The following is a 48,702-nucleotide window of genomic DNA, read 5'->3' on the forward strand; positions in this document are numbered from 1 at the left end:
ACGCCGGGCACGGCCTCGACGATGTCGCCGGGGCGCAGCTTGGGGCGGGCCTGGAACGAGGCTTTCTCCACCGCGCCTTCGCTCGCGCTGTCGGCCGTGCCGATGGCCGCATCGCGCGGACCACTCACTTCAATGGGCGGCAGGTGGACGGGCTGGGCCCAGGCCGGAACGCCGGCAAGCATAGCCGTGGCGAACAGGCACGGGGAGCGCCGCGGGAGGATGCGCATGGGTCTCTCTTCTTGTGTATGAACAACTTTGGATTATTCATACGACAGGACGCGAAACCATACGCCAATCGGCGCACGCGGCCGGCGCGGCGCTCAGTTCAGCGGCTTCAGGTGGCGGTGCGGCCTGGCGTTGCCATGGGCATGGGACTCGCCCGCGTCGAGCGGCACGAGGTGCACGTTGCCATGGCGCACCCCGCGCAGTGCCACCAGCTGCTCGGCGCAGGCCCGCACCGCGGCGGTGGGGCCGCGCAGCACCACGGTCTCGAGGCAGTGGTCGTGGTCGAGGTGGGTGTGCAGGCTGGTGATCACCAGGTCGTGGTGGTCGTGCTGCAGGTCGAGCACCCGCGTGGTCACGGTCTGCTCGTGGTGGTCGTAGACATAGCTGACGTTGGCCACGCACCAGTTCGAGCGCTTCGCCGCGGGCTTGTCGAGCGAGGCACTGCCCAGGCGCGAGCGGATCAGGTCGCGCACGGCCTCCGAGCGGTTGACGTAGCCCTTGGCGGCAATGAAGGCATCGAACTGGGCCGCGAGTTCGTCGTCGAGGGATATGGTGAAGCGTTGCATGGCGCGGGCGGGAAGGGGAGGGCGCCCGCATCATAGGAGCAGCGCGTGCCGATGCGGTCGATCTGCCCCGTGGCCGCCCATGCCGAGAAGCCCTCGATCCTGCCAAGGACCGAGGGCTTTTTCATGGGCGAAACCCCGCGTGCCGGAGGCGCCGCGAGCGCGACCCATCGGGTTTGCACTACATCAAACATGATATATCATGTGTCAAACTTCGAAAAAGCAGCCAAGGATCCCGCATGCCGTCCGTGTCTTCCGCCGCCTCTTCCCCTTTGTCGAACCGTCACGATCTCCAGCTCCGGCAGCGCGCCGCCAAGGTCGTGCCCGGCGGCATGACGGGGCACCTGAATGCGGCCTCGCTGCCCGCGGGCTATCCGCAGTTCTTCGAGCGCGGCCAGGGTTGCCGCGTCTGGGACGTCGACGGCAACGAATACATCGACTTCATGTGCAGCTGGGGGCCGAACCTGCTGGGCCATCACCATCCGGTGGTCAATGAGGCGGCCCGCAAGCAGCAGGCCCTGGGCGACTGCCTCGACGGCCCCACGGCGCGCTTCGTCGAGCTGGCCGAACGTTTCGTCGCGCGCAGCGCCCATGCCGACTGGGTGCTGTTCCAGAAGAACGGCACCGATGCCACCACCGTGTGCCTGATGGTGGCGCGCGCGGCCACCGGCAAGCGCAAGGTGCTGGTCGCGACCAAGGCCTATCACGGTGCCGATCCCTGGTGCACGCCGATCCCCCAGGGCATCACGCCCGAGGACCGCGCGCACCTGATCCACTACACCTACAACGACATCGCGAGCCTCGAGGCGGCTGCGGCCCAGGCGGGTTCGGACTTGGCCGCCATCGTCTGCGCGGCCTTCAAGCACGACCTGGGCATCGACCAGGAGCTGCCCACGCCCGCGTTCGCGCGCCGTGCCCGCGAGCTGTGCGACCAGGCCGGTGCCGCGCTGATCCTCGACGAGGTGCGCGCGGGCTTTCGCGTGCATGCAGGCGGCAGCTGGGAGACCGTGGGCGTGCGGCCCGACCTCAGCGCCTGGAGCAAGTCGATCGCCAATGGCTACGCGCTCGCGGCCGTGACCGGCGTCGATGCGCTGCGCGAGGCGGCCACGCGCATCTACACCACGGGTTCGTTCTGGTCGGGTGGTGTGGCGATGGCCGCGGGCCTGGCGACCATCGAAGTGGCCGATGCGCAGGACGTGGTGGGCCATGTGCAGGCCATGGGCCAGCGTTTCCGAGACGGCATCGCTGCGCAGTCCGCGAGCCATGGGGTGCCGGTGCGCCAGACGGGCCCGGCCGCGCTGCCGCTGATCCTGTTCGACGAGGACCCGGGCTTCGACAAGGGGGCGGTGTTCACGGTCGAGGCGCTGCGCCGCGGCGTCTACCTGCACCCGAAGCACAACATGTTCCTGTCGCTGGCACACACCGTGCAAGACATCGACCTGGCCCTGCAGGCCACCGACGCGGCCTTCGCCGCCGTCGCCCAACGCTTCGGCCACCGCTGAGCCACTCCCGTGCGAGTCCCTGAAACGCCGACGCCACAATAGCCGCGCGATTCACGCACCCGCACTCAAGGAGAGAGAAGCCATGGCAACCCCCGTCATCAACGTGGTCGAACGCACCAACCTCGCGAGCCAGATCTACGAGCATCTGCGCGAGCAGTTGATGTCGGCCACTTTCCAGCCGGGCCAGCGCCTGAAGATCCGCGACCTGGCCAAGACCATGGGCACCAGCGAGACGCCGGTGCGCGAAGCCCTGATCCAGCTCGTGCGCGACCGCGCGCTCGAGATGAAGGAGGGCTACTTCATCCGCGTGCGCCAGCTCACGCTGGCCGAGTACCTCGAGCTGCGCGACATCCGCTTCGCGCTCGAGCCGCTGGCGGCCGAGCGTGCCGTGCCCTTGCTCGACAACGCCACGATCAAGCAGCTGACGGAAAGCCATCGCCTGCTGGTGCGTGCGGAGAAGACCAAGGACTACCGCGCGGCCCTGCAGCACAACTTCGATTTCCACTTCGGCATCTACCGCCATTCGGGCATGCCGCAGCTCACCGAGCTGCTGGACCGCATCTGGGTGCAGGTCGGACCGATGCTGAACTTCCTCTACCCGCACGGCCATCCGACCTACGACGCCGAGCACCAGCACGTGAACGTGCTGCGCGGGCTGCAGCAGCGCGACACGGCGATGGTGCGCAAGGCCATCGAGGACGACCTGATCGAGGGCGGGCGCGACTTCGTGCGCGTGCTGAAGGAAATCGACGCCAATCCCGCGCGCGCCGAGGAACTGCTCGCGCTGCGCAACCAGCCACCCCCATCCAGCAGAAAGAAAAGCCCGACATGACGGACCCCGGCAGCGCCCTGCACCCCACGGCATTCCCTCCCGACTGGCAACGCCGCGACCGCCTCGCGCTGCCCGTGCCGCAACTCCGGCGCGTGGCGCACACCTTGCGCCGCCAGGTCATCGAGCTCGTGCGCCGCCATGGCCAGGGCTACGTACAGCAGGGCCTGGGCGCCGCCGAGATCTTCGCGAGCCTCTACTTCCACGAAGCGCGCATCGACCCCGCCGACGCACGCTGGGAGGAGCGCGACCGCTGCATCCTCTCGACCGCGCACAACTCGGCGCTGTTCCATGCGGCGCTCGCGCTGCGCGGCATGATCCCCTCGGCCTCGCTCGACGACTACGTGAAGGACGGTTCGGCGCTCGAGATCAACGTCTCCGAGCGGCTCGGCCCCGTGGTCGAAGGCACCTTCGGCTCGCTGGGCCAGGGCATGTCGGTGGCCGCCGGCATGGCGCTGGCCTCGCGCATCCGCGGCATCGACTACCGCGTGAACGTGGTGCTCGGCGACGGCGAGCTCGAGGAGGGCCAGGTCTGGGAGGCCGCGATGCTCGCGGGTTCCGAGGGCCTGCACAACCTCTGCGTGGTGCTCGACCTCAACTGGATGCAGGTCGAGGGGCACACCGACAGCGTGCTGCGCCTCTCGCCCATCGCCGACAAGTTCCGCGCCTTCAACTGGCAGGTGATCGAGCTCGACGGCCACGACCTCGAGGCGCTGCTCGCGGCCTTCGCGGCCGCGCGCGGGCAGACCGCGCGGCCGACCATGATCGTCGCCACCACGGTGCCCGGCAAGGGCGTGAGCCTGCTCGAGGGCGTGATCAGCCACAACGCGAAGCTGCCGGCCGAGGTGGCCGACGCGGCGCTGCGCGAACTGGGAGAGATGGCATGAACGCGAACATCAAGGCGCCGGCGCGAACGCTCGAGGTCGAGGACTTCACGCAGGGCGGTGCCCACACCGCGATGTCGGCCGCGCAGTCGGCGGGTGCATCTTCGGTGCCGCGCTACTACGGCGAGGCGCTGCTGGCACTCGCGCGCGAACGCCGGAACATCGTCGCGCTGTCGGCCGACCTCACCTCGTCGACCGAGACCGACATCTTCCGCGACACCTTCCCCGAGCGCTTCCTCAACCCTGGCATCGCCGAGGCCAACATGGTGGGCGTGGCCGGCGGCCTCGCGCGCAGCGGGCTGCAGGCCTGGGTCCACACCTTCTGCGTGTTCGCCACGCGCCGGCCCTTCGACCAGATCGCGATGCAGGTCGCCTATCCGCGCACCGACGTCAAGATCGTCGGCTTCCTGCCGGGCCTGTCGACCATCCTCGGCGTGAGCCACCAGGCGATCGACGACATCGCGCTGATGCGCGCGCTGCCGAACATGACGGTGATCGAGCCCTCGGGCCCGGCGCAGGTGCCGGCCGCGGTGCGTGCCGCGGCCGACCACAAGGGGCCGGTGTACCTGCGGTTGTTGCGCGCGTCCGCGGCGCTGCCCGAGGGCACGCCCTGGGAGCCGCTGGAGCTCGGCCGCATCCAGCCCCTGGACGACGGCGATGGCGAGGCGCTGATCGTCGCGAGCGGCCTGATGGTCGAGCCCGCGAAGGCGGCGGCGCGCGCGCTGCGCGCGCAGGGCATCGCGGTCGGCGTGGCCAACGCGCACACGCTCAAGCCTTTCGACGAGGCCTTCATCCAGCGGCAGCTCGCGCGCAGGCGCCTGATCGTGACGGTGGAGAACCACTCGATCGTCGGCGGCCTGGGCTCGGCCGTGGCCGAGGTGCTGGCCGAGGCCGGTGCCGGCACGCGGCTGGTGCGCCTGGGCGTGCGCGACCGTTTCGCGCAGGGTGCGTCGATGCCCTGGCTGTTCGAGCGCCACGGCCTCACGGCGCAGGGCATCGCCGACGCGGTGCGCGAGGCATTGGCTTCGGGCGAGAAGACGCGATGAGCGACGCCGTGCTGGTGCCCGAGCTCTGCCGGCTGCCCGCGCGCGAGCTGGCCGCGCTGATCCGGCGCCGCGCGCTGTCGTCGCGCGAGGTGGTGAGCGCCTTCCTGCAGCAGGTCGATGCGCTCAACCCGCGCTTCAACGCGATCGTCTCGCGCGTCGAGCGCGAGCAGGTGCTGGCCGAGGCCGACGCGGCCGATGCCGCAGTGGCGCGCGGCGACGCGCTGGGCGCGCTGCATGGCCTGCCGCAGGCGATCAAGGACACGGCGCCGGTGCGCGGGATGCGCTCCACCTTCGGTTCGCCGCTGTTCGCCGACCACCTGCCGGCGGCCGACGCGATCATGGTCGAGCGCATGCGCGCGGCCGGCGCCATCTTCATCGGCAAGACCAACGTGCCCGAGTTCGGCCTGGGCTCGCACACCTACAACCCGGTGTTCGGCGCCACCGGCAATGCCTGGGACCCGCGCTTCAGCGCCGGCGGCTCCAGCGGCGGCACCGCGGTGGCGCTCGCGCTGCGCATGCTGCCGGTGGCCGACGGCGCCGACATGGGCGGCTCGCTGCGCAACCCGGCGGCCTTCAACAACGTGCTGGGACTGCGGCCCTCGCAGGGGCGGGTGCCGTTCTGGCCGCGCGGCGATGCCTTCGCCGGGCAACTGACCACCGAGGGCCCGATGGGCCGCAGCGCCGACGACCTCGCGCTGCTGCTGTCGGTGCAATCGGGCTACGACGCGCGCGCGCCGCTGTCGCTCGACGGCGCGGTGCCCGACTGGCACGACCGCCTCGAACGAGATTTCGCCGGTGCGCGCATCGGCTGGCTCGGCGACCTCGGCGGCCATCTGCCCTTCGAGCCCGGCATCCTCGCGCTGTGCGAAGCGGCGCTCGCGCGCTTCGGCGATGCGGGCCTGCAGGTCGAGCCGGTGCGTACCGACTTCGACTGGGAACGCGTCTGGCACGCCTTCACCGTGCTGCGCCAGTTCATCATCGGCGGCAAGCATGGCGCGCACTACGACGTGCCGGCCTCGCGCGCGCTGCAGAAGCCCGAGCTGCAATGGGAGATCGAGCAGTACCGCAAGCTCTCGGCCGACGACCTCTACCGCGCCGCGCTCGACCGCACTGCCTGGTACGACTGCCTGCTGGGCCTGTTCGAACGGCACGACTTCCTCGCGCTGCCGACCGCGCAGGTCTTCCCCTTCGCGATCGAGGAGCACTGGCCGCGCGAGATCGCGGGCCGTGCCATGAGCAGCTACCACCGCTGGATGGAAGTGGTCACGCCCGGCACGCTGTCGGGCTGCCCGGTCATCAGCCTGCCCGTGGGCTTCGATGCGCGCGGCCTGCCGATGGGCATGCAGATCATCGGCCGTCCGCGCGACGACCTGTCGGTGCTGCAGCTCACCCACCTCTACGAAAGCCTCAGTCCCTTCCTGCGGATGGCGCCGCCCGCGCTGCGCATGGATTGAGGGGCGGGCTCCCGCACACACACAGAACGAACGAGACAAGGAGCACCACCCGATGAACACGACCCGCCCGCTCAAGGGACTGCACGCCCCGGTGGACCTGTGGCGCGATGCCTGGGGCATTCCGCATCTGCGCGCCGCCAATGCCGACGACGCCTTCTTCGCGCTCGGCCATGTGCATGCGAGCGATCGCCTGTGGCAGATGGACGCGCTGCGCCGCCGCGCGATCGGCCGCTATGCCGAATGGATCGGCCCGGCCGCGCTGCCGATGGACATGCTGGTGCGCCGGCTCGGCCTGGCCGAGTGCAGCCGCCGCGACCTGGCCGCGCTCGGCGCCCCCGCGCGCGCCATGCTCACGGCCTACACCGCGGGTGTGAATGCCTTCATCGCCGAGGGCGAGCTGTCGCCCGAGTACGCGCTGCTCGGCGAGACGCCCGAGCCCTGGGAGGAATGGCACAGCATCGCGGTGCTGCGCCAGACCGGGCTGCTGCTGAACTCGGTCTATCCGAAGCTGTGGCGCGCCATCGCGCTGCCGGTGATCGGCGCCGAGGCCATCGACCGCCTGCGCATGGACGACGGCGGCGAAGAGCTGGTCTGCCTGCCGCCCGGTTCGCTGGCCGGGCGCCTGTCGCCCGACATGGCCGAGCTGGCCGATGCCATCTCGGCCTTCATCGGCGAGGCCGACACCGAGGCGGCCGGCGGCGGCAGCAACAACTGGGCGGTGCACGGCAGCCGCACGCGCAGCGGCCGGCCGCTGGTGGCCGGCGATCCGCACCGCGTGCTCGACATGCCCAACATGTACCTGCAGTGCCACCTGGCCTGCGATGCCTTCGACGTGATCGGCCTGACCTCGCCGGGCGTGCCGGGCTTTCCGCACTTCGCGCACAACCCCGACGTGGCGTGGTGCGTGACGGTGGCCTTCGTCGACACGGCCGACGTCTACCTCGAGCGCTTCGCGGACGAGGGCCGGCGCTACCTGCGCAGCGACGCGCCCGGCGGCGGCGATGCGCAATGGGCCGAGGTCGAGCGCCGCGTGGAGCGCATCCGCGTGCGCGGCCAGGCCGACGTGGACTGCGAGATCCTCGTGACCGCGCGCGGCCCGGTGGTGGCCGGCGATGCGAACAGCGGCAGCGCGCTGGTGCTGCGCCACTCGGCCGACGTGGAGGCCGACCGCTCGCTCGACTGCATGCGCCCGATGATGGAGGCGCGCAGCGTCGATGCGCTGTTCGAGTCCGTGCGCGGCTGGGGCCTGGTCGACCACAACCTGGTGGCCGGCGACACCCAGGGCCACATCGGCCACCATGTGCGCGCCAAGGTGCCGCGGCGCGCGGCCGCCAACGGCTGGCTGCCGGTGCCGGGCTGGCTCGACCGCCATGCCTGGAAGGGCTGGATCGATTGGGAGCGCATGCCGCGCCAGATCGATCCCGCGGCGGGCCTCATCGTCACCGCCAACAACCGCGTGGTCGAGCGCCACGACGACTATCTCTGCACCGACTGCCATCCGCCGCACCGCGCGCAGCGCATCTGGCAACTGCTGGCGGCGATGGAATCGGCCGACGTCGCGGGCATGGAAGCCGTGCACCGCGACACGCTGAGCCTGCCGGCGCGCGAAATCTGTGCGCGGCTCGCACCGTTGACGCTGGCCGATGCCCCGTCGCGTGCACTGCGCGACCGCCTCGTGGCCTGGGACGCGCGCCTCGAGGCCGATTCACAGGAAGCCGATGCCTATGTTTCGCTGCGCATGGCGCTGGCGCGCGCGGTGGCGCGGCGCAGCGGACTTGCCGCGCTCGATGTGAGCCGGCAGCGCACCGTGCCGCCCGGCCTCGCGATCGACTACCAGCTCGGCTGGTGCGTGCCGCAGTTGCTGCGTGCCGACGATCGCGCGCTGCTCGGCGGCGCGAGCTGGGACGAGGTGCTGACCGAGGCCCTGGCCGAGGTCGCGCGCCTGCCGGTGGCGGGCTGGGGCGAGCGGCACCGGCTCGAACTGCGCCATCCGCTGGCGCCGGTGTTCCCCGCCGCGCCCTTGGTGGCGCAGCGCGACATGGGCGCGATCGGCGGCGACAACGAAACCGTCTTCACCACCGGCTACCTGCCGCACCTGGGCCCGCACGCGCACTACGCCTCGCTGGCGCGCTACGTGTTCGACGTGGGGCAGTGGGAGGCCTGCCGCTGGATCGTGTTCCACGGCGCGGCCGGCGATCCGCGCGATGCGCACTACGCCGACCAGAGCGACACCTGGCGGCGCGCGGAAACGGTGCCGATGCACTACGACTGGCGCACCGTGGCGGCCGAAGCCGCCTCGCACACGCGGCTCGCGCCGGCCTGAGGCCGCGGCGCGCGAGCGCCGCCGGCATCGCGAGCACGGCGCCTGCCGCGAGGTCGGCGCAAAAAAGAGAAAGCGCGCACAGCTCTTGCATGGGAGATGCCCGGATTGTCTTCGTTTGACACATGATATATCGTGTATCAAATTTCATATCGAGAGATTTCCAGCGTTTTTCCACGAACCCTCGAAGCCCCTGAAAGGAACCCGGCTCATGAAGAATTCCCCTCCCCTGTACGCACGGCTCGCCGGCTGGGCGGTGGCATGCGCGATGGGCGCGGCCGCGACTGGCGTGTGCGCGCAGAACGCACCCGCGCCGGCCAAGACCCTGCGCATGGCGATCAACAACGACCTCAAGGTGGTCGACCCGCTGTTCAGCAACACCTACGTGACGCGCGACTACGGCTACATGGCCTTCGACACGCTGTTCTCGCGCGACAGCAAGGGCGAGCCCAAGCCGCAGATGCTCGAGCGCTTCACCCAGTCGCCCGACAACAAGGCCTGGACCTTCACCCTGCGCCCTAGCCTGAAGTTCTCCGATGGCAGCGCCGTGACATCGGCCGACGTGGTGGCCACGCTGCAGCGCTGGGCCAAGCGCGCGACCATGGGCCTGCTGCTGGCCGACTCGGGCGCGGAGTGGAAGGTGGTCGACGACAAGACCTTCTCGCTGCAGCTCAAGGAAGGCATGGGCCAGGTGCCGCTGATCCTCGCGGCCAAGACGCTGTTCATCGTGCCCGAGAAGCAGGCCAAGGCCTTCCCCGACGCGCCGATCCCCGAACCCATCGGCTCGGGCCCGTTCATCTTCAAGCGCGACGAATGGATCCCGGGCAACCGCATGGTGTTCGTGCGCAATCCCAACTACGTGCCGCGCAGCGAGCCGGCCGACGGCCTGGCCGGCGGCAAGCGCGTGAAGCTCGACCGCGTCGAGTGGCGCTACATGCCCGATGCCAACACCTCCACCTCGGCGCTGAAGAACGGCGAGGTCGACATCGTCAACGTGGTGCCGCCCGACTACCAGGCCGCGCTGCGCACCGACGCCAACGTGCGGCTGGCGCAGACCGGCATCTGGCAGCCGTTCATGGTGGCCAACACGCTGGCGCCGCCGTTCAACAACCCGAAGGCGCGCGCGGCGCTGATGCACCTGGTGAACCAGGAGGAAATCCTCGCGGGCATGGGCTTCACGCCCGAGCCCGGCAAGTCCTTCTACTGCCCGGCCGTGTTCATGTGCGGCGCGCCCAACGAGACCGCCGCGGGCGCCGAGACGTTCAGGAAGCAGGACTTCGAGAAGGCCAAGGCGCTGCTCAAGGAGGCCGGCTACAAGGGCGAGAAGATCGTGTTCCTGCAGCCCACCGACGGCACGCAGTCGATGGCCGCGCTGATCTGGATCCAGTACCTGAAGAAGGCCGGCCTGAACCTCGACGTGCAGGTGATGGACCAGTCCTCGGTGCTGGCGCGCGTCTACAAGAAGGAAGGCCCGGCGCAAGGCGGCTGGAGCCTCTACCTCACGGCCTCGAAGAATGCCGACGTCGACACGCCGCTGACCAACGGCTGGGTGCTCTCGTCGTGCAAGGGCAGCGTGGTGCCGGGCTGGCCCTGCGACGCCAAGATCGACGAACTGCGCGACGCCTGGATCCGCGAGGGCGATGCCGCCAAGCGCAAGCAGCTGGTGGACAACCTGCAGCGCCGCTTCTATGAAGCGCCGCCCTACATCCCCTACGGCCAGTACCCGGCCACCTTCGCGGCACGCAAGGACGTGAAGGGCACCGAGCTGTTCGGCATGGGCATCCCGATCATGTGGAACGTCGAGAAGTAAGGGGACCGCGGCATGGAATATGTGATCCGGCGCGTGCTCGCCACGGTGCCGGTGATGCTGGTGGTGTCGGTGATCGTGTTCCTGCTGATCCACCTCGCCCCCGGCGACCCGGTGCTCCTGATCGTCGGCGACTTCGCCACGCCCGAGCAGATCGCGCAGACGCGCGCCGCCCTGGGGCTGGACCAGCCGCTGTGGCACCAGTTCATGGTCTGGGTCGGCAACGTGGTGCGCGGCGACTTCGGCGTCTCGCTGTTCAACCAGATGCCGGTGTCGCAACTGCTGGGCCAGCGCATCGGCGCCACGCTGTCGATCGCCTTCTTCACCATCCTGGTGGCGGTGCTGCTGTCGATCCCGCTGGGCGTGCTCGCGGCCTACCGCGCCGGCAGCTGGATCGACCGGCTGGTGATGGTGTTCGCGGTGTGCGCGTTCTCGATGCCGGTGTTCCTCACCGGCTACCTGCTGGTCTACACCTTCGCGCTCAAGCTGCAGTGGCTGCCGGTGCAGGGCTACCGCGGCATCGCCGAGGGCGTGCTGCCCTGGCTCAGGCACCTGGTGCTGCCGTGCCTGAACCTCGGGCTGCTCTACACCGCGCTGCTCACGCGCATGACGCGTGCGTCGATGCTCGAGGTGCTGCACGAGGACTACATCCGCACCGCGCGCGCCAAGGGCCTGGGCGTGCTGCCGGTGCTGGGCCATGCGCTGCGCAACGCGGCGATCCCGATCGTCACCACCATCGGCGTGGGCATCGCGCTGCTGCTGGGCGGCGTGGTGGTCACCGAAACCGTGTTCTCGATCCCCGGACTCGGCAGCCTGGTGGTCGACGCGGTGCAGCACCACGACTACCCGGTGATCCAGAGCCTGCTGCTGCTGTCGGCGGCGGCCTATGTGCTGATCAACCTGCTGGTCGACCTGAGCTACAGCCTGTTCGACCCGCGCATCCGCTATTGAGGCCCCGCGAATGACCGAAGCCATCCTGAACCCCGGCGCCGCGCGGCGCCCTCCCTCGCCGGCGCTGCGGCTGCTGCGCAAGCACTACACGCTGATCCTCGGCGTGCTGATCCTGCTGGTGGTGGTCACGGCCGCGCTGGGCGCGCCGTGGATCGCGACCCACGATCCGCAGGCCATCAACCCGATCGCGCGCATGAAGGCGCCCTCGGCCGAGCACTACTTCGGCACCGACGCGCTCGGGCGCGACACCTTCAGCCGCGCCGTCTGGGGCGCGCGCGTCTCGCTCGTGACCGGCGCCTCGGTGGCGCTGCTGGCCACGCTGCTGGGCGTGCTGCTCGGCCTGCTGGCGGGCTTCGTGCGCTGGACCGACGGACCGATCATGCGCGTGATGGACGGCCTGATGGCGATCCCCGGCATCCTGCTGGCGATCGCGCTGATGGCGCTCACCAAGGCCAGCCTGACGACGGTGATCGTCGCCATCACCGTGCCCGAGGTGCCGCGCATGGTGCGGTTGGTGCGCGCGCTCTCGCTGTCGCTGCGCGAGCGGCTCTACGTGGAGGCCGCGCATGCGCTGGGCACGCGGCTGCGCACCATCCTGTGGCGGCACGTGCTGCCCAACATCCTGGCGCCGCTGCTGGTGCAGGCCACCTTCATCGCCGCATCGGCCGTGCTGGCCGAGGCCGCGCTGTCCTTCCTCGGCGTCGGCGTGCCGCCGCAGGTGCCGAGCTGGGGCAACATGATCTCGGAAGGCCGCAACCTGATCGCGATCGTGTTCTATCCCATCGTGTTCCCGGGCCTGCTGCTCGGACTCACGGTGCTGGCGATCAACCTGCTGGGCGACGGCCTGCGCGATGCGCTCGACCCGCACGTGGCGCGCCAGCTCTGAGGACATGTCCATGAACGACACCCCCCTGGCCGCCAAGGGCGCGGCGCACCGCGCGGGCGATGCGCCGCTGCTCGAGATCGACGGCCTGCACACCTACTTCGACACCCTGGCCGGCGAGGTGCGCTCGGTCCACGGCGTCTCCTACCGCGTCGAGGCCGGCCAGACGGTCGGCGTGGTCGGCGAGTCGGGCTGCGGCAAGAGCGTGACGGCGCTGTCCGTGATGCGGCTGATCCAGACCCCGCCCGGGCGCTTTGCCGGCGGTGCCATCCGCTACCGCGGCACCGACCTGCTGAAGCTCAGCGAGGCCGAGATGCGCCGCATCCGCGGCAACCGCATCTCGATGATCTTCCAGGAGCCGATGACCTCGCTGAACCCGGTGCTGACCGTGGGCCGGCAGATCGCCGAGACCGTGATGCTGCACCAACAGGTGGGTCGCCGCGAGGCGCTGGCGCGCGCCACCGAGATGCTGCGGCTGGTGCAGATCCCCGAGCCGCAGCGCCGTGTCAACGAGTACCCGCACCAGCTCTCGGGCGGCATGCGCCAGCGCGTGATGATCGCGCTGGCCCTGGCCTGTCATCCCGAGCTGCTGATCGCCGACGAACCGACCACCGCGCTCGACGTGACGATCCAGGCCCAGATCCTCGAGCTGTTGCGCGGCCTGCAGCGCGAGCTCGGCATGGGCATCGTGATGATCACGCACGACCTCGGCGTGGTGGCCGAGTGCTGCGACCGCGTGGTCGTGATGTATGCGGGGCGCAAGGTGGAGGAGGCCGACGTGCTCGACCTGTTCGAGCGGCCGCTGCATCCCTACACGCGCGCGCTGATGGCTTCCATGCCATCGATGAACACCCACAGCGCGCGGCTGACCGAGATCCCCGGCATCGTGCCCTCGCCGCACGAGGCGGTGCGCGGCTGCGCCTTCGCGCCGCGCTGCGGCTTCGCCAGCGAGCGCTGCCGCAACGAGGTGCCGCCGCTCGAGGAACACGGCACGGGCGCCTCGCACCTGTCGGCCTGCTTCCATGTCGAGGAGCTGGTGCGCACGACCGAAGTACCGACGGCCCAGGCTGTCTTGCTGCAGGAGGCCGGCGCATGAGCACGAACGCGACAACCGAGGCGGGCACGCCCCTGCTCGAGGTGCGCGACCTGCGCAAGCACTACCAGTCGCCGGGCTCGTGGATCTCGCGGCGCAAGGCCTCGAAGGTCTACGCGGTCGACGGCGTGTCGTTCTCGGTGGCCGCGGGCGAGACGCTGGCGCTGGTCGGCGAGTCGGGCTGCGGCAAGACCACCACCGGCAAGTCGATCCTGCGGCTGATCGAGCCGACCTCGGGCATGGTGCGGCTCAACGGCCGCGACCTGCTCTCGCTCGACGCGGGCGCGATGCGCGAGCAGCGGCGCGAGATGCAGATCATCTTCCAGGACCCCTACGCCTCGCTCAATCCGCGCATGACCGCCGGCGAGCTGGTGGCGGAGCCGCTGCGCAACTTCGGCGTGTCGAACGGCGCGCAGCGCAACGAGCGCGTCGCGTGGCTGTTCTCGAAGGTCGGCCTGCGGCCCGAGGCCATGAAGAAGCTGCCGCACGAGTTCTCGGGCGGCCAGCGCCAGCGCCTGGGCATCGCGCGTGCCCTGGCGCTGAACCCGAAGCTGATCGTCTGCGACGAGCCGGTGTCGGCGCTCGACGTGTCGGTGCAGGCACAGGTGATCAACCTGCTGACCGACCTGCAGGCCGAGTTCGGCATCGCCTACCTGTTCGTCGCGCACGACCTCGCGGTGGTGCGCCACATCAGCCACCGCGTGGCCGTGATGTACCTCGGCAAGATCGTCGAGATCGCCGGGCGCGACACGCTGTTCAGCGCGCCGCTGCACCCCTACACCGAGATCCTGCTGTCGGCGGTGCCCGTGCCCGACCCGCGCGTGCGCACGCAGCGCCGGCTGCTCAAGGGCGATCCGCCCAACCCGGCCGCGCCGCCCTCGGGCTGCCGCTTCCACACGCGCTGCCCGATGGCGCAGGCGCGCTGCGCCGAGGAGGAGCCGGTGCTCGAACAAAAGACGGCGGGCCAATGGGTGGCCTGCCATTTCCGCTGACTGCAAATCCACTCACACAAGGAAAGCGATACCGATGATTGCCGAATACGACAAGCTCGATGCCGTGGCCATGGCCGACCTGGTCCGCCGCCGCGAGCTCAAGGCCGAGGAACTGCTCGACGAGGCCATTGCCCGCACCGAGGCGCGCGACACCGTGCTCAACGCCGTCACCACGCGCTTCTTCGACCTCGCGCGCGACCGCATCGCGCAGGGCCTGCCCGACGGCCCGCTGCGCGGCGTGCCCTTCCTGCTCAAGGACCTGGGCGTGTTCTACGCCGGCACCAAGACCACCAGCGCCTCGCGCCTGTTCGCCGACTTCAGCTCGCCGATCGACAGCACCCTGGCCGAGCGCTACGTGCGCGCCGGCCTGGTGATCTTCGGCAAGTCCAGCCTGTCGGAGTTCGGCATCAGCGCCACCAACGAGCCCGAGATGTTCGGCCCCTGCCGCAACCCGTGGAGCCTGGAGCACACCACGGGCGGGTCGAGCGGCGGCGCCGCCGCGGCCGTGGCCGGCGGCATCATCCCGAGCGCGCACGCGGCCGACGGCGGTGGGTCGATCCGCATCCCCGCTTCGCACTGCGGCCTGTTCGGCCTCAAGCCCACGCGTGCGCGCGTGCCGCTCGGCCCGCACATCAGCGAGAGCTGGGCCGGCATGACCATCCACCACGTGGTGACGCGCTCGGTGCGCGACAGCGCGGTGCTGCTCGACGTCTCGCAGGGCGCCGCGCCCGGCGATCCCTACTGGGCGCCGCCACCCGCGGCCTCGTACCTCGAGCTGACGAAGCGCGATCCGCAGCGCCTGCGCATCGCCGTCTCGCTCAAGTCCTTCGAGGCCGTGGCGCTCGATCCGCAGGTGCGCGCCGGCGTCGAGAACGCGGCCAAGCTGTGCGAATCGCTGGGCCACCAGGTCGAGTGGGTCGATCCCGCGCTGGACGACGTCATCCCCGACGAGGAGTACCTGCAGTGCCGCGCCGACATCATCCACGCCAGCATGTACACCTCGCTGCTGCGCCGCAACCGGCAACTGGGCCGCGACTTCAGCGGCCGCGACCTGCAGCGTGTGACCGCGCTGTTCGCCGAGGCCGGCCGCGAGGTCAGCGCGCAGACCTACCTCAACGCCATCCAGACCCTGCAGCGCGCGAGCCGCGCGCTGGGCCAGCAGTTCGAGAAGTGGGACGTGCTGCTCGGACCCGTCTGCGCCACGCCGCCGCACAAGCTCGGCGAGGTCGACATGGAGAGCACCGACCTCGCGACCTACAAGGCCATCGCGCGCAGCCACACGGGCTACACCTCGATCTGGAACGTGGCGGGCAACCCCGCGATGTCGGTGCCGCTGCACTGGTCGACCGAAGGCCTGCCGATCGGCGTGCAGTTCACGGGACGCTTCGGCGCGGAAGACACGCTGTACCAGCTCGCGGGGCAGATCGAACGCGCGGCGCCGTGGGCGGACCGCAGGCCGGAAGCGTTTCCGGCCACGTCCTGAAGTTGTCCCGCGCCCCTAGCGCCGCGCGGTGAGCCACTGCGGCGGCGTCAAGGCCGCCGCGACCACGCGCACCTCGCCGATGTTGCCGAAGAAGCCGTCGGCGCGGTCGCCGTCCCACGAGCCGCCGCCCACCACCCAGGGCGAGCTCGCCGACAGCGTGGCCAGGCCGGGGATCGCGGCGGCGTTGCGCAGCACCGGTGCGCCCTCGACGTACATGGTGGTGTCGTGCGAGGCCGGGTCGTTCACGATGGCGATGTGCACCCAGCGGTCGGCGATCACCTCGCCAGACCAGTTCGCCTTGGGCTCGCGCCGGCCCGCGGGGCTCGGCACCACCTCCCACTGCACCTCGCGCAGGCTCGAGATCGCGAACAGCATCGGCGGCGATTCGCCGTCGCCACCCGCATAGCCCGCGAGGTCGCCGCGGCGGCCGTCGCGCGTCATGATGTTCATCCACGCCTGGTTGCCGCTGGTCCAGCTCTTGTCGATCTTGACGAAGGCCTCGACCGTGTAGCCGTTCTCCAGCGTCTGCGCATTGATCGGCGCGCTGGCGTCGGTGAGGAAGTAGCTCAGGCGCGGCGTGTTCTTGTTGGTGTTGAGGAAGCGCACCGAGCCCGGCGCCGCCGACAGGTGATGGCGGTCGTCGGTCCAGACCACGTCGCCATGGGCCGCGCCCTTCACGCCGCCCTGGTCGAGCGCATCGCGGTGCAGCGGGTTGTTGCCCGTGACGTCGGCCACCACCGTGCCCGGCAGCACCGGCTGGTTGAGCGCGCCGCCGAAGAAGCGCCAGTGCGCTAGCGTGTTCGCGACCTTGGGATAGTCCTCCGCGTCGGCGGCGGGGCGCTGCGCGACGGTCTCGGGGTCCTTGTAGTTGGCGAGGATCATCGCGCGTGCCTTGTCGACCAGCGAACCCTCGATGACCGCGCTGCCGCTGCCGAAAGCCTTGTTGAAGCCGGCGAAGCGCTGCGCGAAATCCATCTCGATCTCGAAGGCCTCGTTGGGCGTGGTCAGCACCGCCTGGTCGAAGGCGTTGAGCGTGGCGGCCGGCTTCTGCGGCACCCACGGCGAGAACGACAGCACCTTGATCTTCTTGTTCGTCAGGTCGAACTCGTAGAGGCGCATCAGGCCGTTGCCGCCCTGGTAGGCCATCTGGTAGTCCACCACCATCTCCTCGACCTTGTGGCCGAAGTCGTTGGTCTTCGTGAGGTGCGCGGCGCCGTGGTGGTGGCCGTTGAGCGTCATGAAGATCTGGTCGTTGTCGCGGATCAGCTTCTCCCACAGCATCTTGCCGTAGTCGGTCTCGAGCGGACTGGTGCCGTCGGCATCGATGTTGAGCAGCTGGTGATTCGACAGAATCACCGGCAGGGTCGGGTTCTTCGCGATCACCTGGCGCGCCCAGGCAATGCCCGCGGCGGAGATGCGCCACGACAGCGACAGCACCATGAACTTCTGGCCCTGCGCCTCGAACACGTGGTACTCGTGGAAACCGCTCGGGTCGCGCCCGCCGAAGGTGGCCTGCTTCTTCGCGCGCTCGGTGCCGAACCACTGGAGGTAGGGCTCCTTGCTCGGATCGCGGTCGGCGTCGGTGCCGCCGACCGGGTCGACGCCGTAGTCGATGTCGCGCAGCACGTCGTGGTTGCCGGCCAGCACGCTGTAGGGCAGCTTCGCGTCCTCGAGCAGCTTCATCGCCGCATCGGGCACCTTCCACTGGTCGGGCTTGCCGACCTGGTCGACCACGTCGCCGAGGTGGATGGTGAAGGGGATGTTGAGCGCCTTGGCGTTGTCGGCGATCCACTTCGTCTGCGCGGCGAAGGGCGCGCTGCCGAAGCGCTTGTCGTACTGGTCGCTCTCGGCCGCAGTGGCGTAACGCGCGTAGAACTGGGTGTCGGGCATCACCGCCAGCGCGAAGCTCGAGATCTTCGCGGCGACCGCTGGCGCGGGTGCCGGCGCGGGCGCTGCCGGCGCGGGTGCGGGCAGGGCGCCCAGCACCGGCGAGCCGCCACCGCCGCCACCGCAGGCGGCGAGCAGCGCACCGCTGCCGCCGAGGGTCAGCAGCGAGGCGCCGAGCTTGAGCAGGTCGCGGCGCGGCGGCGCGATGGATTCGGGAGCGGGGGCCGGATGCGGCGTGGAAGGCGAGGCGTCGCGCGGCGAGGTCGTGCCGCGCGGATCGTCGGAGAAATTCATTGCAAGCTGAACGAAAGGATGGAGGCGCGCAGCGTAGGAAGACGGGGTGACGTGGGCGTGTCAGCGGCGTGACGCTTGCGGCTGTCGTGAAGATCGCGCCAGGCCGGCGACGCGGGTCCTACTGGGCCTTGATGTAGCGCGCCGGCGGCACGCCGAAGTGCCTGCGGAACATCGCGATGAAGCTGCTGGGCGTGGCATAGCCGAGCGCATCTGCGACGCTGCCCACGCTCGCGCCCTGGGTCAGTTGCTCCATCGCGGCCATCAGCACCGCCTGCTCGCGCCAGTGGGCGAAGCTGATCCGCACCTCCTCCTGGAACAGCCGGCTCAGCGTTCGCGCGGACAGGCCCGCCCATGCGGCCCACTGCTCGCGCGTGCGCGGATCGGCCGGGTCGTCGAGGATCGCCGCCGCAATCCGCTGCAGCCGGCGGTCGCGCGGCATCGGCAGCTGCATGCGGTCGTGCGGCGCCGCGGCCAGTTCATCGATCAGCACGGCCATCAGCCGGCCCTGCGCGGTGGACAGGGCCGGTTGCGAGGTCCATTCGACGGCGCGCGCCACGATGCTTTCGACGAGGTCGTTGACCTCGATGACGCAGGGCCTGTCGGGCAGGACCTTGCTCGCCGCGGGCGACAGGTAGAGGTTCCAGGTGTGGGTCACGCCGTTGCTGTTGACGGCATGCCGCTCGCCGGGCGGCACCCAGGCCGCGCGCCGCGGTGGCACGGCCCAGGCACCGCGTTCGGTGCGCACCTGGAGCAGGCCGTCTGCAATGCACATCAGCTGGCCGCGATGGTGCTGGTGCCAGCGCCCCTCGTGCTTCGCGTTGCGGCCCGAGAACGAAGGCATGTTGGCGGCCGAGATGGCGAGCACGCGATGGCCGCCGCGGCGGTCGCCGAGTTCGTTGAGCGCCTGCCTGTAGGCGAGCAGGGTCGAAAACGACAGAGGCGCACCATTCATGGCCCGATCTCGCTATTTGTTTGCAGGCCCACGCTACCGCGGGATGCGCTGCCGGTGAGAGAGTCCATCTGTCCTGCGGGAACGCAGGCAGATGTTCCACCCGTTATAGCGAATTCGAGCCATGAAACCCATCCCCCTCGCGCCAGCACCGAACACCACGGCCGTCTTCATCGTCGGGGGCGGGCCGAGCGGCCTGGCCATGGCGCTGCTGATGGACCGCTTCGAGATCCCCTTCGTGCTCGTGGAGCGCAATGCCGGGCTGACCGATCATCCGCGCGCCCGCGGCGCCTGGGTACGCACGATGGAGCTGTTTCGCCAATGGGGCATCGAGCGCGCGGTCAAGTCCCGGGGCCTGCCCGACGACGCGAACGGCTTCGCCTTCGTGACGTCGATCGCCGGCCATGAGTACGGGCGCGTTCCGCGCGAGATCGACCTCGGCCAGACGCCGGCCTGGAAATGCACAGTGTCCCAGGACGTGGTGGAGGACGAGCTGTTCCAGGTGGTGCGTCGCTCGCGCTGGGGGCGCGTCTGCCACGGCACCGAGTTCCTGCGGCACGAGGAGGTCGCGGACGGCATCCATGCCTTCACGCGCGACACGGCCACCGGCGAGGAGACGCGCTGGTCCGCGCGCTATCTGGTCGCGGCCGATGGCGCAGGCAGTGGCCTGCGCCGCCAGATGGACATCGCCATGACCGGGCCCGCGAGCCTGGCGATCATGAACAACGACTACTGGCAGGGCGATCTGTCGCACCTGCCCAGCGTGCGGCAGGTCGGCGTGTTCCGGATCATGCCGGACGCGCCCGACGTCGTGCCCGCCAGCGTGCTCAACACCAACGGCGCGGACCGCTGGCTGACGGTGACGAGGGTGGGCGAGGGGCACGACCAGACCCCGCCGCAGCGCAGCGACGACGAGGTCGTGCGGCTCGCGCGTGCCCACTCCGGCATCCCCAACCTGGACGTCAAGGTCATCAACCGTTCGGTCTGGCGCGTGAGCAAGCAGGTCGCCGCCAGTTATGCGCGCGGGCGCGCGTTCTTGATCGGCGACGCGGCGCACCGCTTTCCTCCCACCGGTGGCTATGGCATGAACACCGGCATCCAGGATGCGCACAACCTCGCCTGGAAGCTCGCGCTGGTGCTGCGCGAGCAGGCGGGCGAACGCCTGCTCGACAGCTACGACGCCGAGCGGCGTCCGATCGGCCAGGCCAACGCCAACTTCAGCCATGGCAACACCGTGCGCTTCATGAAGATGGAGGAGGCCTTCCAGGCGCGCAATCTCCAGGCCATCAATTTCTGGATCAAGGACGTGGTGCACCACAGCCACAGCATCGGACTGGGCCTGGGCTTCACCTACGAAGAGGGCGCGCTGGTGCCTGATGGCACGGCCTCGCGCGGTCTCACGCTGGGCCGCTACGACCCGTCGGACCGGCCCGGTGGCCGCTTCCCGCACCTGTGGCTGGACCTCGCGCGGCAGCGCTCGACCCTGGACCTGTTCGATCGCGACTTCGTGATCGTGCACGGCCCCCGGTCCGCCGACTGGGCTGCGGCTGCCCTGGACGTGGGCCGGCGCCTGGGTGTCACGGTGCGCACCTTCCAGCTCGATGCCGTGGACCCGCGCGATGGACTGGACATGAGCCTCCATGGCGCGGTGCTGGTGCGCCCCGACGGCCATGTCGCCTGGCGCATGCCGTGGGTGCCGCAAGACCCCGCGGCCAGCCTGGCGCAGGCGCTGGCGCGCGTCCTCGCCCTCGGCGATGCCACCGCGCTGCGGAGGGTGGCATGAACGCGCTCGTGCATGGGCTGCACCACTTCACCTTGCGCTGCGATGCCGAGGATCTGGACGAGCTGCGCGACTTCTACGTGCGCGCGCTGGGCCTCGTGCCGGGCGCGCGTCCGGACCTGAAGTTCGCGGGCTGCTGGCTGTACGCCGCGGGCCAGCCCGTCGTGCATCTCTACGCCTCGGGCCGGGCCGCGAGTCCGGAGGCGGTTGCACTGGACCACATCGCGTTTCGCGCCAGCGGGCTCGCCACGACCCGGCGCCGGCTGGATGTCGAAGGCATCGGCTACACGGAGGCCCCGGTGCCGGGGTGGACTCTGCATCAGCTGTTCATCCGCGATCCGCTCGGCCTCAAGCTCGAGCTGACCTTCGATCTCGCCGAAGAGGCGGGGGATGCGTCATGACGCGGTTCGCGGATCTGCATGCCTCGCGCACCGCCTACGAGATCCAGGGCAGCGGCAGCGCGATCCTGCTCGTTCACGGTGCCGAGGCCAATCGCGAAAGCTTCTCGGCGTTGTCGCTGGCGCTGTCGTCGCAAACAGCGGTGCCGCTGTGCGTGGTCAGCTACGACCAGCGCGAGTGCGGCGACACCGTGAGCGATGGCGGCCCGCACGGCATTCCGGACCTCGCAAGCGACGGCGTGGAACTGATGGCCCGCCTGGGTTTCGAGCGCTTCGCCGTGATGGGCACCTCGCTCGGCGGCCGGATCGCACAGGCATTGGCCATCGCCTTCCCGGAGCGTGTCGAGGCACTGTGCCTGGTCAATACCTGGCCGCTCGACCGAATGCTGGCGCAACTGAACCCCGCGGGGGTGGACCGCCTGCGCAGGCTTCGCGAGGGGCTGCCCGCCACCGCACTGGAGCTCGCCGCGATGTTCTACACGCCGGCGCATGCGGCCCGGCATCCCGCCCTGGCCCGGCGCTTCGCGCAGCCGAAGAGCGGATCGCGCCGCGGCGCGCTCGCGCTCGAGGTTCACGCGCTCGCGCCCGCGAGGATCCGGGCTCCGACACTGTGCATCGCCGGGGAAGAAGACCAGGTGGTGCCGATCGCCGTGATGCGGGCACTGGCCGATCGCATCGGTCACGCGGCGTTCGAGGCCGTACCGGGCGTCGGGCATTCGATGGCGGTGCAGGCGCCGGATGCGCTCGCCGCGCTGATCGCGCACTTCCTCTCGCGGCAGCATGCGGGAGCCCGTTCGCCCGATGCAACCGATTCGTCCCGCAACTCCTGAAAGGTCCAGCCCATGTCCACGTTCGCATCGAGTCGCCGCAGTCTCGTCAACGCACTCGCCTGCCTGGCGCTCGCGGCACCGTTCGCCGAGGCGACGGCCCAGCAGACGGTGCGCGTCGTCGTGCCCTTCGCGGCGGGCAGTTCGACCGACCAGCTGGCGCGGCAACTGACCGAGGCCTTGCGCGAGGTCAACGGCAACCGCTACCTCGTCGAGAACAAGCCGGGCGCGAGCGGCATCATCGGCTCGTCCGACGTCCACAAGGCGGTGCCGGACGGCACCACACTGCTCATGACCACCGGCGGCCACGCCACCAATGCCGTGCTGTACGAGAAGCTGCCCTACGACTCGCTCAAGGGCTTCACGCCGATCTCGCAGCTCACCGTGACCGCCGGCTTCCTGCTGATGGTGCCGGCCGGTTCGCCGTACCGAACGCTCGAGGAACTGGTGGCCGCCGCCAAGGCCGGTCCGGGCACGATCAGCTATGGCTCCGCCGGGAACGGCAACACGACCCATCTGGTGGGCGCCCTGTTCGAGAAGGCGGCCGGCATCAAGCTGATCCACGTCCCCTACAAGAGCACGCCGATGAACGACCTCATCGCGGGGCACATCGACCTGCTGTTCTGGGGCTCGGGCTTCGCGACGCCGATCATCCAGCAGGGCAAGGCGCGCGCGCTCGCGCTGGCCGGGGACAGGCGCGTGGACGAACTGCCCGAGGTGCCGACGCTCGGCGAGAAGGGCTTGCGCGGTGTCGACGTTCCGGCCTGGGCCGGGTTGTTCGGTCCTCCGGGCATGTCCGCGGAAACGGCCGACAGGATCCAGCGCGAGGTGGTGAAGGCGATGCAGAGCCCGACCTTCGTGAAAGCCTTCAACACGCCCGGCACGTTCAAGCTGGCATCGACGCCGGCCCAGTTCGGCGACTCGCTGGGCAAGGAGATCGTGCGGTTGCGCCGCGACATCGCGCCGCTGGGCATCCGGATGGACTAGCCGTGCACGACGTGGACGCCGAACTGGTACGGCTTCGCGGCGAGATCGATGCCATCGATGAACAGGTGGGCGCCTTGCTCGCGCATCGGTTCGCCAGGACGGATGCGCTGGGTGCCTTCAAGGCGCTGGCTGGTGAGGCGGCAGTCGATCCGCGGCGCCAGTTGCAGCGCAAGCAGCTGCTCCACGAGATGGCCGGTCGGCATCGGTTGCCGCTGGATCTCGTGGTCGGCCTCTTCGACAGGATCAAGGAAGAAGTGGTGCGCCGCCATCGGGCGGCCGGGTGCGGCGATCACGCGCCGGACGCCTGAAGCGGCGCCCGGCGCGAGGCGAAGCGACGCTCAATGCGCGCTGGCGGTTGGCCGGATGACGATCTCGCTCGTATCCACGTCCTCCGGCTGCGAGATCGCGAAGTCGATGGCGCGCGCGATCGCCGATGCGCTGATCGCCACCTTCCTGAACTCCTTCATCTCTTCGCGGCCCTTCTGGTCCGAGATGGTGTCGGCCAGCTCCGACTCGGTCACGCCCGGGCTGATCGTCGTGACGCGGATGTCCTGGTGCTCCTGCCGCAGGCCCTCGGAGAGGGCCCAGACCGCGTACTTGGTCGCGCAATAGACGGCAGCCGTGGGCGAGACGGCGTGCGCCCCGATCGACGCGACGTTGACCACGTGGCCCGCGCCCTGCTTCTGCATGGTGGGCAGCACGGCGGCAATGCCGTGCAGCACGCCGCGGATGTTGACGTCGATCATTCGGTCCCACTCGTCGAGCTTGAGCGAGGCGAGCGGCGACAGGGGCATGACGCCGGCGTTGTTGACGATGACGTCGATGCGGCCGAAGCGCGCGATGGCGTGGGCCGCGAAGGCCTGCACGTCCTCGCGCCGCGTCACGTCGAGTGCGCGCGCCTCGGCGATGCCGCCGGCGGCGACGATGTCCGCGACGATCCGGTCCAGCCGCTCGGTGCGCCGGGCGCCGAGCAGCACGGTGGCGCCGTTCTTCGCGAGCAGGCGGGCGGTGGCTTCGCCGATGCCGCTGCTGGCGCCGGTGATGAGGACGATCTTGGAAGTCTTGGCGTTCATGGTGGGTTCTTTCTGGGGTTGGAAACGAGGGTTCGGGTCATCGCGTGCTGGCAGGCGCGACGCGCCGCAGCACCATCCCGCCGTGATGCAGCACGCCGTCGATGAAGTCGCCATCGGCCGTGAAGCCCGTGTCGTCGACGTACTCGATGTGGTTGCCTTCGATGACGTAGCGGCCGCGGTACGCGCTCTCGCGGTTGCCGCGCGCCTCGTCGTAGCGGCCGTTGGGCAGCAGCTGATGGCGCACGTGGCCGTCGCCGGTCACCCACATGCCGAGGTAGGGATGGGTTGTCATGTCCGATTCCTTTGGAGATCGAGCCTGGGCTCGTTGGGGGGCGGCGAGGGCCGTGCCGAAGGCCAGGAGCCCGAGGGCCAGCAGACCGCGCCGCGTGGGTTTCCGGCGGTTGCGAGCCGCTGGAGAAAGGGTGGTTCGTGAAGTCATGGGTGGACTTTAGGAAGGCGCGACGGTTAAGAGAACTCCCCGATCGCTGACTGCGCCGGTTAGCATTGCTAACCAATGGATGCCGACTTCAACCTCTTGCGCTTCTTCCTCGCGGTCGCGAAGGAGCAGAACTTCCGCGCCGCCGCAGACCATCTGGGCGTGACGCGTTCGGCCGTCAGCCAGGGCATCCGGCGGCTCGAGGACAGCCTGGGCATCGCGCTGGTCCAGCGCTCGACGCGCCACGTGCGCCTGACCGAGGCGGGCGAAGCGCTGCACCGGCAGATCGCCGAGCCGCTGTCGACGGTCGGCGCGGCGCTGGAAGAGGCGGCGGTCGAGGGCCCTTCGCGCGGCGTGCTCCGGGTCGCAGTGACCTCGATCGCCGAGCGCTTCCTCTCCGGCCCGCTGATCAGCACGTTCGCGGCGGCCCATCCCGGCGTCACGCTCGACGTGACCGTGACCGACGACGAGTCGGACATCGTCGCCGCGGGCTTCGATGCCGGCGTGCGGCTGGGCGAGGTCATCGAGCAGGACATGGTGGCGGTCCCGCTGACCGGGCCGCAGCGCCAGATGGTCGTGGCGAGTCCGGCCTACCTGGCCGCGCACGGCGTGCCGGCGCATCCGCGCGAACTGCTCGCGCACTGCTGCATCGGATGGCGGCGCTCGCCCAAGGAAGCGCCGTACCGCTGGGAGTTCCGCGAGGACGGGCGCGACTTCGCGCTGACGGTGGCGCCGAGGATCACGACCAACGACATGCTGCTGATGATCCGCACCGCGCTCGCGGACACCGGCATCACGATCGGCATGGAGGAGACCTTCCGGCCCTACATCGAGCGCGGCGAGCTGGTCTCGGTGCTCGACGATTTCCTGCCGAGCTTCGCGGGCTTCTTCCTGTACTTTCCAAGCCGAAGGAACCAGCCGCGGAAGCTGCGCGCGCTGGTCGATCACGTGAAGTCGTTCGCGCAGCGCTGAGCGCGGCGGGGCATCGGCCGGTTCTGTACCGATTCGAACGGAAATCGACTGCTTCGGTCGGACCCTGCGCTAGACTGCCCGCATGCTCAGGCCGACCAAGTCCCAGATGAACGCCCGGATCGTCGATTGCGCCGCCGGCCTGTTCGCCAAGCATGGGTTCGAGAACACCTCGCTGCAGCAGATCGCGGATGCGATCGGCTATTCGAAGACGGGGCTGCTCTATCGCTACCCGAGCAAGAAGGCGATCTACGAGGCGGGCTTCCAGGCCGGGCGCGACCACGTGACGGCGTTGCTGGCCAGCGTCGAAGGCATGCGCCCCGGCATCCGGCGCGACCGCACCGTCGTCGCTTCATATGTCGACTTCACCTTCGAATGGCCGGGCGTGTCGGCCTTCGCCAACCGGCTCTCGGGCGCCGAGGAGAGCACCGAGCCGCAGCTCATGGAGATCGCGCTGCTGATCTACCAGGCGCTCGGCACCGATCCGTTCAAGGCCAAGGCGCAGCGCATCGTGCGCATCACGCTCGCGTTCTCCGGCCTGGGCATCGCGGCGATCTCGGCCGTTCGCCTGGGCCAGCAGAAGGAATGGCGCGACGACATCATCGCGTCGGCGATGAATGCGCTGGGCCACTGAGCACGGTCGCTAGAGCGTCGGCAATGTCGCTCGCAGGTGATCGGCGAATGCCGCCGCCATGGCGGTTGCGGGCTCGAGGCTGAATTCGACCGCCAGCCCGACCGTGGGCAGCACGGGCAGCACGTCGCCGGTCTCCAGGATCTGCAGGTCCGACGGCACGGCGGACCGGGTGAGCACCGCGATGGCCTGGCCGGAGCGCACGATGGCCAGCAAGCCCGAGATGCTGGCGCTGGCATAGGCCAGCCGGTAGCTGCGCCCGGCGGCATCGAGCCGCTCGCAGGCCACGCGGTGGTCCAGCGTGTCGGGGTCGGACAGCGCGAGCTGCAGCGGCTCGCACGCCGCCGCGAGGTCTTGCCGCAGGCCGACCCACACCAGCGTTTCGTGGCGAATCACGGGAAGCTTGCGCTCTGCGCCGATGGTGGAGACCAGCGCGAGATCGAGCGTGTGCTTCCTGAGCTGGTCGTCGAGCCGGGCGGTCGGCGCGCAGAACACTTCGACACGCACCTGGGGATGCCGGTCCGCGAAGCCGCGCAGGATCTGCGGCAGGAAGGCGACGGCGTAGTCCTCGGGGCAGCCGAAGCGCAGCGTGCCCGACAGCGTCGCGCCCGAGATCTCGGCCAGCGCCGCATCGTGGTGCTGGAGGATCGTGCGCGCATGGCCCAGCAGGCGCTCCCCATGCAGCGTGGGCACGACGCCACGGCCGGTGCGATGCAGCAGCGGCTGGTTCAGCGTCTCCTCGAGCTTCTTGACCTGCATGCTCACCGCGGCCTGCGTGCGGCCGATCCGGGCCGCGGCCTGGCCGAGCGTGCGCGCCTGCGCAATCGCCACGAAGGTGCGCAGCAGGTCGATGTCGAGATGGCGGCTCAAGGCATGGCGTTTCCGGGGTGCGCGATTTTCGTACCGATTCGGTCTGATTGCAACCACAGTGGTCTGTGAGCCCGCTGCCGCAACCGGCGCTGATAGCTGGAATAAGAAATATTGACTTGGCGCACGCCCCCCGTGTTCCTAGACTTCGCGGCCTCGAACAAAAGGGAGCTCTCCATGTCTTGCGGCGTCGATTCCGCCTTCTGGGCCAATACCCGCCGGCACCTGATCCGGTACGGCCGCGCCGGCGTGATGCTCGGCATCGATGGCGATGCACCCGACCTTCATGCGCTGTCGCAGGCGCTCAGCGTCGAACTGCCGCTGGCGGCGTGGCTGACACCGGGGCAGACCGCGGAGGGCCGTCATGCCGGCGGCTTCTTCTATCTGCCTCGCGCGGGCGATGGCGTCGCCGCGGCACCTCCGCGACGGCTCGAAGTGGCGGTGCGCGCCGATGCCTGGCCCGACAGCGGCCTGCACGCCCTGCGGCGATCCTTCGACAGCGGCGAGGCCGGGAATGCACCGGGCCGCGGGCTGCTGCTGGGCATCGAGATCGTGCAGGTACGCGAGCGCGCGACGCTGGGCCTGCGCATGGACGTGGTCGCACTGCATGGCCGGCAGGGCGTCCAGGCGAGCGAAGCGGAGGCCGAGCTCGGCACGAGGCTGCTGAAGCAGGCCGTCGCGCACGGCGCGTAGCCGCAACGGCGTTGCGCTTCGTTCGCCATGGGTACGCAGAACTATCTCCACCTGTGGGATGACCGTTTCCTCTACATCACGCCGACCATCCGCTCGGGCCTGACGGCCCGCCCCTCGGCCACGCTGCTGGTGTCGGCCAGCGGGCGGCCCTTCGCGCTCGAAGGGATGGACGGCACGCGCGTGCGCTGCACCGCGGCGCTCGTGGCGCCGCACGTGCCGCGCCGGCTCGATGTCGACGGCTGCGGCCTGCTGTCGCTCAACATGGAGCCGTCTTCCAACGTGGCGCGCATGCTCGAGGGCGTGCAGGGCGATCGCGGCATCCAGGTCATCGATGCCCAATGCTTCGGCCGCCTGCGCGAGCGCTTCGAGGCCGCGCTGCAGGGCGAACTGCGCGACAGCCAGCTGCGCGAACTCAGCACGCGCATGGTCGAGGCCGTGGCCGGCCGTCCGCTGCGCCATGTGCCGCTGGACCCGCGCATCGAGCGCGTGCTGGAGCGCGCGCGAACCCATGTCGGCCCGCTGCCGCTGCGCGACCTGTCGGCCGAGGCCTGCCTCTCGCCCGATCGGCTGACGCATCTGTTTCGCCAGCAGCTGGGGCTGTCGATCAAGCGCTATCTGCTGTGGACCAAGGTACGGCGCACGGTCCAGCAGTTCGCGGGCCGCAGCGGCCCGCTGGCGGACATCGCCCACAAGGGCGGCTTCACGGACATGGCCCACATGAGCCGCACCTACCAGCGCTGCTTCGGCCTGGTGCCTTCCTTTCTCGCCAACGGCGCGCAGGTGCAGGTGCGCTCCGATGTCGGTGCGCTGCATACCTGGGGTCCACCCTGAGCAAGACGGCGGGTGCGTACAACGGGCGCGCGGCTGCCGTCCCTAAGCTCCTCGCCACTCCCCCGCGGAGTGATTCACAGGAGACACGATGCAACAACGACAACTCTGGCGCGCCAGCAGGCCGCTCGGCCTGCTGGCCATCGCAGCCACGCTCGCCGCATGCGGCGGGGGCGGTGGCAACAACGGCTTTTCCTTCGCCGGCACGACACCGCCCGCGCCCGGCAACCCGGCGCCTCCGAGCGCCGGCGCTCCCTCTTTCAAGGCCGAGATCCGCCGCACCGCGATGGGCGTGCCGCACATCAAGGCGGCCGACTGGGGCGGCGTGGGCTACGGCTATGGCTATGCGCAGGCGCAGGACAACCTCTGCACCATGGCCGATGCCTTCCTCACCTACCGCGGCGAGCGGTCGAAGAACTTCGGTGCCGATGCGCTGCTCGTGTATCCGGGAACGATCGGCCGGCCGAAGAACATCGAGTCCGATTTCTTCCACAAGCACGTGCTCTCGAGCGAGACGATCGATGCTTTCGCGCAGGCCCAGCCCGACAAGCTGAAGCAGCTGGTCGAAGGCTTCGCGGCCGGCTACAGCCGCTACGTGCGCGACCTGAAGGGCGGTGGCGAAGCCGGCGCGCATGCGGCCTGCCGTGGCGAAGCCTGGGTGGCGCCCATCGCGGCGGGGGATATCTGGCGCCGCCTCTACGCGGCCAACCTCACGGCCGGCTACGGCAATTTCGTGACGCAGATCGCAAGCGCGGTCGCGCCCGCATCGACGGCCGGGCAGGCACAGGCATCGGCGCGCGCATTGCGCCGCGCGCAAGGCACGCAACTCGCCGCGCTGCGCACGCAGCCCCCGAAGGCACCCGCCCTCGAGGTGGGAGGCAAGCATGGCGTGGGCAGCAACATGTATGCCTTCGGCACCGCGGGCACGGGCGACGATAGCGCGCTGCAGTTCGGCAACCCGCACTGGTACTGGCGCGGCCCCGACCGCTTCTACCAGGCCCAGCTCACCATTCCGGGCGAACTCGATGTGAGCGGCGCTTCCTTCCTCGGCGTTCCGCTGATCCTGATCGGCTTCAACCAGAACGTGGCCTGGAGCCACACCGTCTCGGCCGCGCGGCGCTTCGGCCTCTATGAACTCGCGCTGGCCGAGGGCGACTCGACCAGCTACCTGCGCGACGGCAAGCCGGTGAAGATGAAGCCCAGCACCATCGCCGTCGACGTCAAGGGCGGCCCCGCGCAGACCCGCACGCTCTACAAGAGCGAGTACGGCCCCCTCATCAACCTCGCGGGCATGAGTCCCGCGCTGGCCTGGAGCCCGCGCACGGCCTTCGCGATCCGGGACATCAACGCCGACAACTTCCGCGCCTTCCGGACCTGGCTGCGCTGGGACCAGGCGAAGTCGCTCGACGAGTTCATCGCCATCCAGCGCGAGGAGGCGGGGATTCCGTGGGTCAACACCACCGCCGTGGGCCGCGGCAGCGCCAAGGCCTGGTACGCCGACATCACGGCCGTGCCGAACGTCTCGCCGCAACAGACCGAGCGCTGCACCACGGCCGTGGGCCAGCTGCTGGCCGTGGCATTGGAACGCGTGCCGGTCTTCGACGGATCGCGCAGCGAGTGCGATTGGCAGACCGACCCCGACTCGGTGCAGAAGGGCGCCGTCGGACCGTCGCGCATGCCCACCCTGCTGCGCGACGACTACGTGGCCAACATGAACGCGAGCGCCTGGCTCACCAACCCGAACGAGCGGCTCACCGGCTATCCGGCCATCTTCGGTGGCGTCGAGACCGGGTTCACCACCCGCTCTCGTCTCGGCCACTTGATGGCGCAGGCACGCCTGAGCGGCACCGACGGCTATGCGGGCAGGACGGCCACCGCCGCGACGGTGCGGCAGATGGTGCTCGACAGCCGCGTCTACACCGCGGAGCGCTTCAAGGCGCAGGTGTTGGCGCTGGTGTGCGCAACCCCCGACATCGACGTGGCGGCCTACAACGACCCCTACCTGGGAGACACGCCCGCGGGCACCGTCCGGACCGCCGAGGCCTGCGCCGCGCTGCGAGCCTGGGACGACACCGACAACATCGACGCGCGGGGCGCGCACGTCTGGGACGAGTTCTGGGGCCGGGTGGAGAACGCGATCCCGAAAAACGATCTCTATGCCGTGCCTTTCTCCACCGAGGACCCGCTGAACACGCCGCGCGAGATTCGGGCGAGCGCGAGCGACGCATTGCGCCAGGCTTTCGGCGCCGCGCTGCTGCGCGTCGAGGCCAGCCCCTATCCGGTGAACGCGCCGCGCGGCGACTACCTGTTCGTCACGCGCAACGGCCGCAAGATCCCGCTGTTCGGCGGCATGAGCGACCTCACGGGTGTCTTCACCACCACCGCCACCTTCAACCGGCTCGACCGCGGCGGCTACAGCCTGGATGGCGATTCCGTCATCGCCAACAGCTACATGCAGATCGTCCGCTTCCCGGCCGGCAAGGTGGAGGCCGACACCTTCCTGACCTATTCGCTCTCGGACGACCCGGCCTCGGCGCACCATGCCGACTACACGCGGGCCTACAGCGCCAAGCAGTGGCTGCGCGTTCCCTACACGGAGGCGGAGATCGCCGCGGACCCGGCGTACCGGAGCGTTGCACTGAGCGAGTGAGATGGGTGGGTGCCGGCGCCGTGCCTTCAGCGCGGCGCCGGCCCCGTGCTCGCGCGTTCCATCAGCCGGACCGGCAGTGCGACGGGGGCCGTTGCCGTGCCCGCACCCAGCCGCGCCAGCAGCTGCCGTCCCGCCTGTTCGCCGATCTCGCGGATCGGCAGGTGCACGGTGGTCAGCGGCGGGTGCAGATAGGGCGCGAAGTCGTTGTCGTTGAAGCTCGCGACCGACAGCCGGCGCGGCACCTCGATGCCGGCCTGGTCGAGCGCGGCCAGCGCGCCGGCCGCGAGGTAGTCGCTGCCGCAGACGATGGCGCTCACGGGCGGCTCGCGGCGCGCGATCGCCTGCATGGCTTCGAAGCCTTCGCGAAAGCCATGGTCGGTCTCGATGACGGCCTCGGCGCGCAGCACGAGCGAGCGCTCGGCCATGGCGAGCTTCAGGTCGCGCAGGCGGCGCCTGGCGCGCTCGCTGTCCGCGGTGCGCCCGCCGATGTAGCCGAGGCTGCGATGGCCGAGCGCGCGCAGATGCTCGACGATCAGCACCGCCGCCGCCTTCTCGTCGAAGCCGATGCTGCTGCCGCTGGCGTCGGGTGGCGCCCACATGCAGACGAAGGGCGTGCGGCTCGCGCCGAGCATGGCGAGCACCTGCTGCGGCTGCTCGGCGCCGAGCAGCGCCACCGCATCGACGCCGCGCTCGAGCAAGGCGCGCAGGATGCTCGTGTCGGTGGCGGGCCGCGGTTCGGGCGCGGACAGCAGCAGCGTGTAGCCGCCGGCCGCCAGCGTCGACTCGAGCGCCTGCACCAGCGCCGGGAACGACGAACTGCCGAAGCGCGGCACGATCGCGCCGACGGTCATGGTGCGGCGCATCGCGAGCGCGCGCGCGGTGCCGTTGGCCACATAGCCGAGCCGGTCGACCGCGTCCATCACGCGCAGCCGCGTCGCCTCGCTGATCATGTTCGGCCGGCTCAGCACGCGGGACACGGTGCCGGTCGACACGCCCGCGAGCGCCGCGACATCGGCCAGCGAGGCGGCGCGGGCACCGGGCGTGGGAAGAGGGGAGGAGGGGCGCGAGGCGGTCATGGAAGGTCGATGGACAGCGCATGTTAGCCGCCCCGTGCAAGCGCATGCAGGCCTAGGTGCTAACCCCGGGGTCTCGTGGATTCGATTGCTCCTATGCTTCGTGCAAGCGCTTGCATAAACCGCCTGGAACGCGCTGGCGGGCCCACGAATGGAGACAGTCCGATGCATCCGATCCCCACGCTTCGCCGCGCGCTGCTCGCTGCCGCCGTGCTCGCCGCCACCTGCACGGTGACACCGCTCGCGCTGGCACAGCCCGCGGCATGGCCGGTTCCCGGCAAGCCGGTGCGCATCGTCGTGCCGTTCCCCGCGGGCTCGGGCTCCGATGCCACGGCCCGGGTGATCGCCAAGCTGATGACCGACGAATTGGGCGGCGCCCCCGTGATCGTCGACAACAAGCCCGGTGCCGGCACCTTCATCGGTGCGCAGGAGGTGGCACGCTCGCCGGCCGACGGGCACACGCTGCTCTACACCATCGTCATCACGCACACGCAGAACCCGCACCTCTACGCGAAGCTGCCCTACGACCCGGTCAGGGACTTCACGCCGCTGGCGCAGATGGTGAAGTCGGCCACGGTGCTGATCGCGCCGCCCGATGCGCCGTTCAGGAACATCGGCGAACTCGTGGCCTATGCCAAGGCGAACCCGGGCAAGCTCAACTACGCCTCGTTCTCGCAGGGCTCCACGTCCCACCTGAACGGTGAGCTGCTGCAGATGCGCACCGGCACGAAGATGACGCACGTGCCCTACAAGGGCACGGCCGATGCCTCGCGCGCGCTGGTCGCGGGCGAGGTGCAGCTGTACTTCGACGGCACCGCCACGGCGGTGCAATTGATCAAGGCCGGCAAGGCCATCGGCCTCGGCACGGCCACGCCGGCGCGCGTGCCGGTGCTGCCCGACATGCCGACCATTGCCGAGCAGGGCGTGAAGGGCCTGGACATCGTGGGCTGGCAGGGCATCTTCGGCCCCGGAAACATGGACCCGGCCGTCGCGAAGAAGATCGGCGACCTGCTCGCGAAGATCGCGCGCTCGCCCGAGATGCTCAAGCTGATCGAGACGCAGGGCAACGAACCATCGGGCGCCTCCGGCCCCGCCTTCGCCGCCATCGTGAAGAACGACAGCGAGCGCTGGGGCGAGGTCATCAAGGCCGCCAACATCAAGCTCGACTGAGCGCAGGAGACATCGGAATGTTCGACACCATCATTCGCGGCGGCACGCTGGTCGACGGCAGCGGCGGCCCGCGCTTCACGGGCGACATCGGCATCGCCGGCGGACGCATCGCCGAGGTCGGCGGCAAGCTGGGCGCCGCGCATCGCGAGATCGACGCCAGCGGCGCCATCGTCACGCCGGGCTGGGTCGACGTGCACACGCACTACGACGGCCAGGTGACCTGGGACCCCTACCTCAGTCCCTCCACCGACCATGGCGTGACCAGCGTCGTGATGGGCAACTGCGGCGTCGGCTTCGCGCCGGTGCACCGCGACAAGCGCGAATGGCTCATCAGCGTGATGGAGGGCGTGGAGGACATTCCGGGCACCGTGCTGGCCGAGGGCATCGACTGGCAGTGGGAGAGCTTTCCCGAGTACCTCGACGCGCTCGAGCGCATGCCGCGCGCGCTCGACGTCGGCGCGCAGATTCCGCACTCGGCGCTGCGCACCTACGTGATGGGCGAGCGCGGCATCACGCACGACGAGGCCACGCCCGCCGACATCCAGGCCATGGTGCAGCTGGTGCGCGAAGGCATGCGGGCCGGCGCGCTGGGCTTCTCGACCAGCCGCACCATCATCCACAAGTACCAGGGCCGCAAGTACCCGCCGGGCACCTTCGCCTCGCCCGACGAGATCCTCGGCATCGCGCGCGCGCTCGGCGAGGTCGGCCATGGCGTCTTCCAGATGACGTCGAACCACTACCAGATGGAGACCGAGCTGCCGTGGATGACGCAGCTCGCGCGCGAGAACAACCTGCCGGTGGCCTTCGCGCTGGTGCAGACCGACCAGACGCCCGACACCTGGAAGCGCCTGCTGGCCGCGCTCGACGAGACCCACCGGCAGAACGTGCCGCTCTATGGCGCGGTGGCGGGCCGGCCCGCCGGCATCCTGATGGCGTGGCTCGGTTCCACCCATCCCTTCATGGCGCATCCGCTGTGGCAGCAGATCGCGCCGCTGCCGTGGGCCGAGAAGCTCGCGCGCCTGCGCGACCCGGCGGTGCGTGCGCAACTGACCGACATGGATGCGCTGACCGGCTCGGCCCGGCACGACAGCCGCATGGCCTACCTGACGCAGAGCTTCCACAAGATGTATGCGCTGGGCGCCGAGCCCGACTACGAGCCGCCGCAGGAGCGCAGCGTGGCCGCGATCGCGCAGCGCGACGGACGCACGCCGCTGGAGGTGGTCTACGACATGCTGATGGACCTCGACGGCAAGGGCATCGTCTACTTCCCGAGCTTCAACTACGCCTACAACGACCTGAGCCAGCTGCATGCCGAGCTGCAGCATCCGCGCACGATGATGAGCCTGGCCGATGGCGGCGCGCACTGCGGCTACATCTGCGACGTGAGCATGCCGACCTACATGCTCACGCACTGGGCGCGCGACCGCAGTCGCGGGCCGACGCTGCCGCTCGAGCTGATGGTGCAGCGGCAGACGCGCGACACCGCGCGCATCTACGGCCTGGAGGACCGCGGGCTGCTGCAGCCGGGCTACCTGGCCGATATCAACATCATCGACTTCGACCGGCTGCGCATTCCGCCGCCCTATGTCGCCTTCGATCTGCCGGCCGGCGGACGGCGGCTGGTGCAGACTGCCGAGGGCTATCGCGCGACCCTGAAGGCGGGGCAGACCATCATGGAGAACGGGGAGCGCACGGGGGCGCTGCCCGGGAAGCTGATGCGGGGACCGCAGCGCCGCGCGTGAGCGCGCCGGGGGACGTCAGCGCACGCAAGTGAAGCTGCTGGCGAGATCGACGTCGCCCGCCCCGTCGTAGCGCGGCCAGGCCGGGTACTCGCACAGCGGACGGGTGCGGCCGTTGTTGCCGGCGTTGGCATCCGTCACCGTGAGCCTGGAGGGCGCGACGCCCTGCTCGACCCAGCGTTCGAGCGCATCGACCGAGTCGAAGCGCACGTCGTAGGCGCCGCCGCCATGCCCGTAGCCGGGCACCTCGTAGTACTTGAGGAAGGCGCCGACCCGTTCGCTGCCCATCGCCGCGACGGCGCGCCGGTGGAACTCCTCGGACGAGCCCGCGGGAATGAGCGGATCGGCCATGCCATGCACGATCAGCACCTTGCCGCCCTTGTTCGCGAACGCGCCGAGGTCGGGGTTGACGTCCAACCGCGACGAGATGTAGCGCAGCCGCTGCTGGACGTAGCCGTTTGCGTCGACGGCGAACAGGAAGGGGTCGTAGCTGGCATCGCGGTAGACCATGTACTTCACGAAGGACTCGCCGATGTAGGTCGCGAACGCCATGTCGAAGCGAGAGGGCGTGGCCGGCGCGCTGCTGCCCATCGCGGGAATGACGCCGCCATCGAAGATATTGAGCGCGGCATAGCCGTCGGTGCCGTTGGCCAGCAGGTAGGGCAGCTTCAGCGGCGTGGCATAGGCACGGAAGCCCCCGATCTGCGCCGTCGACAGGCAGCCGTCGCCGCTGTCGGCGCCGCCGGGGCAGGCGAGGGTCGCGGGATCGAAGGCGCAGGCCGAGACCTTGGCGATCACGCCGTCCGTGGCGCCATCGAGCGCGTCGCAGGCCGCGACCACCGAGCGGGTCAGCAGCTGCTGCTTGGCCGGGTTCGACCAGGCGCCCGGCGCGGCGAGCGCCTTCGAGGTGATCGCGTAGTTGGTCAACATGCCCGTCAGCGACCAGGCGGGGAAATAGGCGATGACACCGTCGTAGAGCGCGGGCCAGCGGTCCGCGACGTAGAGCGCCTCGCGGCCGCCGCCGGAGCCGCCGGCCGCATAGGTGCGCACGGGGGCCGCGCCATAGCGCCGCGCGATCAGTTTCACCGCGACGTCGCGCGTCTTGCGCAGCTGGTCGCCGAAGTAGTTCTCGAGCGCCTCGTCGTTGAGCGCGAAGCTGGCCTCGGCGGCGCTGCCGCTGTGACCCGAATCGCTGCCGAAGGCGGCATAGCCGCGCGCCAGCGGCGTGGCGAGGCCCGAGGCACCGGGTGCGTTGCCGTTGCCCGCGATCACGCTGCCGTCGTAGCCGCCGCCCGTGAGCTGCATAGCCTTGCGGTTCCAGGCGGTCGGCAGGGCCAGGTCGAACTGGATCGGGGGCGCGCTGGCGTCGACCGGCGCGATCGATCCGGTGACGCGGCAGTACTCGCCGACCGCGGTCGATCCGCTGCCCGCGGGCGCCACGAGCGTGGTGCTGGAGACCACGGCGCCCGAGGTCGGCAACGCGATGTCGGCGGCGGGGATGCTGAGCCCGTTCAGGGCGGCGCAGGCCTCGGCCGCGCTGAGCGCGGGTGCGGGAGGTGGTGCGGGCGTATCAGAGGCCGGCGCGGGCGCGGGGCCCGACGCCACCGGGGCGAATCCGCTGCCTCCGCCGCCGCCACCGCATCCGGCCTGCACCGCGAGCGCGATGACCGAGGCCGCGAGCGAGATCCTTCGTTTCGAAACATGGGTCGTGGAGGTGTAGCTCTTGTTCATCTCGTCGTCTCCTGCATCTGCGTTGAAATCTCTGTCGGCCTCATCGCCCGCGATAGACCGGCGGGCGCTTCTCCATGAAGGCACGCGGCCCTTCGCGCGCGTCCTCGCTGGCGAACACCGTGACCTTGGCCTGGTTCTCGAGCGCGAAGCCTTCGGCGAGCGACAGCCCGCTCGCGGCGCGCGCGGTGCGCTTGATCGCCTGCAGCGCGAGCGGCCCGTTGCGCGCGATGCGTTCGGCCAGCGCGCGTGCCTCGGCCATCAGCGCCGGGCCCGGCACCACACGGTTGACCAGGCCGATCTCGCGGGCCCGTGCCGCGTCGATGGGGTCGCCGCTCAGCATCAATTCCATGGCCAGCGGCCACGGCAACTGCCGCGGCAGCCGCACCATCGAGCCCGCGAAGGGAATCAGCGCGCGCGTGGCCTCGGGCAGGGCGAATCGGGCGTGCGCGGCGGCGATGCGCAGGTCCGTGCCGAGCATCAGCTCGAAGCCCGCGGCCATGCACACGCCGTTGATGGCGGCGATCACGGGCTTGTCGAGTTCGAAGTCGCGCAGGCCCGAGGCCGCGAGCACGTTCGGGTCGGACAGCAGGCGCCGGTCCCACTCGTCCTGCGGCGCGCGGGCACCGCTCATCAGCGGCAGCGTGAGCGACAGGTCGCCGCCCGCGCAGAAGGCGCGCTCGCCGGTCGCCGTGACGATGGCCACGCGCAAGGCGTCGTCGGCCGCGAAGCGCATCACGGCATCCGCGAGCAGGCACAGCATGCGCGGCGTCAGCGCATGGTGCGTGGCGGGTGCATCGAGCGTGATGGTGGCGATGGCGCCGTCGATGTCGAGGCGCACCGGCGGGTTCATGCGCCGCCTCCGGCGCGATCATCGATCTCGTACGGGATCGCGAACGCGCGCATGAGCGCGTGCAGGCGCTCGGCGTCGGGCATCGCATCCTCCGTGCCGCGCCGGCGGAAGCGCGCCTGCAGTCCGCGCGCGCTGTCCTCCACCGCGACCGCCACGCCATCGAACAGGCCGGCGTCGCGCAGGCGCTGCGTCAATGCATGCTCGCAGGCCAGGGCCCGCAGCCGCGGCTTGTAGACCTTGCCGACGGCGGTCAGCGGGATCGCCGCGAGGATCTCGATGCGCTTGGGGAACGCGGGCCGCTCCGGAATGCGCGCGTTGGCGAAGGCCGAGAGCGCATCGGCATCGACCCGCGATCCCGGCCGCAGCGACACGTAGGCCACCGGCAGTTCGCCCGCGTACTCGTCGGGTTCGCCCACGGCCGCGGCCAGCTCGACCTCGGGATGCTGGAGCAGCGCTGCTTCGATCACCTGCGGATCGATGTTGTGGCTGCTGCGGATGATCAGGTCCTTGGCGCGCCCGGTCACGAACACGCGGCGCTGCGCATCGACGTGGCCGATGTCGCCGGTGATCAGCCACCCGTCTTCGAAGGTGCCGGCGTTGCGGTGCGCGTCCGTGTAGCCAGGGCCCACGTTGGGGCCGCGCAGGCGCAGCACGCCGCTCTCGCCCGGCGCGCAGTCGCGGCCATCGTGCGCCACGGCCTTGACCTCGGTGAACGGCAGTGGAATGCCGCAGGAGCCATGGACGCGCGGCGCGAGAAAGGGTTCGATGCTGACCACGCCCGCGCACTCGGTCATGCCGAGGATGTTGCGCACCGGGATGCCGAACTTCCGCTCGAAGGCGCTGGCCAGTTCGTTGGGCAGCGGCGAGCCGCCGGTGAGCAGGGCGCGGACGCGGGCGCGGTCCGCGGGTTCGGCCTCGAGGCCGAGCAGCGTCGCGATCACGGTCGGCACCGTGGCCAGCAGGCTCACCTCGTGCTCGCGCACGACGCTCCAGTAGCGCCGCACCAGTGTCGGGTTCCGCAGCCCGAGCAGGGTGGGCAGCACGATCCGCGCGCCGCTCAGCAGCGCCGAGAGGCCATAGACGAAGGAGCCGGCGACATGGAACAGCGGGAAGCCGTTGAGGATCACGTCGTCCTCGCGCATCGCATACAGCTGGGCCGCGCTCCAGGCGGCGTGCAGCTGGTTGCGGTGCGTGTGCTGCGCGAGCTTGGGCGCGCCGGTCGTGCCGCCGGTGTGGAAGAGGGCGGCGAGGCCGTCGGCGGATCGCGTCGGGAGCGCGAGCGGCGCATCCGGCGGCATCCGCGACAGGGCCGCGTCGAAGTCGATCGCGCCCGGCGCGCCGCCGACGGCGAGCACCTGGCGCAGCGCGGGGCAAGCGTCGGCCAGCGTCGCGGCGCGCGACCAGATGTCGAGCTCCGGATGCGGGCCCAGCGCCACCAGGATGTTCGCGCCCGAGGCCCGCACGAGTTCGGCCATGTGCGCGGCGTCGAGCAGGTAGTTGATCGGGCAGACGATGCCGGCGGTCTCGGCGCCCAGCAGCGTCAGCCAGGCCTGCGGAATGGCCGGCAGCAGCATCGCGACGCGCGGCGTCTCGCCGGGCACGAGGCTGGCGAAGAGATTCGCCGCGCGGCGGATGTCGGCGAGCAGGTCGGCATAGCGCCAGTGCCGCGGCGGCGTTTCGGGATCGGCATCGAGCAGGTAGCTCAGCGCGATGCGCGTGGGGTGCGTTGCCGCGACCTCGCACAGCGCGTCGTACACGTGGCCGTGGGCCATGAAGGAGGCGTAGGGCCGCGCTTCGATGCGCGCGAGGTCCTCCGCATCGCGGATCCGGTGGAGTTGCATGGGTTGATGGGGCGCGGTCGGCGCCCGCTTCCTCGTTCTCAGTCGCCGCGGAACCCGGAGGCCTTCACGACCGCAGCCCAGCGTGCCGCTTCCTCGCGCAGCATGCGGTCGGTGTCGGCACGGCCCGCGCCGACGATGCTGAAGCCGGCTTCCACCAGCTTGGCGCGCGCGTCCTCGGGCTGGACGGCCTTCACGGACTCCGCGCCGAGCAGGTCGAGGATGGCCGGCGGCGTGCCCTGGGGCGCCATGAGCGCGAACCAGGAGGAGATGTCGATCTTCGGATAGCCCGACTCCGCCATGGTCGGCACCTCGGGCAGCAGCGGCGAGCGCCGCGGCGCGGTGGTGGCGAGCGCGCGCATCTTGCCGCCCTTGATCTGGGCGTTGCCGAGCGCCGTGGAGACGAAGGCGGCCGAGACGTCGCCCGAAAGGATGGCCGTGACCGCGTCGCCGGTGCTCCGGTAGTGGACCGGCTCGACCTGGAAGCCGGCCGCCTCGCCGAACAGCTCGGCCCCGAAGTGGCCCGAGGTGCCGGCACCGAAGGTGCCGAAGTTGAGCCGGCCGGTCTGCGCGCGCGCCGCCTTGACGAAGTCGGCCACCGTCCTGTGCGGCGAGTTCGCGGGCACGGCCAGCAGGAAGTCGACCCGCGCGACCTCGCTGATGCCGGTGAGCTCGCGGCTCGGCGCGTAGCCCAGCTTGCCGAAGGCGGCCGGCGCGATCGAGATCGAGCCGACCTCGCCGAGCAGCAGCGTGTAGCCGTCGGGCACGGCCTTGGCGACCGTCAGCGCCGCGATCTGCCCGCCGGCGCCGGGCTTGTTGTCGACCACCACCTGCTGCTTGAGCAGCTCCGACAGCCGGATCGCGAACAGCCGCGCCAGCACGTCGGGCGCCGTGCCGGGCGCATAGCCCACGGCCAGGCGGATCGGACGGTCGGGATAGGCCTGCGCGCGGGCGGCGAGCGGCCATTGCGCGAGGGTGGGCACCAGGGAGGCGGCGAGCAGGGCGCGGCGTGAGAGCGTCATGGGGGATTCCTTTGGCCGCCAGTGTCGCGATGGGGAAGTTTTCGTCTGTCCCCTGCGATGTAGACAGGGCGCTCCCTGACGGGGAAAACCCGGTGCGGCCGGAAGGCGGCACGCCGATAGGCTCCGTGCATCCCACCGGCCGTGTCCATGCAGCTCATCCCCCTCTCGCCCGCCATGCCCGCGCTCGCCACCAGCGCGGACGGACGCGCCGTCGATGCCATGGCGGGACTGATCGCCTGCATCGGCGCCCACGGCTTCGCCAACGACGCGCTGGCGCAGCTCAACCGCTGGCTGCCGGTCTCATGGCTGTCGGTGTTCCGGCTGTCCGACCATGCGCCGCCGCGCATGCCGGCGTCGGGCAGCTACCGTGCGCCCGACGGCACCGCGGAATCGTGGGCGGTGTACCGGTCTTCGCTGTACCGGCAGGACCAGACCTTCCTCGCGGCGCGCGAGCAGATTGGCCAGGCCCGCTGCACGCTCGTGCACTGGCATGCGAAGGAGATCCCGGCCGCGCACCGCGAGCGCATCTACACGCGGCACGGCCTGCGCGAGCGGCTCTCGGTGGTCTGCAAGGACAAGGACGATGGCCTGCTGGCGATCAACCTCTATCGGCACGAGAGCCTGCCGCTCTTCACGGGCGAGGAGATCGAGTGGGTCGGCATGGGCGCGCCGATCCTGACCTCCTGCGTGCAGCGCCACCTCGATCTGGCCGGTGCGCGCGAGCAATCCTTCGATGCCAGGCTGTCGGTGCTCACGCGCAGGGAGCGCGAGGTCTGCGAGCGCATGCTCAAGGGCTGGACCTACGAGGGCATCGCCAACGACCTCGGCATTTCCGCCGGCACGGTCAAGACCTTCAGGGACCGGGCCTTCGATCGCCTGGGCATCCACCACCGCAACGAGCTGTTCGCGCTGGTGCTCGTGAATACGCCCTAGAGGTGCAGCGCCGCCAGCGCGCCAATCGAGATGCCGGCGAGCGCCACGCCATACATGGCGCGCTCGAGCCACTTCCTGCGCGTCAGCAGCGCGATGGCCGCGAGGGCGATCGACACCTGCAGCACCGTGGTGGCCTGCGCCCAGCGGTGGTGCTGGTGCATCTGTTCCTCGGAGGCCGTGTCCCAGCGGACGGATTCGTCCTCGAGCTTCTTCGCCGCGGCCTGGATCTCGCCCTTCTCCTGCTCGTAGCGCGTGACCTTCGCCTGCCAGCCCTGGCGACGACCGTCATCGGTGGCGGTGTCGCGCGCGAACTCGGCCAGCGCCTGCTTGGTGCTCTTCGACTGGAAGTAATTCCACTGGTTCGAGGCCTCGGTCTTCTTGATGGCCGCGTTGTTCTTGTAGAGGCCGGCGTTGGCCTGCGTGGCGCCGCCCATGTACGCGAAGATCGCGCCGATGGTGGCGATGGCCGCGGTGCAGACGGCGATCTTTCCCGTGACGCTCATGCCGGCGCCTTCGGCGGCATCGCCGTGGCCATGGCCGTGACCGCCGGTAGCGGCATGTTCGAGTTCGTGGTCGTGCGGGCCGTGCACGTGAAATCCGTGTCCTGACATGGGGTCCTTTGTTTTCAGAAAGATCTGGACGGCGCGGGAGTATGCACGGGCGTGACGCGGTTGCGGCCTTGGGGAAAGTCCTGTCGGCTGGGGCTGCCTGCCAAGGGCGGCCGCGGGTTCACTTCCATAATGGCGGCCAGTCCAGCTCTCTCGAAACCCTCGCAGACATGTCCGTCACCAAAGCCGCCACGCCGCGTCGCGCCCCCCGGGGCGAAAAATCCGAGCGCACCCAGGCGAGCCTGCTGGCGGCGGCGCGCGAGGTCTTCGCCGAGCGCGGTTTCGAACGCTCGACGACCTCGGAGATCGCCCAGCGCGCGGGCGTGTCGGAGGCGACGCTGTTCACCTACTTCGAGAGCAAGCGGCGCCTGTGCATCGACGTGGTGGGCCGCTGGTACGACGAGATCAGCATCGAGCTCGAGGAACAGGTGCCGGCGATCGCCGGCTTCGAGGCCAGGCTGCGCTTCGTGATCCAGCGGCACCTGACCCATCTGATGGGCGACGGCATCGGGTTGTGCGCGCTGGTCCTCGGCGAAGGGCGGATGGTCGATGCCGAGTTCTCCGGGCTCATCGCCGAGCTCAAGCGGCGCTACACATCGCCCTTCATGGCCGCGCTGAGCGAGGCGCGCGAACTCGGCGAGGTGCGCGGCGACGTGCCGCTGCGCCTGATGCGCGACATGGTGTACGGCTCGATGGAGCATGTGCTGTGGGACTACGTGACCACGGGCACCAAGCCCTCGATCGCATCGACGGCCTCGCAGCTGAGCGCGATGTTGATGGCGGCGTTCGCGCTCGAGGCAGCGCCAGCGCGCGCTGCCCGCCGCTTCCAGTCCGATGTGCTCGCGGCGGTGCGCCGGCTCGAGCGCGACGCGGGCTCGGCCGAAGACGCCGCCTAGCGGATCGGCCTGGCGGCCCCGGCCCGACATCGGCGCCGCCTTTCAAAAAATGAGTCAGGCTCAAGCCGCACATGCGCGGCTGCCATCGGCGTGCCTGTTGCCAATCTCGGAGTTGCGCATGTATAGTTGAGTGACACTCAAATTAAGATGCGGAGACCCCGATGGGACACGGTGACCCGGAGATCCAGCGCGCATTGCGCTCGGTTTCCCTCGACGACAAGTACGACGGCGGCAGCGGCGTGGCCTACCTGAGCGGCACTCAGGCGCTGGTCCGGCTGCTGCTCAACCAAGGGGAGCGGGATCGCCGCGCGGGGTTGCGTACGGGCGGCTTCGTCAGCGGCTACCGCGGCTCGCCGCTGTCGGGGCTCGACCAGGCGCTGTGGGGTGCGCAGGCCCGGCTCGAGGCGAGCGACATCCGGTTCCAGCCGGCGATCAACGAGGACCTGGCCGCCACGGCCTGCTGGGGTTCGCAACAGCTCGCGCTGTTTCCCGAGGAGGCCAGGGTCGATGGCGTCTTCGCCCTGTGGTACGGCAAGGGGCCCGGCGTCGACCGCAGCGGCGACGCGCTCAAGCACGGCAATGGCGCCGGCACCTCGCGGCTCGGCGGCGTGCTGGTGCTGGCGGCCGACGACCACACGGCCAAGTCCTCGACCTTCGGACACCAGAGCGAGCAGGCGCTGGTGGCGGCGTTCATCCCGGTGCTGTATCCCAGCAGCGTGCAGGAGTACCTCGACCTCGGCGTGCATGGCTGGGCGATGAGCCGCCACAGCGGCCTGTGGGTGGGCATGAAATGCGTGTCGGACGTGGTGGAGACCACGGCGGTCGCCGACGTGGACCCGCAACGGGTGACGGTGAAGCTGCCGGACGCGGGCGAAGCGCCGCCGCAGGACCTGCACATCCGCTGGCCCGACGTCTGGGCCGAGCAGGAGCCGCGCATCGTGCGGCACAAGCTGCCCGCCGCGCTCGCCTACTGCCGCGCCAACGGGCTCAACACGATCGCGCTCAAGACGGCCTCGTCGAGGCTGGGCATCGTGTGCGCCGGCAAGAGCTACAACGACGTGCGCGAAGCCCTGCGCTTGTTGGGGTGGACCGACGCGCAGGCCGCCGAACGCGGCGTCGCGGTGCTCAAGCTCGGCATGGTCTGGCCGCTCGAGCCGGAGATCGTGCGCGAGTTCGCGAGCGGCCTCGACGAACTGCTCGTGGTCGAGGAGAAGCGCCCGCTGATCGAGCAACAGCTCAAGGACGAGCTCTATGCGGACGCGGTCGAGGGCCGCAAGGCCATCCGCATCTCGGGCAAGAGCCGCGGGGGCATCGGCGGGGAGTGGAGCGTGGGCGCCGCCGAGCGCCTGCTGCGCAGCGACTACGAACTCACGCCGCCGGAGATCGCCGCCGCGATCGCGGAGCGCCTGGGCCTTCCGGTGAATGCCTTCGAGGCCGACCCGCGCGCCCTGGCACATGGCGCACCGGCGGCGCCGGCCGCGGTGCGCAAGCCCTACTTCTGCTCGGGCTGCCCGCACAACACCTCCACCGTGGTGCCCGAGGGATCGCGCGCCATGGCCGGCATCGGCTGCCACTACATGGCGAACTGGATGGACCGCGACACCAAGGCCTACACCCACATGGGCGCCGAGGGCGTGCCGTGGATCGCGCAGCGCCTGTTCTCGACGCGCAAGCACATCTTCGTGAACCTCGGCGACGGCACCTACTTCCACTCGGGGTCGCTGGCGATCCGGCAAGCGGTGGCGGCCGATGCCTGCGTGACCTACAAGGTCCTGTTCAACGACGCGGTGGCCATGACGGGCGGGCAGCCGGTGGAAGGCCAGCTCACCGTGTCGCGCATTTCCGAGCAGGTCGCCGCCGAGGGCGTGCGCCGCATCGCGGTCGTCAGCGACGACATCGGGAAGTACCGCGACGCGGGCACGCGCTTCGCCGCCGGGACGACGGTGCACGACCGCGGCGAGCTCGACCGCGTGCAGCGCGAACTCGCGGCCTTCGAGGGCGTGTCGGTGCTGATCTACGACCAGACCTGCGCGAGCGAGAAGCGCAGGCGCCGCAAGCGCGGCAGCTATCCCGACCCGGCCATCCGCTACGTCATCAATCCAGAGGTGTGCGAGGGCTGCGGCGACTGCTCGGTCAAGAGCAACTGCCTGTCGGTGGAGCCGCTCGAGACGGAGCTGGGGCGCAAGCGCAGGATCAACCAGTCGTCCTGCAACAAGGACTTCTCCTGCGCCCAGGGCTTCTGCCCGAGCTTCGTGGCGGTGAAGGGCGGCAAGCTTCGCTCGAGTCCGTCCAGGAGCGACGTGCTCGCCTGGGAGCCGCCGCCGGACCCGGTCGTGCCCGAACTCGACGGCACCTGCGGCATCCTCGTCAACGGTGTCGGTGGAACCGGCGTGGTGACCATCGGCAGCCTGATCGGCATGGCGGCTCACCTGAGTCACCGCGGTTGCAGCGTGCTCGACATGGCGGGGCTCGCGCAGAAGGGTGGCGCGGTGTGGAGCCATGTACAGCTCGCGCCCACGCAGTCGGCGATCCTGTCGTCGCGGATCGCGTCGGCGCAGGCGGACGTGCTGATCGGCTGCGACCTCGTCGTGAGCGCGCATCCCGACAGCCTCGGTCGCCTGCGCGAGGGCCGCACGCGTGCGGTGGTGAATCTCGATGTGGCGCCGACCTCGGAGTTCGTGAAGAACGCGGACTGGAACTTGCCGACGCAGGCGCTGAAGTCGTCGCTGGAAAAGGCCTGCGGCGCGGATGTGCAGTGGTTGAAGGCGCAGGAGGCGGCGACCTGGGCGCTCGGCGATGCCATCTACGCCAACCTCGTCATGCTCGGCTTCGCCTGGCAGAAGGGCTGGATTCCGCTGTCGTCGCAGGCGCTCGAACGCGCGATCGAACTCAACGGGCAGCAGGTCGAGAAGAACAGGCAGGCGTTCCGGCTCGGCCGCTGGTGGGCGCACGACGCGCCGCGCGTGCTCGCCGCGATGAAGCCCGCGAGCACGATCCAGTGGCTGCCGCGTGCCAATCGCACGCCCGAGGAAACCATCGCGCTTCTTTCCGAGCGGCTGGTGGCCTACCAGGGGCCGGCGTATGCGCGCCGGTTCGCCGCTTTCGTGCAGCTCGTCGACAGCCAGTGTGCCGACGAGACGCACCGCCAAAGTTTTGTTGTTGCAGTGGCGCAGAACCTTTTCAAGCTCATGGCCTACAAGGATGAGTACGAGGTCGCGCGCCTTCATTCCGATCCGGAGTTCATGGACTCGATCCGCCGCCAGTTCGACGGGGAGATCCAGCTGCAATACCACCTCGCGCCGCCCCTGCTCGCCAGGAAGAACGACAAGGGCGAGCTTCAGAAGACCGCCTATGGCGCCTGGATGGGCCGGGCGTTTCGCGTGCTGCGGCACGGGAAGGTGCTGCGCGGCACGCCTTTCGACCTCTTCGGCTATACGCACGAGCGCCGCACCGAGCGCGCGCTCGTCGAGGAGTACCGCGCTGCGGTCGGCGCCGTGGTCGCGCACCTGGGCAGCCATGCGTCGCCGTGCCTGGAGCTGGCGCGCTTGCCGCAGCAGATCCGCGGCTATGGCCATGTGAAAGAGCGCGCGGTCGCGGCGGCGCGGGCGCGCCAGGCCGAACTCTTCGAGGCCATCACCGGCAAGCCGCTGCCGCCGGGCCCGATGGCCGACGGCTATGGCAAGTACCTGGAGTACGGCTGGTGACGAGCGCATCGCAAACGACGGATCGACGCAGCCGCAGCGCCGTGCGCGCGGCGGAAGGCATCCTCTCGACGCTGGACGACGGCGTGTGGCGTATCCAGATCCATCGGACGTCCAAGCGCAACGCGCTCACGATGACCATGTTCAGTGCCCTGGCCGAGAGCCTGGCGCTGGCGGAGGCCAATGACGCCGTGCGGGCGATCACCTTATCCGGCCTCGGGCCCAACTTCTGCGCGGGCCACGACTTGAGCGCCTTTGACAACTGGCCGCAGGGCGCGGGAGACCCGGTGCCGCGCTTCCTTCATGCATTGGCCGACGTGCGCAAGCCGCTGCTCATCGGCGTGCACGGATCGGCCGCGGGCATCGGCGTGACGATGCTGCTGCACGCGGACTGGGTGGTCGCGACACCCGACGCGGTCATGAAGCTGCCGTTCGTCGACCTGGGCATCGCTCCCGAGGCCGGGGGCTCTCTTCTGCTTGCGCGCGCCATCGGCGCGCTCAGGGCGAGGCGCGTGCTGCTGGGCGGGGAGGCTTTCACCGGTCAGCAGGCCCACGATTGGGGGCTCGTCTCCGAGCTGTCACCAGCCAATGAACTCGCGACCTGTCTGCAGCGCAGGGCCCTCGCGCTGGCGGCCAAGGATCCGAAGGGCTATGGCCGCATCAAGGCGCTGCTGGTCCCGGCCGGCGAGGTGCGCGCGCGCATCGACGAGGAAATCGACCTGATCAACACCTGCGTGGCCGAGCGCCGCGCCTTGCAGACCGGATGAATCTCGCCATGACAGCACAGACACCGCGCAAGGCGCACATCGTGTATGCCCACCCCGAGCCGAAGTCCTTCGTCGCGGCGATGCGCGACCGGGTGTCCGAGCGGCTGACCGCCGGTGGTTGGCAGGTCGGGCTCTCGGATCTCTATGCCATGGGCTTCAACCCGGTAGCGAGCGCGGCCGACTTCGTCGAACGCGAGAAGCCCGAGTACCTGGTCTATTCGCTAGAGCAGCGCCATGGATGGCAGCGCCGGGCCCTGGCCCCCGACATCCTCGCGGAGGTCGAGGCCGTCAGGGAGGCCGAGCTGCTGGTGCTGGTGTTCCCCGTGTTCTGGTTCTCGGTGCCGGCCATCATGAAGGGCTGGATCGATCGGGTGTTCCTGTCCGGGCTCTTCTATGGCGGCAAGCGCATCTACGACCGCGCCCCCATGGCGGGCAAGCGCGCCCTGGTGGTCACCTCGCTCGGCGGGCGCAGTCATATGTTTGGCGAATCCGGCATCCACGGGCAGATCGACGTGATGCTGCGGCCCTTGCTGCAGGGTTCGCTGGGCTACGTGGGCTATGAGGTGTTCAAGCCCTTCGTGGCGTACCACGTGCCCTATGTGACGCACGATGAGCGAGGCGCGATGCTCGAACAGCTCGGCCGGGAGACCGAGGCGCTGTCGCAGCGGGAGACGCTGGTCTTTCCGTCGCTCGATGCATATGACGATGTGCTTCGTCCCGTGGCGCAATGCGCGGGGGGGACGAGGTAGGCTGGGCGATCGACAGGAGGCCGAGAAATTTTTTTCTTCGGAAGTAGACGTTCGGCCCAAAAGCTGTGCATAATCGAGGGCTTCGCTGGACGGCTTCAGCGGCGGATGACGGAAGTTGTTCTGCTGGAGTTTGAAGGTGAAGAGGTTGAAAAAAGTTTGACGATTCTTTAAAAATCGTGTTAGACTACAAGGCTTCGCTGATCGCAGCGAGCAAGACGAAGTAAACGACAAGTTGCTTCGGTGATCGTTAAAAAATTACAGCCGATAAGCGTGGGCGTTTGAAGGTAATTGCGTAAGTTCTTCGGAACAAGTCGCAAGACTTAA

Annotated in this window: 41 protein-coding genes and 1 pseudogene; 29 read left to right on the forward strand and 13 right to left on the reverse strand. The window is 70.0% G+C overall.

Features of this window, described 5'->3' with window-relative positions:
* Positions 1-227, reverse strand: a pseudogene (locus tag BM109_RS39915) (TonB-dependent receptor); the annotation flags it as partial.
* Between the two features lie 93 nt (positions 228-320).
* Positions 321-791, reverse strand: coding sequence for a nickel-responsive transcriptional regulator NikR (gene nikR / locus BM109_RS39920; RefSeq protein ID WP_093355885.1), 471 nt, complete (start codon positions 789-791; stop codon positions 321-323).
* Between the two features lie 236 nt (positions 792-1,027).
* On the opposite strand from nikR, the gene BM109_RS39925 reads away from it, so the two are divergent.
* The 12 genes from BM109_RS39925 to BM109_RS39980 all read left to right on the forward strand — a co-directional run bounded on the left by BM109_RS39925 (position 1,028) and on the right by BM109_RS39980 (position 16,032).
* Positions 1,028-2,290: an aminotransferase class III-fold pyridoxal phosphate-dependent enzyme gene (locus tag BM109_RS39925; protein WP_093355887.1), complete on the forward strand. Its 1,263-nt coding sequence runs from the start codon at positions 1,028-1,030 to the stop codon at positions 2,288-2,290.
* 82 nt (positions 2,291-2,372) lie between these two features.
* Positions 2,373-3,122 (forward strand): GntR family transcriptional regulator, encoded by a 750-nt coding sequence (locus tag BM109_RS39930; protein ID WP_093355890.1) that lies wholly within the window; start codon positions 2,373-2,375, stop codon positions 3,120-3,122.
* Positions 3,119-4,006: a transketolase gene (locus tag BM109_RS39935; protein WP_093355892.1), complete on the forward strand. Its 888-nt coding sequence runs from the start codon at positions 3,119-3,121 to the stop codon at positions 4,004-4,006. Before BM109_RS39930 ends, BM109_RS39935 begins: the two co-directional genes overlap by 4 nt.
* Positions 4,003-5,049, forward strand: coding sequence for a transketolase family protein (locus tag BM109_RS39940; protein WP_093355893.1), 1,047 nt, complete (start codon positions 4,003-4,005; stop codon positions 5,047-5,049). Before BM109_RS39935 ends, BM109_RS39940 begins: the two co-directional genes overlap by 4 nt.
* Complete coding sequence (locus BM109_RS39945) at positions 5,046-6,503, forward strand: amidase (RefSeq protein ID WP_093355895.1); 1,458 nt, start codon at positions 5,046-5,048, stop codon at positions 6,501-6,503. The genes BM109_RS39940 and BM109_RS39945 overlap by 4 nt, the downstream gene beginning before the upstream one ends.
* 52 nt (positions 6,504-6,555) lie before the next feature.
* The gene (locus BM109_RS39950; protein ID WP_093355898.1) at positions 6,556-8,826 is read left to right on the forward strand and encodes a penicillin acylase family protein; all 2,271 of its coding nucleotides are present in this window, start codon (positions 6,556-6,558) and stop codon (positions 8,824-8,826) included.
* A gap of 208 nt (positions 8,827-9,034) precedes the next feature.
* Positions 9,035-10,633 (forward strand): ABC transporter substrate-binding protein, encoded by a 1,599-nt coding sequence (locus tag BM109_RS39955; protein WP_093355900.1) that lies wholly within the window; start codon positions 9,035-9,037, stop codon positions 10,631-10,633.
* A 12-nt stretch (positions 10,634-10,645) separates the two neighbouring features.
* Positions 10,646-11,581, forward strand: coding sequence for an ABC transporter permease (locus tag BM109_RS39960; protein ID WP_093355903.1), 936 nt, complete (start codon positions 10,646-10,648; stop codon positions 11,579-11,581).
* Positions 11,582-11,591: 10 nt separating this feature from the next.
* Positions 11,592-12,467, forward strand: a complete 876-nt coding sequence (locus BM109_RS39965; protein ID WP_057597733.1) for an ABC transporter permease — start codon at positions 11,592-11,594, stop codon at positions 12,465-12,467.
* Between the two features lie 10 nt (positions 12,468-12,477).
* Positions 12,478-13,560: an ABC transporter ATP-binding protein gene (locus BM109_RS39970; RefSeq protein WP_093355977.1), complete on the forward strand. Its 1,083-nt coding sequence runs from the start codon at positions 12,478-12,480 to the stop codon at positions 13,558-13,560.
* Positions 13,557-14,549, forward strand: a complete 993-nt coding sequence (locus tag BM109_RS39975; RefSeq protein ID WP_093355907.1) for an ABC transporter ATP-binding protein — start codon at positions 13,557-13,559, stop codon at positions 14,547-14,549. The genes BM109_RS39970 and BM109_RS39975 overlap by 4 nt, the downstream gene beginning before the upstream one ends.
* A 34-nt stretch (positions 14,550-14,583) precedes the next feature.
* On the forward strand, positions 14,584-16,032 hold the full coding sequence (locus BM109_RS39980; RefSeq protein WP_093355911.1) for an amidase: 1,449 nt from the start codon (positions 14,584-14,586) through the stop codon (positions 16,030-16,032).
* A 15-nt stretch (positions 16,033-16,047) separates the two neighbouring features.
* Here the strand turns inward: BM109_RS39980 and BM109_RS39985 are convergent, their stop codons facing one another.
* Positions 16,048-18,213, reverse strand: coding sequence for a LamG-like jellyroll fold domain-containing protein (locus BM109_RS39985; RefSeq protein WP_256223115.1), 2,166 nt, complete (start codon positions 18,211-18,213; stop codon positions 16,048-16,050).
* Between the two features lie 118 nt (positions 18,214-18,331).
* On the reverse strand, positions 18,332-19,165 hold the full coding sequence (locus BM109_RS39990) for an AraC family transcriptional regulator (RefSeq protein ID WP_093355914.1): 834 nt from the start codon (positions 19,163-19,165) through the stop codon (positions 18,332-18,334).
* Between the two features lie 121 nt (positions 19,166-19,286).
* Between BM109_RS39990 and BM109_RS39995 the strand changes: the two genes are divergently transcribed.
* From BM109_RS39995 to BM109_RS40010, 5 genes are read left to right on the forward strand one after another with little or no spacing between them, the layout of a single operon-like run.
* A complete protein-coding gene (locus tag BM109_RS39995) occupies positions 19,287-20,945 on the forward strand; it encodes an FAD-dependent monooxygenase (protein ID WP_093355916.1) in 1,659 nt (552 codons plus the stop codon).
* Positions 20,942-21,343 carry a VOC family protein gene (locus BM109_RS41065; protein ID WP_143129345.1) on the forward strand — a complete coding sequence of 134 codons (402 nt, stop codon included), beginning with the start codon at positions 20,942-20,944 and terminating at the stop codon, positions 21,341-21,343. The genes BM109_RS39995 and BM109_RS41065 overlap by 4 nt, the downstream gene beginning before the upstream one ends.
* Positions 21,340-22,170 (forward strand): alpha/beta fold hydrolase, encoded by an 831-nt coding sequence (locus BM109_RS41070; protein WP_143129346.1) that lies wholly within the window; start codon positions 21,340-21,342, stop codon positions 22,168-22,170. The genes BM109_RS41065 and BM109_RS41070 overlap by 4 nt, the downstream gene beginning before the upstream one ends.
* Positions 22,171-22,182: 12 nt before the next feature.
* On the forward strand, positions 22,183-23,154 hold the full coding sequence (locus BM109_RS40005) for a Bug family tripartite tricarboxylate transporter substrate binding protein (RefSeq protein ID WP_093355922.1): 972 nt from the start codon (positions 22,183-22,185) through the stop codon (positions 23,152-23,154).
* 2 nt (positions 23,155-23,156) lie between these two features.
* A complete protein-coding gene (locus tag BM109_RS40010; protein WP_177239587.1) occupies positions 23,157-23,462 on the forward strand; it encodes a chorismate mutase in 306 nt (101 codons plus the stop codon).
* Positions 23,463-23,492: 30 nt separating this feature from the next.
* Here the strand turns inward: BM109_RS40010 and BM109_RS40015 are convergent, their stop codons facing one another.
* Complete coding sequence (locus BM109_RS40015; RefSeq protein ID WP_093355924.1) at positions 23,493-24,227, reverse strand: SDR family oxidoreductase; 735 nt, start codon at positions 24,225-24,227, stop codon at positions 23,493-23,495.
* 37 nt (positions 24,228-24,264) lie between these two features.
* The gene (locus tag BM109_RS41440) at positions 24,265-24,519 is read right to left on the reverse strand and encodes an Atu4866 domain-containing protein (RefSeq protein ID WP_177239588.1); all 255 of its coding nucleotides are present in this window, start codon (positions 24,517-24,519) and stop codon (positions 24,265-24,267) included.
* Between the two features lie 222 nt (positions 24,520-24,741).
* Here BM109_RS41440 and BM109_RS40025 point away from each other — a divergent pair, with 222 nt between their 5' ends.
* Both BM109_RS40025 and BM109_RS40030 read left to right on the forward strand, forming a co-directional pair.
* Positions 24,742-25,635 (forward strand): LysR family transcriptional regulator, encoded by an 894-nt coding sequence (locus BM109_RS40025; RefSeq protein ID WP_093355929.1) that lies wholly within the window; start codon positions 24,742-24,744, stop codon positions 25,633-25,635.
* An 82-nt stretch (positions 25,636-25,717) separates the two neighbouring features.
* Positions 25,718-26,266: a TetR/AcrR family transcriptional regulator gene (locus tag BM109_RS40030; protein WP_093355932.1), complete on the forward strand. Its 549-nt coding sequence runs from the start codon at positions 25,718-25,720 to the stop codon at positions 26,264-26,266.
* A gap of 9 nt (positions 26,267-26,275) precedes the next feature.
* On the opposite strand, the gene BM109_RS40035 is transcribed toward BM109_RS40030, so the two are convergent.
* Positions 26,276-27,133: a LysR family transcriptional regulator gene (locus BM109_RS40035; protein WP_093355934.1), complete on the reverse strand. Its 858-nt coding sequence runs from the start codon at positions 27,131-27,133 to the stop codon at positions 26,276-26,278.
* Positions 27,134-27,307: 174 nt separating this feature from the next.
* Here BM109_RS40035 and BM109_RS40040 point away from each other — a divergent pair, with 174 nt between their 5' ends.
* The 3 genes from BM109_RS40040 to BM109_RS40050 all read left to right on the forward strand — a co-directional run bounded on the left by BM109_RS40040 (position 27,308) and on the right by BM109_RS40050 (position 31,301).
* The gene (locus tag BM109_RS40040) at positions 27,308-27,823 is read left to right on the forward strand and encodes a PLP-dependent aminotransferase family protein (protein ID WP_093355936.1); all 516 of its coding nucleotides are present in this window, start codon (positions 27,308-27,310) and stop codon (positions 27,821-27,823) included.
* Between the two features lie 27 nt (positions 27,824-27,850).
* Positions 27,851-28,654 carry a helix-turn-helix domain-containing protein gene (locus BM109_RS40045; RefSeq protein ID WP_093355939.1) on the forward strand — a complete coding sequence of 268 codons (804 nt, stop codon included), beginning with the start codon at positions 27,851-27,853 and terminating at the stop codon, positions 28,652-28,654.
* A gap of 88 nt (positions 28,655-28,742) precedes the next feature.
* Positions 28,743-31,301: a penicillin acylase family protein gene (locus BM109_RS40050; RefSeq protein ID WP_093355941.1), complete on the forward strand. Its 2,559-nt coding sequence runs from the start codon at positions 28,743-28,745 to the stop codon at positions 31,299-31,301.
* Between the two features lie 26 nt (positions 31,302-31,327).
* Here the strand turns inward: BM109_RS40050 and BM109_RS40055 are convergent, their stop codons facing one another.
* Positions 31,328-32,377 (reverse strand): LacI family DNA-binding transcriptional regulator, encoded by a 1,050-nt coding sequence (locus BM109_RS40055; protein ID WP_177239589.1) that lies wholly within the window; start codon positions 32,375-32,377, stop codon positions 31,328-31,330.
* Positions 32,378-32,539: 162 nt separating this feature from the next.
* Here BM109_RS40055 and BM109_RS40060 point away from each other — a divergent pair, with 162 nt between their 5' ends.
* Both BM109_RS40060 and BM109_RS40065 read left to right on the forward strand, forming a co-directional pair.
* Positions 32,540-33,544: a Bug family tripartite tricarboxylate transporter substrate binding protein gene (locus BM109_RS40060; protein WP_093355945.1), complete on the forward strand. Its 1,005-nt coding sequence runs from the start codon at positions 32,540-32,542 to the stop codon at positions 33,542-33,544.
* A 17-nt stretch (positions 33,545-33,561) separates the two neighbouring features.
* The gene (locus BM109_RS40065; protein ID WP_093355948.1) at positions 33,562-35,286 is read left to right on the forward strand and encodes an N-acyl-D-amino-acid deacylase family protein; all 1,725 of its coding nucleotides are present in this window, start codon (positions 33,562-33,564) and stop codon (positions 35,284-35,286) included.
* Positions 35,287-35,301: 15 nt separating this feature from the next.
* On the opposite strand, the gene BM109_RS40070 is transcribed toward BM109_RS40065, so the two are convergent.
* From BM109_RS40070 to BM109_RS40085, 4 genes are read right to left on the reverse strand one after another with little or no spacing between them, the layout of a single operon-like run.
* On the reverse strand, positions 35,302-37,014 hold the full coding sequence (locus tag BM109_RS40070; RefSeq protein ID WP_093355951.1) for a tannase/feruloyl esterase family alpha/beta hydrolase: 1,713 nt from the start codon (positions 37,012-37,014) through the stop codon (positions 35,302-35,304).
* Between the two features lie 40 nt (positions 37,015-37,054).
* Complete coding sequence (locus BM109_RS40075; protein ID WP_093355953.1) at positions 37,055-37,864, reverse strand: enoyl-CoA hydratase/isomerase family protein; 810 nt, start codon at positions 37,862-37,864, stop codon at positions 37,055-37,057.
* A complete protein-coding gene (locus BM109_RS40080; protein WP_093355956.1) occupies positions 37,861-39,705 on the reverse strand; it encodes an AMP-binding protein in 1,845 nt (614 codons plus the stop codon). Before BM109_RS40080 ends, BM109_RS40075 begins: the two co-directional genes overlap by 4 nt.
* Before the next feature lie 38 nt (positions 39,706-39,743).
* A complete protein-coding gene (locus tag BM109_RS40085; RefSeq protein ID WP_093355958.1) occupies positions 39,744-40,724 on the reverse strand; it encodes a Bug family tripartite tricarboxylate transporter substrate binding protein in 981 nt (326 codons plus the stop codon).
* 147 nt (positions 40,725-40,871) lie between these two features.
* On the opposite strand from BM109_RS40085, the gene BM109_RS40090 reads away from it, so the two are divergent.
* Complete coding sequence (locus BM109_RS40090) at positions 40,872-41,657, forward strand: helix-turn-helix transcriptional regulator (RefSeq protein ID WP_093355961.1); 786 nt, start codon at positions 40,872-40,874, stop codon at positions 41,655-41,657.
* On the opposite strand, the gene BM109_RS40095 is transcribed toward BM109_RS40090, so the two are convergent.
* Positions 41,654-42,268: a DUF4337 domain-containing protein gene (locus tag BM109_RS40095; protein WP_093355964.1), complete on the reverse strand. Its 615-nt coding sequence runs from the start codon at positions 42,266-42,268 to the stop codon at positions 41,654-41,656. The genes BM109_RS40090 and BM109_RS40095 overlap by 4 nt on opposite strands.
* 167 nt (positions 42,269-42,435) lie before the next feature.
* On the opposite strand from BM109_RS40095, the gene BM109_RS40100 reads away from it, so the two are divergent.
* The 4 genes from BM109_RS40100 to BM109_RS40115 all read left to right on the forward strand — a co-directional run bounded on the left by BM109_RS40100 (position 42,436) and on the right by BM109_RS40115 (position 48,378).
* Complete coding sequence (locus BM109_RS40100) at positions 42,436-43,161, forward strand: TetR/AcrR family transcriptional regulator (protein WP_177239590.1); 726 nt, start codon at positions 42,436-42,438, stop codon at positions 43,159-43,161.
* Positions 43,162-43,322: 161 nt separating this feature from the next.
* Positions 43,323-46,865 carry an indolepyruvate ferredoxin oxidoreductase family protein gene (locus BM109_RS40105; protein WP_093355970.1) on the forward strand — a complete coding sequence of 1,181 codons (3,543 nt, stop codon included), beginning with the start codon at positions 43,323-43,325 and terminating at the stop codon, positions 46,863-46,865.
* Positions 46,862-47,629, forward strand: coding sequence for an enoyl-CoA hydratase-related protein (locus tag BM109_RS40110; protein ID WP_218159458.1), 768 nt, complete (start codon positions 46,862-46,864; stop codon positions 47,627-47,629). Before BM109_RS40105 ends, BM109_RS40110 begins: the two co-directional genes overlap by 4 nt.
* Positions 47,630-47,637: 8 nt before the next feature.
* Complete coding sequence (locus BM109_RS40115; protein ID WP_093355975.1) at positions 47,638-48,378, forward strand: NAD(P)H-dependent oxidoreductase; 741 nt, start codon at positions 47,638-47,640, stop codon at positions 48,376-48,378.
* Positions 48,379-48,702: the final 324 nt, after the last annotated feature.

Origin of the sequence: Variovorax sp. PDC80 (assembly GCF_900115375.1) — a bacterium.
GTDB lineage: Bacteria > Pseudomonadota > Gammaproteobacteria > Burkholderiales > Burkholderiaceae_C > Variovorax.

Bases quoted from the DNA above. Each gene is read 5' to 3' on its own strand.
- BM109_RS39935 (WP_093355892.1), top strand. From the start codon at position 3,119: ATGACGGACCCCGGCAGCGCCCTGCACCCCACGGCATTCCCTCCCGAC.
- BM109_RS39985 (WP_256223115.1), bottom strand. From the start codon at position 18,213: ATGAATTTCTCCGACGATCCGCGCGGCACGACCTCGCCGCGCGACGCC.
- BM109_RS39995 (WP_093355916.1), top strand. From the start codon at position 19,287: ATGAAACCCATCCCCCTCGCGCCAGCACCGAACACCACGGCCGTCTTC.
- BM109_RS39965 (WP_057597733.1), top strand. From the start codon at position 11,592: ATGACCGAAGCCATCCTGAACCCCGGCGCCGCGCGGCGCCCTCCCTCG.
- BM109_RS39990 (WP_093355914.1), bottom strand. From the start codon at position 19,165: ATGAATGGTGCGCCTCTGTCGTTTTCGACCCTGCTCGCCTACAGGCAG.
- BM109_RS40070 (WP_093355951.1), bottom strand. From the start codon at position 37,014: ATGAACAAGAGCTACACCTCCACGACCCATGTTTCGAAACGAAGGATC.
- BM109_RS39950 (WP_093355898.1), top strand. From the start codon at position 6,556: ATGAACACGACCCGCCCGCTCAAGGGACTGCACGCCCCGGTGGACCTG.
- BM109_RS40115 (WP_093355975.1), top strand. From the start codon at position 47,638: ATGACAGCACAGACACCGCGCAAGGCGCACATCGTGTATGCCCACCCC.
- BM109_RS39925 (WP_093355887.1), top strand. From the start codon at position 1,028: ATGCCGTCCGTGTCTTCCGCCGCCTCTTCCCCTTTGTCGAACCGTCAC.
- BM109_RS40075 (WP_093355953.1), bottom strand. From the start codon at position 37,864: ATGAACCCGCCGGTGCGCCTCGACATCGACGGCGCCATCGCCACCATC.
- BM109_RS40095 (WP_093355964.1), bottom strand. From the start codon at position 42,268: ATGTCAGGACACGGATTTCACGTGCACGGCCCGCACGACCACGAACTC.
- BM109_RS39930 (WP_093355890.1), top strand. From the start codon at position 2,373: ATGGCAACCCCCGTCATCAACGTGGTCGAACGCACCAACCTCGCGAGC.
- BM109_RS40100 (WP_177239590.1), top strand. From the start codon at position 42,436: ATGTCCGTCACCAAAGCCGCCACGCCGCGTCGCGCCCCCCGGGGCGAA.
- BM109_RS39960 (WP_093355903.1), top strand. From the start codon at position 10,646: ATGGAATATGTGATCCGGCGCGTGCTCGCCACGGTGCCGGTGATGCTG.
- BM109_RS41065 (WP_143129345.1), top strand. From the start codon at position 20,942: ATGAACGCGCTCGTGCATGGGCTGCACCACTTCACCTTGCGCTGCGAT.
- BM109_RS40015 (WP_093355924.1), bottom strand. From the start codon at position 24,227: ATGAACGCCAAGACTTCCAAGATCGTCCTCATCACCGGCGCCAGCAGC.
- BM109_RS40090 (WP_093355961.1), top strand. From the start codon at position 40,872: ATGCAGCTCATCCCCCTCTCGCCCGCCATGCCCGCGCTCGCCACCAGC.
- BM109_RS40065 (WP_093355948.1), top strand. From the start codon at position 33,562: ATGTTCGACACCATCATTCGCGGCGGCACGCTGGTCGACGGCAGCGGC.
- BM109_RS40080 (WP_093355956.1), bottom strand. From the start codon at position 39,705: ATGCAACTCCACCGGATCCGCGATGCGGAGGACCTCGCGCGCATCGAA.
- BM109_RS39975 (WP_093355907.1), top strand. From the start codon at position 13,557: ATGAGCACGAACGCGACAACCGAGGCGGGCACGCCCCTGCTCGAGGTG.
- BM109_RS40025 (WP_093355929.1), top strand. From the start codon at position 24,742: ATGGATGCCGACTTCAACCTCTTGCGCTTCTTCCTCGCGGTCGCGAAG.
- BM109_RS39945 (WP_093355895.1), top strand. From the start codon at position 5,046: ATGAGCGACGCCGTGCTGGTGCCCGAGCTCTGCCGGCTGCCCGCGCGC.
- BM109_RS40105 (WP_093355970.1), top strand. From the start codon at position 43,323: ATGGGACACGGTGACCCGGAGATCCAGCGCGCATTGCGCTCGGTTTCC.
- BM109_RS39980 (WP_093355911.1), top strand. From the start codon at position 14,584: ATGATTGCCGAATACGACAAGCTCGATGCCGTGGCCATGGCCGACCTG.
- BM109_RS40055 (WP_177239589.1), bottom strand. From the start codon at position 32,377: ATGACCGCCTCGCGCCCCTCCTCCCCTCTTCCCACGCCCGGTGCCCGC.
- BM109_RS39970 (WP_093355977.1), top strand. From the start codon at position 12,478: ATGAACGACACCCCCCTGGCCGCCAAGGGCGCGGCGCACCGCGCGGGC.
- BM109_RS40005 (WP_093355922.1), top strand. From the start codon at position 22,183: ATGTCCACGTTCGCATCGAGTCGCCGCAGTCTCGTCAACGCACTCGCC.
- BM109_RS40050 (WP_093355941.1), top strand. From the start codon at position 28,743: ATGCAACAACGACAACTCTGGCGCGCCAGCAGGCCGCTCGGCCTGCTG.
- nikR (WP_093355885.1), bottom strand. From the start codon at position 791: ATGCAACGCTTCACCATATCCCTCGACGACGAACTCGCGGCCCAGTTC.
- BM109_RS41440 (WP_177239588.1), bottom strand. From the start codon at position 24,519: ATGACAACCCATCCCTACCTCGGCATGTGGGTGACCGGCGACGGCCAC.
- BM109_RS40060 (WP_093355945.1), top strand. From the start codon at position 32,540: ATGCATCCGATCCCCACGCTTCGCCGCGCGCTGCTCGCTGCCGCCGTG.
- BM109_RS40030 (WP_093355932.1), top strand. From the start codon at position 25,718: ATGCTCAGGCCGACCAAGTCCCAGATGAACGCCCGGATCGTCGATTGC.
- BM109_RS40045 (WP_093355939.1), top strand. From the start codon at position 27,851: ATGGGTACGCAGAACTATCTCCACCTGTGGGATGACCGTTTCCTCTAC.
- BM109_RS41070 (WP_143129346.1), top strand. From the start codon at position 21,340: ATGACGCGGTTCGCGGATCTGCATGCCTCGCGCACCGCCTACGAGATC.
- BM109_RS39955 (WP_093355900.1), top strand. From the start codon at position 9,035: ATGAAGAATTCCCCTCCCCTGTACGCACGGCTCGCCGGCTGGGCGGTG.
- BM109_RS40040 (WP_093355936.1), top strand. From the start codon at position 27,308: ATGTCTTGCGGCGTCGATTCCGCCTTCTGGGCCAATACCCGCCGGCAC.
- BM109_RS39940 (WP_093355893.1), top strand. From the start codon at position 4,003: ATGAACGCGAACATCAAGGCGCCGGCGCGAACGCTCGAGGTCGAGGAC.
- BM109_RS40085 (WP_093355958.1), bottom strand. From the start codon at position 40,724: ATGACGCTCTCACGCCGCGCCCTGCTCGCCGCCTCCCTGGTGCCCACC.